This window comes from Pedococcus sp. P5_B7, from assembly GCF_054049895.1.
Window position 1 is genome coordinate 1 of the sequence record NZ_JBFULM010000009.1, and the last position, 57671, is coordinate 57671.

Sequence of the window (57671 nt, forward strand, 5' to 3'; positions counted from 1 at the left end):
ACCCCACACCGCCCGATGACATGGTCCGATACATCGCAACTCGGCTCCTAGCCCTCCTCCTGACCCTGCTCGTGCTGTCATTCTTGGCCTTCGTGTTTGTCCGAGCGCTGCCGGGCGACCCCGCGACAGCCATCCTCGGCCCAAACGCCTCTCGAGAGTCAATCGAGCGCCTCCACGAAGCTCTCGGGCTCAACCGACCACTCTTGGAGCAGTACGGGGAGTACATGCACGGGCTTCTGCGAGGCGACCTCGGAGTATCGGCGGTGAGCCAAAGACCAATCAGCGAGGAGATTCGCGCACGCCTACCGGCCACTATCGAGCTCGCCCTGGCTGCTATCGGCTTTGGCGCCCCGATCGGCATCGTGATGGGTCGCCGCGCCGCACGGCACCCCGGATCCTTGCTCGACAGCAGCATCACGACGGCCACGATCGCCGCCATCTCCGTCCCCGTCTTCGTCCTTGGCCTCCTGCTGCAGTACGTGCTCGCTGTCAGGCTGCAGTTGTTCCCGGCGATCGGACGGATCTCCAATCCAGGCGAGTTGCACGCCAACACGGGGTTCGTCCTCCTCGACTCCCTCCTGTCTGGCCACCCTGCCGAGTTCGTCGACGGGCTACGACATCTCGTGCTGCCCGTCCTGACCTTGGCCGTGATCCCGATCGCCGTCGTTGCGCGGGTCGCGCGCGCCGCCTACATAAACGAGGCTCACAGCCCTCACGTGCGGATCGCACGAGCTAAAGGAATCACTGAACGGCGCGCGCGCCACGACCACATCGCGCGCAATTCATGGCCGCCAATAGTCATCGTCGTCGGCCTTCAGTTCGGCGCGCTCCTGTCCGGCGCGATCATCACCGAGAACGTCTTCGGCTGGGGCGGACTGGGGTCCCTCATCGTCTCGTCCATCCGCAACAACGACTACCCCGTCATCCAATCAATCCTGCTCGTCCTAGCAGCCACCTACGTGTTGGTGAACCTCGTGGTCGACCTCATCAACGCGCAACTCGACCCGCGGCTGAGGAGCAACACATGAGTTCCGAACCAATGAGCACCGTATTGGCTCTCGACAGCGAAAGGCCGACCGCGACCCTGACGGGACGGCTGAGGCGGCGGTTCGTCCGCACTCCTAGCGCGGTCGTCGGTGGGATCCTGGTGCTGGTCGTTGCACTCGCCGCGATCCTCGGGCCGGTGCTGTGGCACCCCTCCGCGATCAGGCCTGTCGACGGCGGCGTGGCCGCCGCATTCGCCGGCCCATCGGGTGAGCACTGGCTCGGTCTTGACGGGCAGGGCCGAGACATGCTCGCGCGCGTCCTGGCCGGGGGTCGACTGACGCTGATGGTGGGCGCCTCAGCGGTGCTGGTCGGCGCTGTGATCGGAACCCTGCTCGGCGCTGTCGCGGGCGCGCTGGGCGCCCTGGTTGACGGACTCGTGATGCGCGCCGTGGACCTGTTGCTGGCGTTCCCGTCGCTGCTGCTCGCGCTCGGCATTGTGGCCATGTTCGGCCAAGGACGCACACAGGTGGTCATCGCGGTCGGTATTACGACGGTGCCCGTCTTCGCCAGACTCGTACGTAGCGAGGTCCAACGGCAGATCACCGCCGACTACATCAGCGCGGCACGGATGTACGGCGCACGGATGCCACGCCTAATGGGCCGCCATCTGATCCCCAACGCCGCGCACCTCATCGTCACGCAGGCCTCCCTCATCCTCTCCACCGCGGTCATCGAGATCGCCGCCCTCGGGTATCTCGGCCTGGGCCCCGCCGACCCCCGTCAGGCCGAGTGGGGCAGCATGCTCACCGAAGCGACCCTCACGATGCGCACCGAGCCACAGCTTGTGCTCTGGCCGAGCGTGGCTCTGGTCGTCACTGCCGTCGCCTTCAACCTGCTCGGCGACGGACTCCGGCGCGTTCTGGAGGAGGACTGATGAGCAAACAGACTACGTATGTCCAGCGGACCGATAGCTCCCATGACGGCGCGCTGCTCGAGGTCTCCGGCCTTGACGTCAGCATCCGCCACGACACCCACAGCAGCACCGTCGTGCGAGACCTGTCATTGACCCTGCAGGCAGGTGAACGGCTCGCCATCGTCGGCGAGTCCGGTTCCGGCAAGACCATGACTGCCTCGGCGATCCTCGGCCTTCTGCCTCCACGCGCATCCGTCACCAGCGGGTCGGTCCGCCTCCTGGGAGAGGACATCACCAACCTCCCGTCGGCGCAGATGCGCCGCTACCGCGGCCAGCTGATGGGGCTCGTGCCCCAGGACCCGATGTCTTCGCTGAACCCTGTCCACACCATCGGCTGGCAACTTCGCGAAGCACTGACCGCTCATGCGGCCGTCAACCGACAGGCGGCGGCAACCCGCGCCACGGAGTTGCTGGAGATGGTCGGCATCTCTGACCCCCAGACCCGACTGAAGGCGTACCCCCACGAGTTCAGCGGTGGTATGCGGCAGCGTGTCTTGATTGCCATGGCCTTGGCGTTACGCCCCCGGCTCCTGATCGCAGACGAGAGCACCACCGCGCTCGATGTCACCGTCCAAGCCCAGGTGCTCGACCTGATCGACGCTCTCGCAGCCGACGCCGGAAGCGCCGTCATCCTCATCACCCACGACCTCGCCGTCGCGGCAGGACGCACTGACTCGCTCCTCGTCATGCGCAACGGGCAGGCCGTCGAGGCAGGCCCCACCGCCACGGTGCTGGCGAACCCGCAGGCGCTCTACACCCGCCAGCTGCTCGCGGCATCCCCGCACTTCCACCGGCCCCGCAAGTCCCGGTTCGCCACCGCGAGCTCCTCACCGACGGGAACCCCCCTGTGACCGGCACCAACCGCGCACTGCTCGAGGTGACCGACCTCGCCGTCACCTACTCCACCCGCGGCCCGCTGCGGGCCCGACCGACCACGCACGTGGGCCCGGTGAGTTTCCAGGTCCAGGCCGGTGAGACGTTCGGGCTTGTCGGCGAGTCCGGCTCGGGCAAGTCGACCATTGCCCGGGCGGTCGCCAGGCTGCAAACGATCTCCAACGGCGACATAGTGTTGGCCGGCGAGTCAATCGGCGCCTCCCGAGCGGGAGAGCACCGCGGCATCCAGATGATCTTCCAGGACCCCGATGGCAGCCTCGACCCACGACTGACCGCCCTCGAGTCGGTCCAAGAGCCGCTGCGGCACGGGCTCGCGTCGCGTTCGCAGCGGATCGCCCGCGCCAAAGAGCTGCTCGAGCAGGTGGGTCTGGCCGACTCGCTACACCAGCGCTACCCCCGCCAGCTCAGTGGTGGCCAGAAACAGCGAGTCGCCATCGCCCGCGCGTTGGCTTGCGCACCCAAGCTGCTCATCGCCGACGAACCCGTCAGCGGCCTGGACGTGCTCGTGCAGGCCCAGGTCCTCAACCTGCTCCTGGATCTTCAGGAGACCGAAGGGCTCACCATTCTGCTCATCTCGCACGACCTCGCGGTGGTCAACCACATGTCCGACCACGTCGCGGTGATGTCCCACGGACAGATCGTCGAGGCGGGAACCGCCGACCAAGTCGTCTTCGCCCCACAACAGCCCTACACCAAGAAGCTGCTCGCCGCCGTCCCCGCGAGCAACCTGGCCGCCACCCGACCCGACGCCGTACAGGAGATCTGATGAGCCAGCGCACCCGGTACGCCGCTGCCACCGACCAGTCAACCGCCCGGGCCGGGACCCACGCCTCCTTCGGGTCCCTTCAGCGCACCACCAAGGCACCCCCGACCGTGCTCGGACAGACGCCAGACGGCACGCAGTCCTGGGTGCCGATCGGCTCCTTCGCGCACGTCAGCGACCTGCACATCACCGACGTGGAGTCACCGGCCCGGCTGGACTTCGTCATCGACCTGGCCGATGACCCGCGCTACGAGCAGGCCGTCCCGGTGCCTCGCCCCCAGCAGCTGACCTCGACTCACGCGGCCGCCGCCACGATGGCCACCGTCGACCGGCTCGCCGCTGCCGGCGAGGTTGACTTCGTGGTCCTCACCGGCGATCTGGTCGACAACGCCCAGCGCAACGAACTCACCCGCCTTGAGACCATGCTCACCGGCGGCCGAGTTCACCCCACGCACGCCACCGGAGCGCTCGAAGGCGTCCACACCGAGGACTGGAGCGGCGCGCAGGTGTGGCAGCCGCACGCAACCGACAACCTCTGGGCTACAAGATACGGGTTCCCGACCGACGAGACCATCCCCGCAACGGTCAGTGAGCCATTCGACGTCCCGCCACTGCGCAGCACGATCCTCCTCGCCCGCGGCAACCACGACGCACTCTTCGCCGGTACCGTCGCCTGGACCCCAAGGCTCGCGAGCCTGGCCGTCGGAGACCAGAAGGTGCGGGGCCTGCCCGAGCAGCAGGGACTCCTCGACGACGTGGCCAGCTCCTTTCGTAGCGATCCCGACTCCTTCTTCACCGGCACCACTCACGCCGTGACCCCGGACGCGACTCGACGGCCGCTGCGAAGTGACGAGTTCCCCGTCAGCATCGGTGCGACGCCTATCGACCGCGTCGGCTACGACTACCTGACCCAGCTCACCGACAACCTGTTCGTCATCGTCCTCGACACCGTCGACAACGATGGCCACCCCGACGGCGTCCTAAGCACCGAGCAGGGGCACTGGCTGGACTCGACACTGACCGCCCTCGAAACACGCCACCCCGCCGCGACCACCATCATCGCCTCCCACCACGGCCCACGCGACCACCACGTCACCTCCCCAGACCCCAACCGGCTCACCGGTGCCCAGGTCGTCGACATCCTGTGCATGCACCTCTCGGTGGTGCTCTGGGCCACCGGCCATGCCCATGCCGCCTCCGTCGAACGGCACCTGCGCCCCGACCAGCGCGGCTTCTGGGAGGTCACCGGCGCCTCGATCATCGACTGGCCCTGCCAGTTCAGCAGGATCCACATCGCACGCAGCACAACCGGCGCCTACCGGATCAACGTCGACAAGCTCGACTACGACGCACAAACCCTCACCGGCCCCGGCGAGAACCCCGGCACGGCCCCTGCTGCGGCCCTGGCTGACCTGCATCGCGACCTCGCGGCCAACCAGGCCGACTTCGGACGCATCTTCCCCAGCGTCACCAACTACGACGTACGCGACCTCGAGCTCCACCTCCCCGGTCCCGACCACCCGACCACGCAACTGGCCCGCTGGGACCTCCACGTCCACAGCAATCACTCCTGGGACACCACCGAGGACGTCACCGTGCCCGCCATCGTGGCCGCCGCCCGCGACTCCGCACTGGCCGGCCTCGCAGTCACCAACCACTTCGACTGCGCAGTACCCCGAGGTATCAAGGACCTCCGGGAGACCGGTGATCTGCAAATCCCTAGAGTCGTCGGCGACATCCTCCAAACCCGGGAGCACCCGCCCACTGACGACCTCCGGCCAGGCCCCGAAGCTCAGCTTCGCCCGGAGCTCCTCCTTGGCCTGGAGGTTGGCGAGCCACACCTCGACCCCGACGAGGTGTATCGGCTCCGCGAGACCCACCAGCTGGACTACGTCCTCGGCGCCGTGCACTCCCTAGAGATCCTCGACGAACGACGCTCGGTGGAGTCGCTTCTGCGGGAGCTCCCGGCAGACACTGTGCTGGACCTCTACTGGGCGGAGGTGGGCCGAGCGATCGACTCCGAGGCACCCATCGACACCATCGCCCATCTCGGGTACCCACTGCGACAGCTCAACCTCGCCGAGCTCGACCTCTCCCCGCACGGCGGGTTGCTCACCGGCTTGCTCAGCCGTGCCGCCGCGCGAGGGGTGAGCGTGGAGCTAAACAGCCGGGACCCACTGATTTTCACCACCGATCTGCTGCGCTTGGGCCTCGACGTGCCTGGCCTCACCCTTTGCCTGGGCAGCGACGCACACGACACGAATCGAATCGGAGAGCGCCTCGAGCACTTGGCTGCTCTGCTCACCGACCACGGCTTCTCGCACTGCCCCGGCTCCCCCGGCCGGTACGGGCAAAGATTCACCAGCAACGATCACTAAGACTCCGAGGGGATCCCAACGATCGAGAACGCAGACCCGGGACACTGGACGAAGCCAAAGCCAAGCCAGAATGGGGACGCGGCCGGGCGTCGCGCAACAGCCTCCGGTGAACAGTCTGACCAGTGCCCTTCTGCGGGGGCACCCTGGCGGCGAAGCCGCCAAGCACGCACGCATGAGCTGCCCGAAGAGCGGCCGCGCGAGGCTGCTGAGCTGTCCAGATCGGGGAGCTGTGGCTCACGATCGGCCCCTGGCTGCGGTATCGCGAGGCGGCAGTCGTGTTCGGCCTACGCAGTGTAGACATCATAAGCATCCAGCATCGCTTCATCCTGCAGGAGTTCCGCTCTCGTGCGTGCGCCCATCTTCAACGCCACAGCGGTCGACAACGTCTGAACGAGAGAGACGAACGCCGACATGGAACGCAGGATCGTCACCCCATTGGTGTCCACGAAGAAGGTCACATCCGCGGCGGCTGCCAAGGGTGAGGCAGCGTCATCCGTCAGCGCGATCGTTTTCAACCCGTGCTGTGCCGCATATTCCATGGCGCGGACGGTGTCAGCGGTGTAGCGCCGGATCGATATCGCCACGAAGACGTCTTCGGGCTCAAGATCGCGGAGCGCGTCCACGAGCCCTCCGGTGACGGGCGCCAGGTGACGCACCCCCGGGCGGATCATGTGCAGCAAGTACGCCATGATCTCGGCGACGCTCAAACATTTGCGCAGCCCCATGACGTGGACCTGTGGGGCCTCCGCCAGTATCGTCACCGCTCGATCCCACTGGTCGGGCTGAATCCTGGCGTAGGTCCTGGCGAGATTCTGCTGGTCGTGTTCTACGGCGACGTTGAACAGGTCGGTGCTGCCGTGCTCCTCTGCGAGTTCGAAGCGTCTGACCAACTGGGCCTGCTCGGCGAGCTGTTCGCGGCACAACTTCACCAACGCCGGGTATCCAGCGAGACCAAGACCCGTGGCGAAGCGTACGAGCGATGACTGGTGCACTTCTGCCAGTTCAGCAGTCTGTGCGATCGTGCGAAAAGCCGTGCCTTCAGCATCGGTCAGGAGCAGTTTGGCGATCCGCTGTTGCCCTGGGGCGAAGGACGCCATTCGTGCCTGGAGCACGGTTCGCAGCTCTGCATAGCTCTTTGGGGCTGGAATGATGCCACTGACTTTTGCTGACATCGCATCATGATGACACATGCGCAACCCCAGTTGCATCTAAACATCGGGGCCTCGTCGCGGGCGGACCAAGGTGAGGTCAGGCGTGCATCGCCGCATCGCGTGCCCCGGTCGCTGGCGCGCCCTGTCGTGCCTGCACTCCTGACGTTCTCGACAGCTGCTGCAAGCTTGTCCGTTCACCTGAGGGGAAGCCGTCGTCCGGCCTGGGTGGGCCGGCCGGTGCTGATCCGCTGGACCAGCACCGCCGTCCTCAGCAGCTGGACGTACTCACCGACTCCCTACGTCAGCCCGTCACTGCGGAGCTTGCAAGGGTCTGACGGTCGGCGCGGCCTGCGACGAAGTCCTGAGCAGAGATGCTGATGGGTTCGTGGTTGCGAGGGACAATCGTGAGCGTCCCGGTCGTGAGATCGACCACGAACGTCGCGTACGTCACCGCTCCGTCGTCCTGCGTCACGTCCTGACAGACGCCCTGTGGCATCGGCGCGTAGGCGAGCTGCTGGAGGCACCAGTCGACCGGGCTGGAACGCGGGATGGTCCACGTGTCAGCCGTCTGGGCGCGGATCATGCTGTTCTCCGTACCGGCATTGAGATCGGAGGGCAGGAACCGGAGATGGTTGGTGTGCCAGAGCAGTCCTGCGTCGGAGGGCTCCGTGCTGCGTGATGCGTACTGGCCCGCGGCGGCTTCCACGAGGATCGCGTCGGGATGGCCCACCTGGCCGATGTTGTAGGCGAAGCCGCCGGCGCTGGATCGGTCGCGCAGGTGGTCCGTGACTTCTTCGATGGTTCGGCACCTCTGAAGCGCGCGCCCGACGAAATGGCGGCCGGGAGCATTGGCTGGCGCGGAGACTCGGATGTTGTCCATTCCCCAGACCAGCCCGTACTCGTTCATGCAGAAAGCGTTGGACGGAAGAAAGCCGGGATACCACCAGGCCGTCACTGCAGGTTCGCCGTCGAGTCGAAGGGTGAGCAGTGTGCAGTGTGCTTCGAACTCAGGCCCTCCATCCTCATTGTGTGCGAGGAAGACGGCATCGCCATCCCGGAACGCGAGGTCGGTGCAGCCGAACTCTTCCTTGGCGCCGATGTCGCCGCGAAGGTTGAGCAACACCAGAATGTTGAGCGGGACCTTCGCACCCTCGGCCATGGCCGCCAGCTCGGACCACTGGTCGGGGTAGGTCCGCCGGCTGTTCTCTCGCACAGCGGTCAGGTGTGCCGAGGCCTCAAGGGATGACGTGCGCTCACGCAGCTCGTCGATGATGTCGTTGTCCTTGACGATCGCCTGGATGCTGCGGGCGTGATGCTTACCGAGCAGCCGAAATGCGCTCACGCGTTCTCCGGTCACGACCAGCCACGGCGTCTCGCCGAGTCGGTACTCCTCAATTGTTGCCGACACTCGTCAATCCTTTCGGTGTGCTCTCTTCCCTCGCCCCGGGGGCGCGAACAGGCTCGGCACGCGAACAAGGTCGCTGCGGCTCGCTGCCTGCAGGGGCGGATCGCCGCCCACTATCCTCGATTCGATCACAACCATAGTTGCGCACGCGTAGTGATATGCAACTGTAGGTCTCTACCTGCGGGAAGGCAACCACGTGGCCGGCACGTGGGACGATGGCGCCGAAGCGTGCGGCAGGTCGCCGCGACGACGCGCACCCGCCGCTTCGGGGACCGAGGTGGCGGCGGCATTTCCCGCCCAGCATCGGCAGCACATCGCAGGTTCTTCGTGGGTAATCGTCGCGGCCCCTGCGGGCGTTCATCTCGTGGGAGCCCAGCGCTACTGCCCCTCGGAAGGCGACCCGCATTCGCTCGGTAGCGCAGCGCAGCGCGGTTGCCTCGACGTGATTGGGAGGTCTGTCGACGGCGGTGCACGTAGGGCGCACTCGAGGCCCGGCCCTGGACGAGGACTCCGGCGAAGGCGCATCAGGGAAGTCTGCACCGAGCCGCAGGGATTTGAGCCATCTACAGTGCTGCGGCGCCCTCATGCGGGCGCAGTAGCGACGCCGCCACCCGCGCTTCAGCGGGCCCCGGGGTCGGCAGCGAGAGTCACTCAGGGACTTCGCGCGGCGCGGCTCCATCGCTTGGCGGATGTTCGCGCGACCGGTAGAGCCTACGCGGTCAGCTCTCGACTGATCGATGTGCTGAGCCCGGTCACAACGTGCTCCGCGCTGCTTCCGAGCTTGCTAGCGACGCTCGAGATCGAGTGGGAGGACTCGGTCGGCCCACCCATGACCAGGGCATCATCCCCGATGTTCACGGTGGGCCCATCGGTGACGTCGACGAGGGTGTAGTCGAGCATCGGAGGCGTGAGAATCGCGGCCGAGTGTCCGCTCACCCTGACGCCCGCGCCGACGTCGACGAGCCTCGGATCGATTCCGTGCGCGACACCGATGGCGATGGTGGCGACGGTCGTTCTGCGTTGCAGTTCCACGCCGGAGTAGCCAATGCGCGTGCCGGCCGGGACTTCGCGGAGCTCCACGACCGGCGCAAGCAGGCTCAGTGCCGGGGTCAGCTCGATCAGGTCGACCTGTCGGGGCGCGGGGTGGAAACCGTAGACCGCGACGCCTGGGCGGGCGAGGTCGCCCACGAGATCGGGCCGCTCGATGATGAGGCTCGATCCACCGGTGTGAATGGGCGCACCGGCAGCCACCGCGCGCAGTAGAGCGATCTCGTCCTCTACACATCGCCACTCACCCCGGTCGGCGCCTGCCACGTGGCAGAACACGCCGGCAACGGTGGCACCCGTCTTCCTGATGGCTTCGAGTAATCCGGGAGCCTCAGCGGGCGTCGCGCCGAGCCGGTGAAGTCCTGTGTCAACGACCAGGTGTGCTCGGTCACCGCGACCGAGTTCGCGGATTCCCAGGTCGTTTGCGACCGTGACCTCGACCCGTGCGTGCAGCAGTTCGCGCAGTTCGAAGCCGTACGTCGGTCCCAGGCACAGCACTCGCCCGTCGGCGAGTGGAGAAATGGCGAGCGCGTCTTCAGGTGTTGCTAGCGCCAGCACGTCGACGTGTGGGGCGAGGAGGCGAGCGACCAGGTCACGTCCGTGTCCCCAGGCGTTCGCTTTGACGACGGGGGCTATGGATGTTCCTGGCGACGTGCGCGCACGCAGCGCCTGCAGGTTCCCCAAAAGGGCTGACTGGGAAACCGTGATCCTTGGAGTCATGCGGACGTGCATCATCTTGCTGCTTTGCCTCACGGTACTCGGTGGTTGCTCAAAGTGGTTGATGGGTGCTGGGTGCCTGGGCGCTTTGGTGCGCTGGTGAGCCATGCGCGCGGCATTGGGAGAGGGCACGTCTCCCCGCACCGCAAGCGGTTTCAGCTCGGAGCACCTGTCGCGCAGCGAAGTTGGACGGGGCCGTTTTCGAGTCATGGCGGCACCTGGTTCCCCGCGTGTCCCGGGGCGTTCACATGAGACGCTGACCGGCCTGGGGCATGTGGGCTGCGGCAAAGAGGTCGATGAGGCGGATGACATCGAGCACGGGGACCTTCACTCGGCGCTGCACCGCTGCAGCGAATCGGGGGAGCGCCGTGCACTCGAGCAGGATCGTCGTGACGTCAGGGTTGTCCCGCATGAGTGCAGCCGCTACTTCGACGGTCTCTTGCTCGACGGCCGCCCTGTCCATCGTCTCGGTGCAGTCCATCACCGCGGCCTGGAAGGCAGGCGCAGTATCAAGGCCCGCAGTTACGACGCGGTCCAGGTCCGTGATGCCGGCAGCTCGGAGCAGCTCTGGCGTGAGTGCGCGCTTGCTTGCAGTGATGATCCCAAGTTTGCCTTGGGCGCCCGTGCAAGAAAGTACAAGCGGTGCAAGGGTGAGCCCGGAAAGGACGACTGGGACGTCGACCGCGTTCCTCACCGCGTCCTGATGGCGGATCATGAAGCCGCAGTCACCCGTGATAGCGCGGGCACCTGCCTCTACGAGCTCGCGGGCAGCGTTGACAAACCGTTCTTCGAGCTGGGGGTCACCCTCGTGAACCAAGCGCTCGACGGTGGCACCTTCGACCTCGCGATAGACGATTCGAACCTCTGATCGGCCCACGAACAAAGACTGCGTCGGCACGCCTTCCGGGTAGGCGCTAGCGTCAAGGAGCAGCATGCCAACGGGAACTCGCCCTTCGGCTAGGGCTTGCAGCTGGTCGGGCGTTCCTTCCTCTGCCGCAATAGTCGACTTGGAGGCGTCAGAAAGACCCACTGGAGTTCCTTTCGGTAGTGCTAACCCTGGGCGGGAATGATGGCCGCTGCCCGCGGACCGGGCGGGGCATGTGCGGCTGAAGGGCTGATGTCTTAGGGCTGCCCGGAGCGACTTCTGGGCGCGAGGCCCCGTTTGGTCGTCGCAACGTGCCCTATTGACCAGGCCCGCAAAGCAGAGCGGCCAAAGACTGTGACTATGAGGACCATCGCCTGCACTCCATCGGTATTCAGGTTGGGGGCCGCGCACCGCGGGCTGGGTGACCGTCCACGAACTCACATCACGGAGGTGGATGATGTCGCCGGACGTGGTCGGCCAGCCCTTAGCGCACGATGAAAGGCTCACGCCCCACGGGAGCCAGGATTTCCGGGCCGCCGTCAGCCCGGATGATGACGGTCTCGCCCAAGGACATGGTCAGCCCGGCCGGGCGGTCACCCAGGATCATGTGAGTGAAGAACACCATGCCTGGCTCGAAGACAAGCGGCTCACCCTCTGAAATCATCGGGCGTTCCATCCACGTGGGGGGCCACATCGCGCCCATGGGGTAGCCGCAGGCCTTCAGGGTTGCGTGGTCGAAGCCGTGGTCGGCGAACGCCCGGCGGTGCTCGTCGAAGACCTCGCCCACCCTTCGACCGGGTACGAGCAGGGTCTGGATTCGGTCAAGAGCGTCGCTGCAGGCGGCATGCATGCGAAGGTGTTCTTCATTGATCTCCGGCCCGGTCAGGACGGTGAACATGTTGGCCACGTTGTAGTGGCGGAACGAGGCGCCGAGTTCAAACGTCATCTGGTCGTTCGCGGACACGGTGCCGAACCCCGTCACGTACCGGAAAAGTAGGGCGCGCTGACCGGCGCCGACCGGAAGGACGCTCGCGGGCGTATCCCCGCCGCATCGCAGGACGGTGCGGTAGAACTCGCCCACGATTTCACCTTCGTCCGCTCCCGGCTCGACCAGCGCCACCGCCGCCTCAGTCGCCTCTTGCAGGATCTCGCCGGCCTTGCGCATGAAGTCAAGCTCAGCGGGACTCTTGACGAGGCGAAGTCGCCGAATGACATCGGAGGCTTCGACCAGGTTGCACCAGCCGGCGAGGGTCGACTGAAGCTCGAGGTACAGGTCAGGCAGCATCCCGAAGGTGTCCAGCTGGACTCCTACGCGTCGGCCTTGAAGCCCGTGGCTGATGAGGAGGTCCTTGATGCCGGCGGAACGGCTGTTGCCGTGTCGGTCCTCCCAGAGCCGGACGTCCTCGCAGACGCTGGAATAGGCGATGTTGGCCAGGTCCGCCGACCGTGTGAGATGGGTCAGGGCGCCGTCCGCACCGATGTACATGCAGTGGAAGATCGTGTAGCCGGTCGTGTCGAGGCCGCACAGCCAGTGCTGGTCCTCGATGCGCGACACCAGCAGGCCGTCCAAGCCGCGCCGCTGGAGCTCCTCGGTGACTCGCTTCTGACGTTCGGCGTACTCCGACCTCGGCACGTGCAGGATGGGCAGCGGCGAACGATGCTGGGCGGTCTCATCCAAGACGGTCATGTGCCACCCCCAGGAATCCCCTTCGCAGCACTTCGGGGCGAGGACGGCCGCTCGGCCCGACTCCGGGGGTCTTGCTCTTGCTCACGCTTCTTGCCTTCCTTTCGCTGTCGGCGTTGGTCCCGCACCGCGGGCGCCAGGGCCCGCTCCCCGTCTCCACCGCGACCTTGCGGTCAAGAGAACTTGCCTGATGCATCACAGATGCTTATATCAGTTGCGCCAGCCTACGGCATCTGAACGTGGAGTCAACCGGCGGCGCGGTACCGATCGGCGGACAGCGCGGGCCCGGGTAGAAGCACCCCGACCGGCTCGCGCCATGCGTTGAGTACGCCGTGAAGCTCTGTACCGATCAAGCTTGGGCCCAGGGTCTGCGCCCGCGTCCCTCTCGAGGGAGCGCCGATGTGAAGGCTGCCGTCCAGAACGGCGATCGGGCAGGCCCGGGCGGGCGCCTCCAGCGGGCGGCGCCATGTGTTGCGCGACCGGTACCCAGGTCCGAACGAACGCGACCGGCTGCATGGACTGTTGATGCCCCAGAGCCCGCGTTCCGCCGGAGGCGGCACTGGTCAGCCGTCCAAGCACCAGCGAGCCCGTCTCACCAGCCGTGCTCAGGAGGCATCCGCGCCGCCGGCGTGTGGTTCTCCTGTGCGGTCTCGGGGCGGCGTCCAGACCGGCCGGACCTTGACGAAAGTCATTTTGCGCTGTAAAGATAAAGCGCAATAGGACTTGCATGCCCGCCACCGCGAGTTGCACGCCAGTTTGTGCCGGGATGCCGTCGCTCATCCCATGCATCAACCCACGCCATCGACTCGGAGCAGCAGCTGTGATCAAACACTCGGCCACCCTTGCCATCAACGAGAAGATCACGGCACGCCGTGCAGCCGGCCATGACGTCGTCCACCTCGGATTCGGCGAGGCCGGCCTTCCCGTCCTGCCTAGCGTGGTCGACGCGTTGCGTGGCGCCGCCGACCAGAACGCCTATGGGTCAGTGCTGGGAGATCCCAAAGTGCGCCAGGCGGTCGCCGCGTACTTCGAGCGGCGCGGGCTGCCCACCGACCGAGACCGCGTCATCCTCGCCCCAGGCAGCAAGGCTCTGCTGTATGGCGTACTCGCCTCGTTGCCGGGGGACCTGGTCCTGCCCGCCCCGTCCTGGGTGACCTATGCCGCGCAGGCAGCCCTGACGGGCAAGCGCACGATCCCGGTCCCCATCCCCGCTGCCGCCGGGGGAGTGCCGGACCCGGACCTGCTGGAGGAGGCTCTGCAGGCTGCCCGGGCCTCAGGGGCGGACCCCAGGATTCTGATCCTCACCCTGCCCGACAACCCCACGGGGACGCTCGCCGGCGCGGACCTGGTCAAGCAGGTCACCGAGATCGCGGTGCGAAACGACCTGATCATCATCTCGGATGAGATCTATCGGGACTTAGCCCACGAGCCGGAAAACCACCTCAGCCCAGCCACGCTCGCGCCCGAGCGAACCGTCGTAACCTCAGGTCTGAGCAAGAATATGGCGTTGGGAGGCTGGCGCATCGGGTTCGCCCGGCTGCCCGACGGCATCATCGGCCGTACTCTCTCCGACCACCTCATCGGCGTGGCCAGCGAAGTCTGGTCGAGTCTGGCCATGCCGATGCAGGCCGCAGCAGCATATGTACTATCCGAGCCGGCCGACGTCACCGCGCACATCGCCAGCAGCCGCAGCCTGCACGCGGCAGTGGCAGGGGCCGTCCATAACGTTTTCGTGGAAGCTGGAGCCACCTGCCGCGCCCCGAACGCCGCGTTTTACATGTACCCCGACCTGGAGCCGTTGCGCCCTACGCTAGAAGCGCGCGGCATCATGACGGGCGAGCAGCTGGCGGACGTCCTGCTCGACGAAGGGGGCGTTGCGGTCCTGGCCGGTGTTCACTTCGGCGACGAGCCGGACGCCTACCGGTTCCGCGTGGCTACATCGCTGCTCTATGGATCGACCAATGAGCAACGCTGGGAAGCACTTGGCGCCGATGACCCCACCGCCCTGCCTTGGGTCGCAGATGCACTCGCCCAGCTACGGGCAGCTCTGGCCGGACTGTCCTAACCACCCCCGCCGCATGACATGCGGGCATCCAGCCGACGGCCAGTTGCCTCTCACGCTCGACCTCTCTCGCTCGGTACCTCTGCCTCCGGGTTGCGTGAGGCTTCAGCTTGGAGGGAGCGGCAGGGCACGCTTGAGTGACTGCGGTTCCTTGGTTGGCTGGGGCTACGTGCTCTGGCCCGATTGGTCGGCTGCCAACGCCTACTCCGGGGCTGGCGAGACACGGTCACGTCAGGCGGCGTTGTCCGTCAAGCACGAGGTCTTCTCTCTGACCAGGGATCTCGAGCAGGGTGCGTCGTGGGCAATCAGGCCGCGAGCGTGCCCACCGGCCGGCCGGCTCTACGCGCGCTCATCGGGACGGGTGTCAGGTCCTCGAGGCGGGGGCGGCTGCGCGAGCATGGTCGCCCGAAGCACGTGCTTCAACCGGACGGCTGTAGTCGGTCCGGCCCGGGGCCATTGAGTCCGAGCCGCAGGCGACAGACGCCGTCGACACTTGCGTGGGCCACCGAAGCGGCCGCTGGCCCCGGTCCCGTGGCGCCGACGATCGGCCCAGGGTTGTCGCCTTCAGCGACGCCCTCATCGAATGAGTCAATGACGCCCAGCCGCACCGCTCTCCGAGCGCGGTTGGTGACCCACCGCACACGACTCAGGTGACGGTGCCGCGCTCGGCGCACTCGGCCACTCTTCTACCAAGCGAGCAGGGATGCTGGATTCTGCACCGTGATGGTGTCGATGTCGGAGGAGGACAGTCCCTTGCGGCACATGAGTGGGATGACGTTGTCAAGGATGTGGCTGTAGCCTTCGCCGCCGTACTTTCGCAGAAATGCCTGTTGGCAAATGTCCTGAGCGATCACGAGTCGGTCGAGATATCCGCGATCTCGCAGGCCAACCAGGTATTCGATACGCGTTGCATCGTTCGGCATGTCGATTTCAGCGTATTCGTAGTAGCTCGACTCCTGGCCGAACAAGTCGAACTCCACAACACAGCCAGAGGCGGCGAGAGTCAGGATGTCGACCAGTGAGAATAGGGTGCGGTCGACGTGGCTCATGATCGTGCGGTGAAGGTTCCCACCCAGCTGCTCGACACGGCTGACGAGATCCATGGGGGCACGAATATCCCGCCCTGGATGGATCAGTAGCGGCGCACCGGTCTCCCGTTGCGCCGCGACCGCGGCTGCCAAGACCTTGGCTTCGTCCGGGTGCACGGGCCACGACATGCCAATTTCGCCGATAATGCCGGCGCGAATCCCATTGACCCCGACCGTAAGGTCGTCGATGATCTCCTGGGCGATCAACGGTATGGTCTTCGCGGCGACGTCAGGCGGATGGTAGTCCGCCACATAGTAGCCGCTTCCCATCACGACATGAAGGTCCGTGGCCTCGGACACCTCGTGGAGGCCCACCGGGTCGCGCCCAAGACCGCGGGGCGTCGCGTCTACAACTGTTTGACCGCCAGATGAACGATAAATGGTCATCTCTCCAATGGCGTCCGGAACGCTCGTGAGATACGGCGAGGTGCGGTGCCGGCGTGTCTCGTAGTAGTTCTCCAAGCGAACTGGCTCGCGCTGTTCACCGTGGGCGCCGAAAAGGAGGTGTTCGTGCATTTGGGTGTGGCCCAGATCGTGCGGATCTACCGGTCCGCGCACGGTTTGCACGACAACGTTTGCCATGATGTTGTCCTATGTGAAGGCCGAAGGTTCCAATGTTCGGCGACGGGCCGACCGTGGACCCGGCCGGGGCAATGCGCCAGATCTCCGACGACTGCAACACGCCCAACGGCCGAGCGAAATCTGGTCCTCTGAGCGGCAACGAAGCCGCGCACCTTTGGACGCAGCCAGAAGGTCTGAGGCCGTCCCGCTGAGGAGGTCTGCGATTCCCCTGACGCCCGCAGAGTGCGTTCGAGGAGTCAGGGCCTTACCGGCTACGACGTCACGCATTCTCGAACTCAGCTAGGGGGAATCGGGCCGGAGTCCTGACCCTGTACGAGCGGCTTCAGCGATATGCGGAGTATGTGCAGGCCACCCAATCGCCTCCTCAAGCTGCGCGGCCACCTGCAGCAGCAATCCGTCCATGCCCTTGGCGGCCGCGATCTGGACGCCGACCGGGACTCCGTCGCCGGTCCACAGCGCCGGGAAGGCGATAGCAGGCTGGCCGGATACGTTGAACGCCTCGAGGAACGTGACGTGCCGACGCTCGGTCCGTGCCATCTGAGCCGGCGACTCAGACGCGAGGTCTGCGAGCCGATCCGGCAGGGCGTTGGTGACTGGCGTCACCAGCAGGTCGAAACCCTGGTCCCACCACTGCAGCAACCGGACCGACCGCGCAATGTGCCACCCGAGATACTCCCGGTAGTCAGCCGCGGAGATCGTCCGGCGCTGCTGGTAGCACCACCAGGAGTAGGGCTCGACGTCCCTCTCCTCGACCGGGCGGCCGAGAAGCCTCTCGAGACCAAGCAACATGCGCGTACCGCCGTCCCAGTCACCCAGGCGCCCGATTCGTTCGGGAGTGGTCGCGATCAGGGCCGAGGGGTAGCTTCCCTCGACGTGATGTCCTGCTTCGCGCAGGATCAGACCGGTCAGCTCCACCGCGCGGCGGCATGCGGGGTCAACCGGAATGTTAGGCGGACCCTCGGTCAGCAGCCCGATGCGCAAGGCGCGCTTGGGTGGTTGCAGCGACTCCAGGTATGTCTCCTTGGGGCGGGGCAGTGCGTGGAGATCGCCGGGAAGTGCCCCGTTGACAGCGTCCAACACCGCCGCAGCGTCGCGGACGGTACGCGTGAGGACCATCTCGGCGGACCGGGGGAGTATGTCGATCGAGCCCAGAGGAACAGGCATCCGACCCCTCGAGGGTTTGAGGCCGAAAATGCCGCACCACGCGGCGGGTATCCGGATCGAACCTGCGCCGTCGCTTCCGTGGGCGATGGGCACCAAACCCGCCGCCACCGCCGCGGCGGCACCGCCGGAGGAACCACCTGCGGACCGATCCAGGCACGAGGGGTTGCGAGTCGGTCCGAAGGCCCGTGGCTGGGTATCGCCGAGCAGCGCGAGCTCCGGGACGTTGGTTACTCCCACGGTGACGAAACCGCTGTCCCTGAAGCGCTTACCCAGCGGCGTGTCCGTCTTCGGCGTGTTGCCGATGCGCATGAGCGCGGCGTTGCCCAGGGTTTGCGGAACGCCAGCCTGGGTGGCTCCCCAGTCCTTGAGCAGGAACGGCACACCGGTGAAGGGTGCGTCCGGTCCTGCGACAGTCCTGTCCGCCTCGTCTAGGGCCTGTTCGAAGCGTCGGTGGACGACGGCGTTGACCACGTCGTTTCCGGCGTTGATGCGGTCGATGCCAGCCTGGACAAGTTCCCTCGGCGATACCTCCCGCCTTCGCACCAGGTCTGCTTGCGCAACGCCGTCCATCTTGCTCAGTTCCCAGGCGAAGCCGATCTCAGTGTTCACGCCATTCCCTCACGTCACGTTCAGACAGTGGTCGATGGTTCTTGTTGCCGCGCTGCTGGCCACCTGCATCTACCTCCAGGTGCTCACCGCAACATGGTCGTCGCGTGCGCGTCGCGCGCCACCTCGGCGTGGGACTGCCGCGAGCTGATCGACCTGGTTCATGCGCGGTGAGCTTGGGCCAGATGACATGCGGGCTACTTGCGCGGCGCTGCTCGCCCGGAGATTCGCAACCATCGGATGTCGCCCTGCTCGTCGCGCAGGACGGTCGCGGGACGTTGGGAACGGTCGCCCGGGGCGATCAGCATCGTGTCAGGACCCGTTGGTCGGACGTCGATAGCGAGCTGCGACGGAGCCGGAACGAACAGGCGGTCCCACCTGTCGGTGACCGGGGTCTGGTCGAGCAGTAGCCGCTGCCCCTCGCGTCGCAGGACGGTCCTCTTGGACGCGGTCTCGTAGGTTCCCAGCCACTCCTCGACATCTGCGCTCCGGTCAGCCGGGGGCTCGCCGGCATCCATGCCGAAGTAGGTCCTCAGGGTGCCTGCCAGCAGCCATTGTGCCGCGGCGGCGCCGCCGGCGGCGTTGGTGAGCACGACAAGAGCGAACTGGCGCGTTGGGATCATCGCGAAGAGGCACTCCTGGCCGTTGGTCACGCCGCCGTGGCTGACCACCCGCTCTCCGGGCTCGTCGTCAAGCCACCAGCTCAAGCCGACTTCGGGCGTGTCGTTCGCGGGCCCGGAGGGCTCGAAGGCGGCGACTCGCAGCGAGTCGCTGAGCACGGAAGTGGCGCCATTGAGCTGGAACCGCGCGTACTGCAGCATGTGTGCGGCGCTGGCGACCAGGCCACCATTGGAGTTAGCGGCGCGAGGCAGCCCCCAGGGCCGTGCGATGGCAGGCTGCCCGCCATCGTCGATGTGGCCGACCGCGAACTTTTGGTGAAGAAGGTCCGAGGCGAAGAAGCAGGCACCGTCCATGCCGAGAGGGGTGAGAAGGTCGTCGTTGATCACGTCTTCGTACGGTCGACCGTGCACCACTTCGACGATGCGCCCGAGGACCGAGTAGGCCGTGTTGTTGTATGACCAGAACCGGGCAAGCGGGGTTACCTGAGGCAGGTCCGCCATCCGGGCGATCCTGAGGGCGAGCGCGTCGTCACCCGAGCCGGTGTCCGCTCCGAACTCGCCTTCCCAGCCGCAGCTGTGGGTGACGCAGTCGCGAACGGTCACGTCCCCTGACACCTGTGGGTCGGCGACGTTGAACTCCGGCAGGTACGCCTGCACCGGATCGTCGAGGCTGACGCGACCGGCATCGACCAGTTGCAGGATGGCCGTGGCCGTGAAGGTCTTGCTGACGGAGCCGACCTGGAACAGCGTGTCGCCATCGACCTGCAGCGGGTGCACAGCGTTCGTGACGCCAAGGCCTGCGGTCCCTTGACGTCCGTCGTGATAGATGCCGAGCGCGATGCCCGGGACGCCGCCGCGTTCCATCTCTGCGGCCGCGAGGTCAAGCAGAGCCGGGTCGATGCGGTTGTCCGGGGTCAGCGGGGAGAGGGTGGTGCTCCCGCGCGGGCCGTTGAGAACTGTCTGGGGCTGCCTGTCCATGGGGGGTTCTCTTCCATCTCGCGGTTCCTTGAAGTTTTCGGGCCGGGTCGGCTGACTGGCCGGTTCGGATCTCGCTGTACCGGGCCGCCGAGCAGTCGACGCCTCTGTCGGCGCTGAGTGCCCAGCCGAGCACCTCAGGTGTCGGCCGTTGGTGTGGGGATTGCGATGGCCGTTGGGACTCTCCCTCGATCATTTCGCTGACCTGCCTGGAGAGCCACTTGCCCGTCTTGGTGTCGCGATGCCGTCGATCGAGGAGCTCGAGCTGAGCAGCCGTTGTGGCATTGCACTTGCATTTCGGCCCACCGAGCGTGCAACTGCACTTGCAGACAAGGATGGATATGCCTGCTGTCGTTGTCAAGGGTGGAGCCCGGCGAGTTGTGGTCGGGCCGGCTGCATGTGACCGCGGCCTCGGCCCGGACCCCTGAGCGGTGCTCGTCCCGGCCGACCGGCGCGTCGGCTCCACCGCGTCTGGTGGGATGAGCCTGGGTGGCACAGCCGCCACTGCGGCGACGAGCCACAGGCGCGACCACACACGGAACGGCGTCTCCAAAGGCCGGTCCTCCCCAACGATCGGACAAGCTGGGAGCCCGTCTGGACCGGGCGGATCCTCGGATCGGGTCCACGCGGCGGCGCCAGACCGAGCTGCCGCACGGTGACGTCAGTTGCCCGTGAAACGGGGCATACGCCGGTCCAGCAGAGCGTCGATAGCCTCTCGGTGGTCGCTCGTGTGATGGGCTAGCGCCTGCATGACGGCAGATAGCTCGAGGAGGCTCTCGAGCGACTGGTGCGTACCTTCACGAAGCAGGCGCTTGGTCATCCGCAGTGCGTGCGGCGGGTTCGCCGCAATCCGTTCGGCGAGGCGGACCGCCACCGGCAGCAGGTCATCCGGCTCCAACACGCGGGACACAAGGCCCCACTCAAGTGCTGTCGCGGCGTCGATGGCATCGCCGGTGAAAGCCATCTCGGCCGCCCGAGCAGCTCCGACGGCGCGGGGGAGCAGCCATGCGCCGCCGTCGCCCGGAATGATGCCCAGCTTGATGAAGCTTTCCGCGAAGATGGCCGGCCTAGCGGCCAGTCGCAGGTCACACATGAGTGCCAGGTCGCAGCCGGCTCCGATGGCAGGACCGTTCACCGCGGCGATGATCGGAACCTCGCAGTGGTACAGCGCACGGGTGATGCGCTGGATCCCATGGCGATATGCCTGCCTCAGTTCGGCCGGCGAGCCCCCGAACATGCCTACCCGGTCACGCATGTGCTTGACGTTGCCGCCCGAGGAGAACGCAGAGCCGGCGCCGGTGAGCACCACAACATGAACGCCGTGGTCAGCGTTGACGCGGGCAACCGCCTCTTCCAGCGCGGCCACCATGTCCGGTTCGGAGATCGGGTTTCGCTGAGTAGGCCTGTTGAGGGTCCAGGTCTCCACCGCGCCGGTGCGCGCGTGTAGAACGGCAGGGTCGGTCACGAGGACACCTCTTTGTCCAGAACCACGCGGACGTCCACCAGGTGGATGCCGCTGGCGTTCGCGACCACGGGGTTCAGGTCGAGTTCCGCCAGTCGCGGCGTGGACGCGGCGAAGTCCCCGATCTGGACGAGGAGGGCGGCCAACTGGTCGCGGTCCACGGCAGGCATCCCGCGGTAGCCGCCGAGGAGCTTGCCGGCGGTCGTCTCGTCAATCATCTCCAGTGCCTCCCGGTGGGTCAGCGGCGCTGCGCGGAACGTCACGTCTCCCACGGCCTCGACAAGAACGCCGCCTGAGCCGAAGGCAACCACGGGACCGAAAACGGGGTCAGCCACTGCGCCTATGAGCAGTTCGACGCCTGTTCCGGACATGGGGGCGACGACGACACCCGAGATGTCGGATCCAGGCTGTGCCGTCTGGACGGCTTCCACGATGGACTCGAAGGCAACGTCACCCTCGGTGACGTTGAGGCGCACACCGCCGGCGTCGCTCTTGTGGACAACCTGCGGTGAGACGACCTTCACCGCGCAGGGAACGTCGAATCGTGCCACAGCAGCCTTCGCCTCAACGGGAGTGGCTGCGAAGGCCCAGGGGCCGGTGTCTATGTGCGCTGATCCCAAGAGGGCGCGAGCGCTCGGCTCCGGGAGCACGGTCGTGCCATCGAACGATGGCGCGCTCAGGTGGGACAGCTGAAGGTTCGAGCGCGTCTCAGCGGTGGCCAGGAAGTGACCACGGCGGTGCAGGGCGGCGACCGCCCGTACCGCGTGGTCGATCGATGACAGCACGGGGATGCCGTGGGTGCGCAGGACTTCGTGGCTGGACGGGTTGTGTGAGGCGTACAGGCTCTGTACCACGACGGGCTTGTGGTGGGCCCGGCTGAGTTCGCCGAGTCGGCGCGACGTGCTGTCCTCCTGTGAACGCAGCCGCTCGTCGAAGCGGAGGTGGTATCCGCCGTACATGCCGATCACCAGCACGAGCCCGACCGACGTGTCCTGCAGCAGCAACCCAGCCGCGTCCGCGAAGAGGTCGGGATCGGCGTCGGTCGCACCTGCGACATCCACGGGGTTGGCGACCGCAGCCGCAGGCCCGAGCAGCTCAATGAGCCGGGCTTGCGTGTCTGGGCCGATCTCGGCCAGGGGGACGCCCGCCTGGGTGAGGGCGTCGGCGGCGAGGGCCGCATGCCCGCCCCCGTCGGACAACACTGCCACGCCGAGGCCGTCGGGAACCGGGGTGGTCGTGGCGAGCACCCCGGCGACGATGGCGAGCTCATCGGATCGCTCGACCAGCTCGATCCCGGCTTGCGCCAGAACCGCGCGGGCGACGCGGTCTGAGCCGGCGACGGCACCGGTGTGGGACAGGGCGGTGCGTGCGCCGGCAGCGGAGCGCCCGCCGCGCAGCAGGACCAGCGGGCGCTGACGGGCGGCTTGCGTTGCGGCGACGAGGAAGGCGCGTCCGTCCTTGAACCCTTCCGCATGCACCGCGATGGCCCCGAGGCCCGGGCGCGTTGCCATGTTGTGGACGCATTCGGCGTATCCGACGTCGACCTGGTTCCCGAGCCCGACGTAGCTGTGCAGGCCGGGCATCTGGTGTGTGCGGGTGTCGGCGAGGAACGACAGGAGCATGTTCCCGCTCTGGGTGGCCAGGCCCACCGGGCCCGCCGGGACGTCGGGAACGCCAACAAGGTTGGCGCCCGATGCGACGGTGATGACGCCTGAGGTGTTTGGCCCCACGACACGGACGCCGGACTCGACGATTGCGGCCCGCAGCTCGAGGTCGAGTGCCGCGCCTGCGCCCCCGGTTTCGGAGAACCCGTTGGCCAGCACGACAGCACCGGCAACCCCACGTTCGCCCAGCTGCCGGATCGTGTCGGGCACAGCGCGCCCGGACACGGCCACCAGAGCGACGTCGAGCCCATATGGCAGGTCCGCAATGCGCTCATGGACTGGCAGACCGAGCACGGTGCCACCGCGCGGGTTGACGGGCAGTATCGGCCCGGCGAAACCGTCCCTCATGAGAGCCTTGATAACCTGAAAGCCGCGCTTCGACGGGTTGGTGGACGCGCCGATGACGGCGATGGAGCGGGGGTCGAGGAGTCGAATCAGCGGCGTCCGCACGTCCTGGTCCACTGTGGTCATGGCGTTCTCACTCGCCCTTGAAGAAGGGTGTCCGGCGGTCCCGGAATGCCGCGACACCTTCGGCCCAGTCGGCGGTGCCCATGATCGCGAGCAGGTCTTTCGCCTCGCTGCGCAGAACCTCATCGAAGGGGGCCTCGCTGAGCAGGGCAGTCTTGAGCCGAGCGGCCGACAGGGGTGCTTTGGCGGCGATCTTCTGGGCGAGGTCGTCGGCTGCGGTGTGGAGCGAGTCGGCCGGTACGGAGGCGTGGGCCAGGCCCCATGCCGCCGCCTGGGCGCCGGTGAAACGGTCACCGAGCAGGAGCAGTTCGGTCGCCCGGCTCAACCCCACCTGCCGGGGGAGCCTTCGAGTGACCCCGCCACCGACGTACGTGCCGATCGACACCTCGGGGAAACCGAGTTGGGCGTCCTCGGCGCAGATCAGGAAGTCGGCACTTGTGGCGATCTCGGCACCGGCTCCGAGAGCGTATCCGTGCACGGCGGCTACCACCGGGGTAGCGCAACGCTGGATGGCCTCGCAGGCTCGCCAGCCAAGCTCGACGTACTCCGCCAGCTGGGCGGGTGACCGGTCGCCCTCGTTGTGCGCTTTCTGGTCGGCCCCGGCGCAGAAGGCTCGACCGGCTCCCGTGAGGACGATCGCTCGAACGTCAGGGTCGGCTTCGCTGCGGCGCAGACCTTCGAGAAGGTCGCGGTATAGGCCCTCGCTGACAGCGTTGAGCCGCTCTGCACGGTTGAGCACCACGCGCGCGACCGAGCCCGTCCTTTCGACTCGTACATACTCCACGGTGCCCTCCGGATCGGTTGGTAAGGCATGGCTCCTGAAGCGGGAGTATACGCAATTCAGATTGCGTGACAAGCGTCGCCTGCAACTGTCTGGCTCATTGCGTCGGGGCGGGCTCTCCATGGCCGGCGCCCCTCATGCACGCCCGGATGCCCGCCGGGAGGCACGGGCCTAGCGCCACCCCGTTTCAGCGGCATGAACTGCGAACAACCCCTTGACAACCATTCCGTGCATCATGAGACTTCCATGCAAGTGCGGTTGCACGTATCGTCGTCAAAGGAGTCGATGTCCCATGAGGTGCACAAAAGCCCTGTTGGTCTGTTCCGCGGTTGCGGTTAGTGTTGCGTTCTCGGCCTGCTCGCCCAGTGCGAGCTCGTCGTCGACGTCATCGCCCGGAAGCGCCGACGTCCTGCGGGTCGCTGAGGAGGCACTGCCCACCAGCTTCGACTGGCAGAGCACGACCGGCAAGCGGACGCAGATCTTCGCCATTCAGGTTTACCAGACGCTGTACGCAGTGGATGAGACCTACACGCCGCTGCCCGGGCTAGCTCAGGCGATGCCAACCGTGAGCGCCGACGGTCTGGACTACACCATCCCGCTTCGCACGGACGTGACGTTCCACGACGGCACCCCGATGAAGGCAGCCGATGTGGTCGCCTCGCTCAAGCGTKGGGGCAAGATCTCCGGGAACGGCAAGGCGATGTTCGAGCACGTCGCCGACCTCAGCGCGCCGTCCGACTCCGAGATCCGAATCAAGCTTTCGTCGCCGTTCGATGTCGTTCGCTTCCTCGCCCTTCCGGTCGGCGCGGCGGCCATCATGCCCGCAAAGATCGCGCAGGCCGCTGGGACGGAAGCCATCACGGACATCAAGAAGATCGTCGGCACTGGGCCCTACAAGCTCACCGAGTTCCTCAAGGGGCAGCGGTACGTCCTGGAGAAGTTCGACCAGTTCCAGGCCGCGAAGAACGGTGCAAGGAGCGGGCTCGCGTCGGCGGCGCCGGCCACCTACAAGCGGGTCGAGGTCAACTCCGTCGCCGACCCGACCACGCGCAGCCAGAGCACGATCGCCGGCCAGTACGACGTTGCCCTCAACGTGCCCGGCACTCTTCTGGACCAGGTCAAGAGTGCCTCGAACGTCTCGGCGAACATCGTTTCCCCGTTCTACTCCGAGTGGATGATGCTCAACACGACGCGGCCGCCTTTCGACAACATCCAGATCCGCCGGGCAGCCGCCTTGGCCCTGGATCGGAAGGATCTGGCAGCTAGCGTCTTCGGAACCCCCGAGATGTATGACGTCAACAATGGTGTGTATTCCAAGGGGATGGGGATCCTCAGTTCCGATGCTGGCGAGCAGGGGACTGCGCAGGACCTTCCTCAGGCGAAGGCGCTCCTCAAGGCAGGGGGTTACAACAAGGAGCCCGTCGTGATTCTCACGAGCAAGGACTACGGGCAGAACCTCCACGATGGTTCCGTCGCCGTCGCGCAGCAGCTGACTGCTGCCGGCTTCAACGTCAAGATCGACGAGGTCGACGGGGCCACGGCGGACGCGCGGTGGGTCAAGCCCGATGGTTGGGACATTCTGGTCGACAACCTCGGCATCGGCTACATCTCCCCGACCGGACACCTTCTCTTCAACGGCAACGAGGCCTTCCCCGAGTGGTACGGACTGAAGGGCCCGATCAGGGTCCAGCTGAACCGCTGGCACACGGCGAAGTCGGAGGAGCAGCGCAAGGAAGTGATGGACGCCATCCAGACGCAGTTCCAGAAGGACGTGCCGGCGGTCAAGCTGGCCGACTTCTCGCAGCTGGAGGCCGTGGGCAAGAACCTGAATCTCGGTGACCAGGGATTCTACTGGCCTACCTGGTGGTCGGCGAAGCCGAAGTGAGCACCATCAGCGTGGCACGCCCTCGTGACGTGAGGCGGGCCCTGCTGGGCCCGCCGGCGTCAATGCGACGGTTCCTGACCCGAAGACTCCTCCTGGCAATGCCCGTCCTGGCGGTCATTGCAGTCACGACCTTCGTGTCCAGCCGACTCATTCCGGGCAACCCGGCAGTGGTCATGCTCGGTAGGGACGCGACCAAGGAGCAGATTGCCCAGCTCACGAAACAGTGGGGTTTGGATCAGCCCATAGTTGTCCAGTTCGGTTCCTGGCTCTCCCACCTGCTTCAGGGTGACCTGGGTGTCTCGAACACGTTCAACATGCCGGTCACGACCGTCCTGCTGGACCACATAGGGCCTACCCTGGGGATCTCGTTCCTGTCGATGGCGATCGTACTCGGCTTGGGCCCCGTTCTGGGGCTCATCGCCGGGAGGTTCAAGGGGTCGCTGCTCGATCGGATGCTCATGGGCAGCACCTTTGTGGGCATCTCCCTGCCGGAGTTTTGGGTGGCAATGCTCCTCGTCGCCCTGTTCGCCTCCCGGCTCGGGTGGTTCCCGGTCTCGGGCTATGTCGATCCGACAACCTCCTTCACCGGCTGGTTGGCGTGCATCACGCTGCCTGCAATCGCCTTGACCATCGACAGCTTCGCGCTCCTGGCGCGGATGGTTCGTGACTCGGTCATCACTACCAGCGTCGAGCCGTGGGTGACGTCGCTGCGGGCGCGAGGACTCTCAGAGAGGGTCGTTGTCGGCCGGCACCAGTTCAAGAGCGCATCGGTCACTGCACTGACGGTCATCGGCAACTCGTTTGCCGGTTTCCTGGTCGGGGCTGTCGCGGTGGAAGTCATCTTCAATATCCCCGGTTTTGGATGGCTGACCGTCCAGGCGGCGCTCCAGCGCGACTTCCCATTGCTTCAAGGTGCGGTACTCACTGCGGCGATTTTCTATGTGGTCGGGAATCTGTTCGTGGACGCCTTGTACGCCGTCATCGATCCCCGCATTCGCGCGGAAGGGGCCTGACATGGCATCCATCGAATTGGGGACGGCCATCACCGTTCCCGCACGACGAAAACGCTCACGTCGGCTCGACGCGACGGCCGTGGTCAGCATCTGCTGGCTCGTGATCGTCGTGGCTGCGGCCATCTTCGGAAGCGCACTGACGCACTACGGCGCGACCACCGCGGTACCGAACGGCCGCCTGCTTTCCCCGTCGTTGGAACACCTGGCGGGAACCGACAACTTCGCTCGGGACATCCTCGATCGCCTGACGGTGGCCGCCCGGTCATCAATGATCATCGGAATTGGCGTGGGTATCGCCAGCAGCGTGCTGGGCGGGGTGCTGGGAATCGCGGTAGTGGTGTGGCCGAAGATCGACGCTCCTGTGATGCGGGTTCTTGATGGACTGATCGCATTCCCGTCGATCATTCTCGCGATTCTGCTCGTGACGTCCTTTGGCGCTGGTTCCATGCAGGTGATCATTGCCCTCACCATCGTGTACTTCCCGCGCATCACCCGTGTCACTCGAGGCATCACGCTGAGCGTGGTGGCATCGCCATACGTTGAGGCGGCCGGAGTCATCGGCGGCGGACGTGTGTGGGCCACATGGCGGCACGTCGTACCCAACGTCGTGGGTCCGCTCGGGGTGCAGGCTACCTACGTCATCTCCCGGGCCATCGTGGTTGATGCCGCGATGAGCTTTCTGGGCTTGGGCGTGCCGCCTCCTGCCCCGACCTGGGGGAACATGTTGGGCGACGCCCGCTTGTACATCGATCAAGCCTGGTGGATGGTGCTTGCACCAGGCGTGTGCATCATGCTGACCGCCGTCGCGATCAACTTTGCCGGCGACAGCCTGCGCGACATCTCGGACAAGACGATGGAGTCAGCACGATGAGTGACGTTCAGGTCGCGCGACCAGAGGTAAGGACGGTACCTGTGACCCGACATCTGTTGAGGGTCTCGGGTCTCACAGTGGCCACAGGCCATGGCGAGGACGAGACACAGATCATCGACGACTTCTCCATGGAGATGTCCCAGGGGGAGACCGTCGGCATCATAGGCGAGTCCGGATCGGGCAAGTCTCTGCTTGTTCGATCCTTCGTGGGCATCCTCCCGCGGGGCGTTCACCAGGCCGCGGGAGAGGTCGAGGTAGGCGGCGTGGACATCGGCGCCGCGTCACCTCGCGAGCTCCGCCGACTGCGTGGCGGTACAGTCGGAATGGTCTTCCAAGACTCAATCGGTAGCCTCGATCCGCTCTTCACGGTCGGGTACCAGCTCACCGAGGCGTTGCGCGCGCACCAGCGGATTAGCAAGTCGCAGGCGCGCGAACGGGCGCAGCAGCTGCTCGATGATGTCGGAATCGCCCGGCCGCGTGAACGGCTGACGGCGTACCCGCATGAACTGTCCGGAGGCATGGCGCAGCGTGTCGCGATCGCCATCGCCATCGCGAACTCCCCGGACCTGCTGATTGCGGACGAGGCAACCACGGCCCTGGACGTGACGACGCAAAAGCAGGTCATCCAGCTCCTGCTGGGGATTCGGGCCGAGCATGGGTGTGGGATCATCTTTGTCAGCCATGACCTGGCGACGGTTTCTGAAGTCTGCGAGCGAGTTGTTGTCATGTACGCCGGGTCGGTCGTGGAGTCCGGGCCCACGTCGCGAGTGCTAAACCAGCCGAGGCATCCGTACACGGCCGCTTTGCTGCGCAGCCGCCCCACCCTCGGCACGAGCGTGGACCCAGGCTCCGCCTTGCCCGGGTCCGTCCCTGCTCCGGGGCAGTGGCCGAGCGGCTGCCGCTTCCACCCGCGATGTCCCCGCGGAGACAACGAGTTGTGCCGCACCGTGGTGCCCGCGCTCTCGCTTGTTGCCAAGGGGGCGGCGTGTCATTTTCCGCTGACCGGTCCGCCCAGTGACCAACCGATGGGAGCAAGGTCCCGTGCCGAATAGGAACAAGCCGGTGAGACCCAATGAACACGCCTCGTTCCTGTCGGCGACTCAGGTGTCCAAAGTCTTCCTGCCGCATGGACGCCGCAGCGAACCGGTCCAAGCGCTCAATGAGGTCACCATCGACTTCGTCCCGCGCGAGTGGATCGGAATTGTCGGCGAGTCCGGTTCAGGTAAGTCGACCCTCGCCCGCATCATTGCTCGTCTTGAAAGCCCTACGAGCGGTCAGGTGACTTTGGACGGCATGGACGTTCGAGAACTGCAGGGCGGTCGTCTGGCGTTCGCCAAGCGCGTGCAGTTCATGTACCAGAACTCGATGAGCGCCATGAACCCCCGCATGACGGTCGCAGAAATCATCGCTGAACCCATACGGCTGCACAAGATGGCCCGCAGTCGCGCTGAACGAGTCGAGCGGGTAGCCGCGCTACTGGAGGATGTCAACATGAGCACCTCCATGATGGAGAAGCGGCCGCGGCAGCTCTCCGGAGGCCAGGCCCAGCGTGTGGCTCTTGCCCGCGCGCTGGCGCTCGAGCCGGATGTGCTGCTGCTCGACGAGCCCACGTCCGCGCTCGACGTCACGGTCCAGGCCCAGATCATCGCTCTCCTGCAGAAGATCCAAAGCGAGCGGGAGCTGTCCATTGTGCTGATCTCCCACGACCTCGCACTGGTCTCTCAGACCTGTCAGCGCGTCGCGGTCCTCTACCGTGGCAAATTGGTGGAATTTGGAGACGCGGCGCGGGTCATATCGGAACCGCAGGATCCCTATACCAAGGCCCTGTTGGACGCCGTCCCTCGGATTGCGCCGCTTCCCGAATCGGCATGAGAGGTCCCTTTCGCTTGCGTCGTGCTGCCGGGGTCGGTCGTCCGGCCCATTAGGCGCGGCGTGAGGTCTCAGTTTTCTCGCTAACCACGGTATCCAATTCCTATAAAATCGGATCGGCACGCATCAATCGCGCCTTCCCGGTCAGATTAGAACAGCTAACCCCATTCCCAGGTCGCAGAGTCCTGGGCGAGCCCGCAGGAAGCCAGAATGTCGGATATCCCCGCCGCCCCAACAAGTCTCGACGCACTGGCACAGACTCCCTCCGGAAAATCCCGTGCCAGAGCACTCGGGATTCCATTTCGCGGGATTCCCGGCCCTAATAACGCCATCACGGACGTGCCTGGTGTCGAGGTAGGGCAGGTAACGCTCATTGAGGGAGCAGGGGAACTGCGGCTCGGCAAGGGACCGGTCCGGACCGGAGTTACCGCCATTCTCCCGCGTGGCCGCGATGGGGTCGGCACGCCAGCGGCCGCCGGATGGCACTCTCTCAACGGGAGCGGCGAAATGACGGGAACGGCCTGGATTGAGGAGGCGGGCTCGCTGGCTACCCCCGTACTGATCACCAATACACACGCCGTCGGGGCCTGTCACCGAGGCGCGATCGACTGGACCGTCGCGCATAAGCCGGAGTTGGCCGATACCTGGCTGCTGCCGGTGGTAGGGGAGACTTTCGACGGCTACCTCAACGACATCAACGGTGCGCATGTTACCCCGGAGCACGCGGTCGCCGCGATCGAGTCGGCTCGCAGTGGCCGAGTGGAAGAAGGCTCGGTCGGCGGCGGGACTGGAATGTGCTGCTACGCGTTCAAGGGTGGGAACGGAACCGCATCGAGGGTCGTCTGCCACGACGGCGATCAGTACACCGTAGGTGCGTTCGTACAGGCCAACTTCGGCCGTCGTTGCGAGCTCATGGTGGCCGGTCGCAGGGTCGGCTCCGATCTCAATGTCGAGAACCCCATGGAGCAGCCCGGGAGAAGGACTCCGCCCGGCGCCGGATCGGTGATCGTGGTGGTGGGCACGGACGCACCTATGCTCCCCGGCCAGTCCCAGGCGCTGGCGCGCCGGGTATCCCTCGGCCTGGCTCTCACCGGCACCACCGGATCGCACTTCTCTGGGGACATCTTCCTCGCCTTCTCCACTGGCAATCCTGGCAGCCTCGCCAGCCGCAAGGGGACAAAGAGCGGCTATGACGAGATGTGTTTCATCCCATGGGGAGCAATGGACCCGTTTTATGAAGCTGTCGTCGACTCCGTCGAAGAAGCGGTGCTCAACGCGCTGGTCGCCAACGAAACGATGCGAGGCCGCGACGACCACTGGGCACCCGCACTACCGCACGGGGAGCTAGTTCGCCTGCTGACGAGGGGGGGTGTGCTCCTTCAGCCCGTCTGACTGGCCAAAGCAGACCAGGTCTTCACGATGACGCCGTCCGCGTCGACGGCCGGGGCGTTCTCGACAAGCAGGTCTGGAGGCATGCGCTACGTGGGTCGACGGCATGGCGGCCGGCACCGGGCAGCGACCTCGGCAAACCATGCGATCGCGGTGCGCAGGACGGCATTGACGGTCTCCCTGGTCTCGTCGTCGTGGGCTTCGACGTAGGCGAGGCGGGTGGTCGTCGATGACGGTGTGCAGGTAGCAGGTGCCGAAAAGGGGCTGGTGGTACTTGCTCTTGGGTTCACCGGTCCGGGCCCCACCGCGGTGTGTCACGATCCGCCGAGCCCTGTCCGACAACGGTGGCGCTTACCGCTATAACCTGTCGGGAGGCACCTGCACCGATCGGGATCACCCCCAAAGCGCGCCCGCACGTATTCGCCCCAGACCCACGGCAAAATCGAGAGATTCCACCGACCCTCGCCGACGGCTGGGCATTGCGGAAGTTCTATCCCTCCGAAGCCGATCGGCCGGCTGTGTCGCCAACATGGATCCACGAATACAACCACCAACTGCCCAACTCAGCGATCGGCAAGGTCTCGCCCATCACCAGGTTGGACAACCCGGCTGGACATCACACATAGGAAGACCGAGCTGGCCACCGGCACGCACAAGGATCGCGGCGTTGGAAGTCGAGCTTGCGGCGACCCGACGAGCGATGGAGCCTGTCCGACGTGGTGCTTCCAAAGACCGATACGCGGCCATGCAGGTGATGTCGCTGAGGGACACCTGGTGCAGGTGGGCTGCCGGACCTGGACGTGGCTGAGTCCGGTTACTACGAGTGGCGCGGCCATGCGGTCGTCGACCAGCTGCGCGCCCCGGTCTCCGCGATCGAGGAGAAGATCATTGAGCCCCTCGACGCCGTCCAGGTAGAGACGCTGCCCACCTACCTCCTGCGGGTGTCACCGCTCGCTGAAACCAGCACGCTGCACTGACCGGGGCAGCAGCAGGGCGCAACCGGTCTGGCCCCACCGCGCTGTTCAGCCGACCTCTGGGGGCCGTGGCCGGCCCGTCGTGCCGAACCACAGCCTCTGACCGGGCCGGGCCTGGGCGGCCAGGTGCAGGTCATCCTCGGTCACGACCGCGATGACCGGGTAGCCACCGGTGACCGGATGGTCGGCGAGGAAGAGGATCGGCTGCCCGTTCGGCGGCACCTGCAGGGCGCCCGCGACGGTCCCCTCCGGTTTGAGCTCCCGCTCGATCCGGCGGGTCAGCACGGGACCGTCCAACCGGAGCCCGACCCGGTCGCACTTGTCGGTCACGGTGTAGGGCCCGCGGCGCAGCGCGGCGAGGGCCTCCGCGGTGAACCAGTCATCACGTGGCCCGAGGACCACATCGAAATGCATCTCGGACGGATAAGGCGCCTGGGGAGCGATGTCGACGCTCGGATGGGGCTGTGTCGTTGCGCCGACCGGCAGATGCGCTCCCGGGCTCAACGGCGCGGGGCCGAGCGAGGCCATCGTGTCGGTGCTGCGTGACCCGAGCAGGCACGGCACGTCGATGCCGCCACGGACGGCGAGGTAGGTTCGCAGACCCGCCTCGGGCATCCCTAGCCGAAGGGTCTCGCCGGCCCTCAGGGAGAGCGGCGCGTACATCGCGGCACCTCGCCCTCCGATCGTCACCGGACACGGGGCTCCGGTCAGCGCGACGAGCACTGCGCTGTCGAACCGGACGGTCAGACCGCCGAACGTCGCCTCTAGGGCTGGGGCGCCCTCGGGGTTGCCCACCAATCGGTTCGCCAGCCGGAGGCTGCGGCGGTCGGCGGCACCGGACTCGCCGACGCCGAGATGGGCCAGACCGGGCCGGCCGAGGTCCTGGACGGTGGTGAAGGGCCCGGGGGTGAGCACCTCGAGGGTCATGCCGTCACCTCGACGAACCGGACAGGGGTGCCGGGTGCTAGGAGCGTCGGCGGGGTGCGCTCCAGATCCCACACGGGAGCGTCGGTGTGGCCGATGACCCGCCACCCGCCCGGTGACTCGCGGGGGTAGATCGCGGCGTACTCGTCGGCGATCGCGACCGCCCCGGTGGGCACGCGGGTGCGGGGCGAGTCGCGCCGCGGCACCCACAGACTCGGGTGCAGCCCGACCAGGTAGGCGAAGCCGGGGGCGAACCCGCAGAACGCACTGGTATACGCGGCTTCGACGTGTCTCTCGACCACCTCGCGAACGTGCAGGCCGCTGAGGGACGCGACCTCCTCGAGGTCCTCTCCGTCGTACCGGACCTCGATCGTGATCTCCTCGCGATAGTGGTCCTCGGCTGGTCCGATGGGGCGCCCGCCAAGCTCTACGGCGATGCGGTCCACACCGGTGATCCTCCTGTCAAAGCGCAGGAGCAGGGTTCGTGCGGCGGGGAGGAGCTCGGTGACGCCCTCGAGCGGCTCACGTCGGAGCGTGGCGTACAGCCCCAGCACCTCGGTGAGGTCGGAGAGCTCCACCAGCGCGGCCTGCTCGCCGCACGGGAGAACCAGCATCAGGCTGCCTCCACAAAGGGGGAGACCCGGACACCGGTTCCCTCGATGGCCGTGCGGACGCGACGCGCGATCTCCACCGCTCCGGGAGTGTCACCGTGCACGCAGATGGACCGCGCCTGGACCTCGACCGCGCTGCCGTCGACGGCGCGGATCGTGCGCTGCGTGGCCATCTCGACACACCGGGCCACGACCTGTTCCACGTCGTGGAGGACCGCTCCCGGCTGGTTGCGCGGCACCAGCGTCCCTTCGGGCGTGTAGGCACGGTCGGCGAACACCTCCGGCACGGTCTCTAGCCCTGAGACGGCAGCCTTCCGCAGCAGCTGGGAACCCGGCAGGCCGAGCACCGGCAGGCCCGCGTCATAGCCGGCGACGGCTTCGACCACCGCCGCAGCCTGGGCCTCGTCGTGCACCACCGTGTTGTAGAGCGCGCCGTGCGGCTTGACGTAGCGCACCGCCGTGCCGGCGGCCTGGGCGAACGCGTCGAGCGCGCCGATCTGGTAGGTGACGTCGTCGCGTAGCTCGGAGGGGTTCACGTCCATGCGGCGTCGCCCGAACCCGGCGAGGTCACGGTAGGAGACATGGGCCCCGACGGTGACGCCGTTCGCCGCGGCTCGCTCGCATACGCGCCTCATCGTGGAGGGGTCGCCGGCGTGGAAGCCGCAGGCGATGTTCGCACTGGTGACGATATCGAGAAGCGCGTCGTCGTCGGTGAGCCGCCAGATGCCGAAGCCCTCACCGAGGTCGCTGTTGAGGTCGATGGTCACCATCACCACACCCGAAGGTGCACGTCAGGCTCGTCGGCCACGAACACGTTTGCTTCGTGCCAACGTCGGGGGGCTAGGGGGATCGGATGCGGCGACCGGTGTGTTGATCGGCTCGTCGCTGGTCGGTGTTGCCATGGAGACCTCCTTAGGGCTGCGTGATGCACCATGATAGGGATTGTTGAACAATCCCACAAGGGAGAAGATGACGGAAATGTCTACTATGGGTCATAGACTGACTTTGGGAGGCGTGATGGAGCAGAACGAGGTGGCGCTCATCGCCGCCCTCGAGCAGGAGCGGGCCCTGCTCGGCCGCACCAGCACCGCCGAACGCGTCGCCGGACTCCTTCGCGAACGCATCATGGCGGGCGCGATACCCCCGTCCACCCGGCTCCCGGAGGACGCCATAAGCCGGGCGCTCGGGGTGTCGCGGAACACGCTGCGCGAGGCGTTCCGCCTGCTCGCGTACGAGCGCCTCCTCGTCCACGAGCTCAACCGCGGCGTCTTCGTCCGGCGACTCACTCCTGAGGACCTCAGCGACCTGTTCCAGGTGCGCCGCCTCGTGGAGCTGGGGGCGCTGCGCGGGGTGCGAGTCGTGAGCCCGGAACGCGTGGTGGCCTTACGTGCGGCGTTGGACGAGGCGCGGCAGGCCGCGGCGGACGACCGCTGGATGGACGTGGGGACGGCGAACATGCGCTTCCACCTCGCGATTGCCGCCCTGGCGCGGAGCCCGCGCGTCGGCGAGCTGATGGAGCACGTGCTCGCCGAACTTCGCTTGGTCTTCCTCGTGATGCCTGACCCGCGGTGCTTCCACGAGCCCTACGTCGAGCGCAATGCCGAGATCTGCCGACTCCTGGAGGCCGGTGAGGTAGATGCGGCCCATGACGCGCTGCTGCGCTACCTCGACGACGCCGAGCGTGAACTGCTCGAGACGCTGTGACTTCCTAGGTCGATCGGCCGGGTCGACCTCGACATCGTCCGCAGCAGCATCTTAGGCTCGGTGGCGCCCAACCCCGGCAGGAATCCTGATGATTGAGCGCGTTCGAATAATCAGGGGCCAGCGATCGTGTGCATCCCTTGAGAAGAATCGCGACACATGGCGGAAAGGCAATTCGAAAACTGAGTCCAGGCCCCGCGCCTGAGGGGTGGCAGATTACGGGGAGCCGTGTGTCGCCGAAGCGGTTCGGCCCAGGAGTCACCTGGCCGCCCGGCGACACGTTGCAGCCCGGCGATGGTGCCGGCCTTGTGGGCGCTGATCGGCTGCTCCATCTTCATGGCCTCGAGGACGACGACCAGCTCGCCCGCCGCGACCTGCTGGCCCTCCTCGACGGCGATCTTGACGATGGTGCCTGCACGGCGGCGGTGAGCGAGTCGCCAGAGGCGGCTTCTCCGGACTTGGAACCACCGTAGCGGCGCGGTGCTGCGTCCAGTTGGGAACCTTGTCACCGGCCAACGGCCAATGACCCCATCTGGGGTGACACTGCGGGGCAGCCTTCGTGGCGGTCTTCACCGTTGCCTGTTGCTCACAAGTGTCGAGCCGCCGGATCCGAGACCTCCGACCCCGGTTTCCTCGGATTGCGCTTTCGGCTATTGGTTAGGGACAGGGCCGACGCGCCGAGCTAGTGAGTGGGTAGCCTGCGACCATGTTGGACGTCCACCGCCTCGTGTTGCTCCGGGAAGTGCATCTTCGCGGCAGCATCACTGCTGCGGCTCGGTCGTTGTCCTACACGCATTCAGCGGTGTCCCAGCAGTTGTCCATTCTCGAGAAGGAGACGGGAGTACCTCTCCTGGAAAGGGTTGGGCGGGGCGTTCGGCTGACGCCTGCTGCCGAGGAGCTGGTGCATCACGCGAACAATGTCGTGACGATCCTCGAGCGTGCCGAGGCCAACCTGGCGGCTAGCGAGAACCAAGTGCGGGGAACCCTTAGTCTGGCCGCGTTCAGCAGCATCAGCCGGAGCGCGGTTCCGGGCGTAGTCCGCGAGTTGTCCGTGCAACACCCTGCGCTTGACGTGCGTTTTCGGCAGGTCGAACCCGAGGAGGGCATGCTCCTTCTGAGTTCCCGTCGCATCGACGTACTGGTGGTCGACAGCTACCCGGGCACCTCGCAGGCTGTGCCGGAAGAACTGCACTCCGATCTTCTCGTGGACGACCCCATCCGCGCCTACCTGCCGGGCCTCGCTGACGGTGGTTCCTTGGATGGGTTGCGCCGTCTCCGATGGGTTCTTGAACCCGCTGGTTCGGCAGCTCACGCCTGGGTGCTGAGTGTCTGCCGTCGGCACGGTTTCGAGCCAGATATCGCGTATGAGTCGGCTGACCTCTTGTTCCATCTCCGGATGGTTGAGGCGGGGCTGGCGGCTGCGTTCTTGCCCGATCTTCTGGTTCGGGGTGAGGAGGCGGAGGTGCACCCAGCTGGATCTCTTGATACCGGCCAGAGCCGGCAGATCTGGATGTTCTGTCGGGCGGGAGCAGAAGGAAAGCCAGCGATCGCCGCCTGCCGGGCGGCTTTCGCCGACGTGCTGAAGGAAAAGGATTGCGCCCAAATGTAAGCCGCGCTTACATGTGTTTGTAACTAATCGTCGCTTTTCTTATCGTGTCTGGCGCCTTAGCGTCGGTTCATGACGACAATTAGGGGCGACCGCGGAAGTGACGCGCTTCCTCTCGCTTTGCGATCGGACAGCTTGGTCGGTTCGGTCATCGACTCCTCGACGTCTCTTCTAGCCCGCCAGACGCATGACATTGTCCGGTTCGCGATGGGGGCTCCGAGCGACGACCTCATGCCGGTGCAGCTGTTGGACCGCTTTGCCGCCCGTGCAGTGCCGGGCAAGTACAGTTACGGCTCCTCTGAAGGTGAGCCTGGTCTGGTCAGCGAGGTCTTGAAACTTCAGTCTGAGCATGGATACGCCAGCGCGGCTGACCGGATCACCATCACTACGGGCGGCATGCAGGGCCTGGATCTGGCGTGCAAGCTCTTCATCGACCCGGGCGATCTGGTGATTGTGGAGGGGCCCACGTATACCAACGGCAACGCCACCGCGTTGTCCTACGGTGCGGAGCTGCTCGAGGCCCCACTGGATGAGAACGGTCTGGTGGTCGAGGCGTTGCCCGAGCTGGTCGCGCGTACCGGTCGCACGCCGAAAGCGATCTACACGATCCCTAACTTTCAGAACCCGTCGGGCGTCACCTTGTCGCTGCGGCGCCGGGAGCAGCTCCTCGAGCTCGCCGGGCAGTGGGGGGCGGTCATCCTCGACGACGACCCATATGGTCTGCTCCGCTTCGAGAACAGCCCGATCCCCGGGCTGAACGAGCTGGATCCGGGGAACCCGTTGATCTTCTCCGTGCGCACCTTCTCCAAAATCCTGGCTCCCGGCCTGCGCGTCGGGTGGGTCGATGCCGACCCCAGCCTCCAGCCGTTGCTGATCAACGCCAAGCAGGCCATGGACACGTGCACCAGTGTCCCGGCGCAGCTCACCGTGACGGACTTCCTCGCCGGTGGACACCTGCAGCCCCACCTTGACCGTGTCATGAGCCTCTACCACGAGCGAAAAGACGCGATGAGGGCAGCGCTCACGCGCCACTTTGGCGACGCCGTCCGTACCACCGACCCCGCCGGGGGCTTCTTCCTATGGGCCACCTTCGCGGACCCCCGGATCGACACCCAGGCATTGTTCGCGACCGCGCTGAGCGAGGGCGTCGCATACATCCCGGGGCCGGCGTTCTCGGTCAACGACAACTTTCACGACGCCCTGCGCCTGTGCTTTGCGACATCCACGCCGGAGCGCATCGACGTGGGGGTCGCCCGGCTCAAGAACGCCATCGACAAAATCGGAACGCGCTCATGAGCCGCCGCACCGCCATCGTGACCGGCTCAACCTCCGGAATCGGCCACGAGATCGCCCGCCGACTCCATGTCGACGGCTTCAACATCGTCATCACCGGCCGCGACAAGGAGCGTGGCGACCATGTGCGTGAGGAATTAGGCGCGAACGCCACCTTCATCCCCCTGGACCTGACTGCCTTAGACGCACCGGCACAGCTCGCCGCAGCCGCCATCGAACACTACGGACGTCTCGACGTCGTGGTCAACAACGCCGCCATGGACCACACCGACGACCTCCTCGAGGCGCCGATCGAGGAGGTGCGGCTGCTGTTTGAAGTGAACACGATCGCCACGATCGCGGTGCTGCAAGAGAGCGCCAAGCGCATGCAGCATGGCGGCTCGATCATCAACATCACCTCACGGCTGGCGTCCATCGGCGTCCCCACGATGAGCCTTTACAGTGCCACCAAGGGCGCGATCAAGGCCCTAACCACGGCGGCAGCAGTCGAGCTGGCCCCGCGCAATATCCGGGTCAACGCGGTCGCCCCAGGCATGACTCGTACGCCGCTGTACGACGCCTGGGTCAACGAGCAGTTCGACCCCGCACAGACCGCACGCGACGTAGTCGAAGCCATCCCCCTAGGTCGCCTCGCCGTCCCCGCCGACGTGGCCGCGGCCGTGAGCTTCCTGGCCTCTGAAGACGCCTCCTACATCACCGGTGTCTCGATCGCCATCGACGGCGGCTACACCGCCCGCTGACCAAGCATCCGAAGAAGGGACGCAAGCATGTCTAACACCAAGCAGATTCTGGATGGGCCCGCCTTGTGGCCGGCTCAGGCCCACGTTCCTTCAATCGTTGGACGCCAGCTCGTGATCGAGCGCGGTGAAGGCTGCTACCTGCACACCGCGGATGGGCGTCGCCTCTTCGACGGCACCGCCGGGCTGTGGCACGCCAACATCGGCCACTCCCACCCGGCGCTGGCCGATGCTGCACGCTCGCAGATGATGAAGTTGGAGACTCACCACATCTTCGCCCGGTTCGTGAACGATCAGGCCCTCAGCCTGGCCGAGCGACTGGCCGGTCTTTCGCCGATTGAGGATCCGAAGGTGATCCTCAACTCCGGAGGTTCAGACGCGATTGATGTGGCCTGCAAGCTGGCCCGACGTCACTGGCAGCGTGAAGGTCGCACCTCCAAGAAGACGATCATCAGCCGGGAGCACGCCTACCACGGGCTGCACGCCTACGGCACCAGCATCGCGGGCCTCGAGTTCAACCGCGAGGGATACGGCACACCATCCCTTGTGCCGGAGACCGCGCGCGTGCCGGTTCACGACATCGACGCCCTCGCCCGCACCATCATCAGCATCGGCGCGGAGAACATTGCCGCCATCGTGACTGAGCCCATCCAAGGCACCGGTGGGGTCAATCCACCGGCACCGGGATACCTGGAGACCCTCCAGGCGCTTTGTCGCGAGCACGACATCCTGCTCATCCTGGATGAGGTCATCACCGGCTTTGGCCGCACCGGCCACATGTTCGCGGCCGAGCGGTTCGGCCTGAAACCGGACATGATCACCTTCGCGAAGGGCGTCACCTCCGGGTACGCCCCCCTGGGCGGTGTTCTCGTCGCGCCCAAGATCTGGCAGCCGTTCTACGTCGACGATCCCGCAACCCCGATCTTCCGCCATGGCGCCACCTACGCCGGCCACGCCACGGCCTGCGCGGTCGCCATGGCCAATCTCGACATCCTCGAACAAGACAAGCTGATCCCCCGTGCGGCCCAGTTGGAGCAGCTCCTCGGGTCCCTGCTCAAGCAGCTGCAGGCCCGACGGGCGAGCGTGGCCGAGGTGCGGGTCGGCGGGTTCCTCGGCGGCGTCACCCTGGTCAATGAGGTCTCCGCCGAGCGCGCCGCCGACGCGCTCATTGAGAGGGGCTTCATCTCCCGCCCTCTGCGCGGCAACACCCTGCAGATCAGCCCACCGTTCATCACCACCGACGACGAGCTTGGCCAGTTCGTCGAGGCCATCGACGACGTCCTGTTCGCGGAGGAGACCAAATGAGCACCCAAGTGTCCGGCAGCGCCGTGGTCCCTGGACTCGCCGTTGCCGACCCGGAGCTCGCCCTCGCCGCGGATGTCGTGCTGCGCGGCTTGCAGCTGCCGACCGGACCGGTCACCTTCGACGTGAACGACCCCTCCACCGGGCAGGTGATCGCCAGCCTGCCCGACACCGGTCCCGACCAGGCGCTGGAAGCCGTCGCGCTGGCCGATGAGGCCGGACGTGCCTGGGCTGCCACCACACCACGTGTACGGGCCGACATTCTGCGGCGCTGGTACGACCTGCTTCACGAGAACGCAGAGACGATCGCTCTGCTGATCACCCGGGAGATGGGCAAGCCGCTGGCCGAGGCGCGCGGCGAGGTGGTCTATGGCAGCGACTTCGTGCGCTGGTACGCCGAGGAAGCCGTCCGCCCGGCAGGCAACTTCCGCGACGTCCCCACCGGCGGGGGCACCCTGCTGACCCGCCGCGCCCCGGTCGGACTGTCGATCCTGATCACCCCGTGGAACTTCCCGCTGGCGATGGCCACCCGCAAGATCGCCCCCGCCCTCGCGGCCGGCTGCCCCGTGGTCATCAAACCGGCCGCGCTGACACCGCTCACCACGTACTACGCCGTCGAGCTGGCGTACCGCGCCGGCGTGCCCGAGAACCTGATCCAGGTCATCAGCACCACCAACGCCTCGGCCTTCAGCGAGGCCGTCCTGCGGGACCCCCGGGTTCGCAAGGTGTCCTTCACCGGCTCGACAGGCGTCGGCAAGGTGCTACTGCGCCTCGCCGCGGAGAACGTGCTGCGCCCCTCCATGGAACTAGGTGGCAACGCGCCACTGATCGTGTTCGACGACGCCGACCTCGATCGGGCCGTCGACGGCGCCTATGCGGCGAAGATGCGCAACGGTGGCCAATCCTGCATCGCGGCCAACCGGATCTTTGTCCAAGACGGCATCGCCGACGCCTTCGTGGAAGGACTCACCGAGAGGATGGCGGCAACGGTCACTGGTGACGGCCTGGCCAACAACGTCGCACTCGGGCCCCTGATCGACGCCCGCGCCGTCGCGAGCATGCAACGCCTCGTAGAGGACGCCTTCGTCCACGGCGCGCGGGTGCTGACCGGCGGCCGGGCGATCGGTCGTTCAGGTCACTACTTCGAAGCCACCGTTGTGGACCAGGTACCGGCCATTGCCGACATCGCGAGCACGGAGATCTTCGGACCGATCGCGGCGATCCAGCGATTCAGCACCCAGGCCGAGGTGATTGCGCGAGCCAACGCGACCGAGTTCGGACTCGCCGGTTACGTGTTCACTCAAGACCTGGACCGCGCCCTGAACGTCGCCGACGCCCTCGAAACCGGGCTTGTTGGCATCAACCAGGGCGTGCCGTCCAACGCGGCCGCGCCGTTCGGTGGCGTCAAGCAGTCCGGGTTGGGCCGAGAAGGCAGCGCCGAGGGGCTCGAGGAGTACCAAGAGGTCCGGTTCTACAACGTTGCCCGCCGCACCACGACCTGAGCCAACCATCGCCCACCCCGTCCAGAAGCAGTGAGGGACAGCACCATGCGCATCTCGACCGTCAAGGAAATCAAGACCAAGGAAGCCCGCGTCGGAATCACGCCCGCTGGCGTCGCAAGCCTCGTGGGCGACGGTCATGACGTGTTCGTCGAACACGACGCCGGAAACGGCGCTGGCTTCACCAATGACGAGTACGAGCAGGCCGGTGCCAAGCTCGTCGACCAGACCGAGGCTTGGGCCAACGCCGATCTGCTCGTCAAGGTCAAGGAGCCGATTGCACCGGAGTACGGCTCCCTGCGCGAAGACCTCACCCTGTTCACCTACCTGCACCTGGCGGCAGATCGCCCGCTCACCGAAGCGCTACTGAACACCAAGACGCTGGGCATCGCCTACGAGACCGTGCAAGATCACACGGGACTTCCCCTGCTGACCCCGATGAGTGAGATCGCCGGCCGGCTCGCCGCACACGCCGCCGCCACCTACCTCACCGCTCCCGAAGGTGGCCCGGGGCGCCTCCTCGGCGGATCCCCGGGAGTAGCCCCGTGCCGCGTGCTGGTCATCGGCGGCGGCGTCGTCGGCACCCAGGCCGCACTCCTGGCACTGGGGATGCAGGCCGAGGTCACCGTCCTGGACACCTCCCCGACCCGCATCCGCGAACTTGACAACATCCTGGACGGCCGCGCCCGGGTCGTCATGAGCGACCCCGCCACCCTCGCCCGCGAGCTGGCCACAGCCGACGTCGTCATCGGCGCCGTGCTGGTACCCGGCAAGGCCGCACCCAAGGTGGTCAGCCGGGCCGACCTGGCCATGCTGCCGACGGGTGCGCTGCTCATCGACGTGGCCATCGACCAGGGCGGCGCATTCGAGACCTCAAGGCCAACCAGCTACGCCGACCCGATCTACGACGTCGACGGTGTACGCCATTACTGCGTCGCCAACATGCCCGGCGGCGTGCCACAGACCTCCACCCGTGCCCTCACGAACGCGACATTCCCCTACGTGCGACGTCTGGCCGGCCTCGGGGTCGAAGGTGCCCTGGCGGCAGACCCGGCGTTGCGGCTCGGCGTCAACACCCGGGGTGGGCGTATTAGCCATCCCGGCGTGGCCGAAGCGTTCTTGGACCTGCCAAGCTCGCTCGCCTGAGACATGTCTGAAGCACTTGCTTGGCCAAGGATCCTGGCCACGACGCGCCCCGCGCCGCGACCACAGCGAAAAAGGTCAATCGCGATGCTGGCCCGGTCGGGCGTGGACCGGCTTAGCGCGGTCGTCGCACCACGCGGAGTAACGGCGCCCTCGTGCGTCGGATCGGATGTTCAACAACTGCATGAATGATCTTCAAGATCGGAGCCATCCCATGTCCGCCGACGCGACAAACACCCCTGCCACCCAGCCGACGACCGGCACGTCCCGCGTGAAGCGGGGCATGGCCGAGATGCTGAAGGGCGGCGTCATCATGGACGTCGTCAACGTCGAGCAGGCCAAGATCGCCGAGGACGCCGGCGCCGTCGCCGTGATGGCCCTCGAGCGGGTCCCCGCCGACATCCGCGCCCAGGGTGGCGTGTCGCGCATGTCCGACCCCGACATGATCGACGGCATCATCGCGGCCGTCTCGATCCCCGTGATGGCCAAGGCCCGCATCGGCCACTTCGTCGAAGCCCAGGTGCTGCAGTCCCTGGGCGTCGACTACATCGACGAGTCCGAGGTGCTGACCCCGGCCGACTACGCCAACCACATCGACAAGTGGAACTTCACGGTGCCCTTCGTCTGTGGTGCGACCAACCTGGGTGAGGCTCTGCGCCGGATCACCGAGGGCGCGGCGATGATCCGGTCCAAGGGGGAGGCCGGCACCGGCGACGTCTCCAACGCGACCACGCACATGCGCCAGCTCCGCCAGCAGATCCGCAAGCTCCAGAATCTGCCCGAGGACGAGCTGTTCGTCGCGGCCAAGGAGCTCCAGGCGCCCTACGACCTGGTCAAGGAGGTCGCCGAGCTCGGCAAGCTSCCGGTCGTGCTGTTCACCGCCGGTGGCATCGCGACCCCGGCCGAYGCSGCGATGATGATGCAGCTCGGCGCCGAGGGTGTCTTCGTCGGCTCSGGCATCTTCAAGTCCGGCAACCCGGCCCAGCGCGCCGAGGCGATCGTCAAGGCGACGACCTTCTTCGACGACCCCGACGTGATCGCCAAGGTCTCGCGCGGTCTCGGTGAGGCGATGGTCGGCATCAACGTCGACGAGATCCCCGAGCCGCACCGCCTGTCCGAGCGCGGTTGGTAGCCGTGAACATGCTGATCTTGTCCTCCCTGTATCCGCGGAAGGGCTGTGGGAGTCACGCGCTTGCAGACGGAGAGCCAAGTCCGTTGAGAGCCTGCTTGCGAAGCCTTGTGCGGCTCGACCGGGCTGGCTGCCTGGCGCATCACCTGACGGGGCCCGACGGTCGCCTCCAAAGAGATAAGGGTTGAAGAGGAGTGATCAACAGGTCGACCCAGCTGGCTGACCAGCTCCCACGTCGAACCAGCACCCACGCAGGCCTGCGGGCATGGGTCGACGAGGTGGCAGCGATGACCACCCCTGACCACGTCGAGTGGGTCACCGGCTCCGCCGCCGAGTGGACCCGACTGACCGAGAAGCTCGTCGAGGCCGGCACCTTCGTGCGCCTCAACGAGGAGAAGAAGCCGAACAGCTTCTACGCGGCCTCCGACCCGACCGACGTCGCCCGGGTCGAGGACCGCACCTACATCTGCTCCGTGGACGAGAAGGATGCCGGGCCCACCAACAACTGGATGGACCCGAACGAGATGAAGGACCTCATGCGCGGGCTCTACGCCGGCTGCATGAAGGGCCGCACGATGTACGTCATCCCGTTCGTGATGGGTCACGTCGAGGCCGAGAACCCGATGTTCGGGGTCGAGATCACCGACTCCGAGTACGTGGTCGTCTCCATGCGCGTGATGGCCCGCACCGGCGTCAACGTGCTGCGCCGGATCGAGGAGCTCGGCGACAAGGCCAAGTACGTCCCCGCCCTGCACTCCGTCGGCGCCCCCCTCGAGCCCGGCCAGGCCGACGTGAAGTGGCCGTGCAACCCCGAGAAGTACATCGTCCAGTTCCCCGAAGAGCGGATGATCTGGTCCTACGGCTCGGGCTACGGCGGCAACGCGCTGCTGGGCAAGAAGTGCTACTCGCTGCGCATCGCGAGCGTGATGGCCCGCGACGAGGGCTGGCTGGCCGAGCACATGCTCATCCTCAAGCTGGTCTCCCCCGAGCAGCAGGTCTACTACATCGCCGCCGCGTTCCCGAGCGCGTGCGGCAAGACCAACCTCGCGATGCTCGCCCCGACCATCCCGGGCTGGAAGGTCGAGACCCTCGGCGACGACATCGCCTGGATGCGCTTCGGCGACGACGGGCGCCTGTATGCAGTGAACCCCGAGTTCGGCTTCTTCGGCGTCGCCCCGGGCACCAACGAGCACACCAACCCCAACGCGATGAAGACCATCAACAAGGGCAACTCGGTCTTCACCAACGTGGCGCTCACCGACGACAAGGACATCTGGTGGGAGGGCTTGGAGAACACCCCGGCCCACGCCACCAGCTGGAAGGGCCAGGACTGGACGCCGGACTCCGAGGAGCTGTCGAGCCACGCGAACAGCCGCTACTGCACCCCCATCGAGCAGTGCGACATCCTCGCCGACGAGTACTACGACCCCAAGGGTGTGCCGATCTCGGCGATCTTCTTCGGTGGCCGCCGCAAGACGACCGTGCCGTTGGTGACCGAGGCGCGCGACTGGATCCACGGCACCTTCATGGGCGCCACGCTCTCGTCCGAGACCACCGCCGCCGCGACCGGCGCGGTGGGCGTCGTCCGCCGCGACCCGATGGCGATGCTGCCGTTCATCGGCTACAACGCCGGCGACTACTTCCAGCACTGGGTCAACCTCGGCAAGGACGCCGACGCGTCCAAGCTGCCGAAGATCTTCTACGTCAACTGGTTCCGTCGCGACGAGGACGGTGGCTTCCTGTGGCCCGGCTTCGGCGAGAACAGCCGCGTCCTCAAGTGGGCCATCGAGCGCATCGAGGGCAAGGCCGCCGCCGTCGAGACCCCGATCGGCCACGTGCCGACCCCGGAGTCGCTCGACACCTCCGGCCTCGACATGACCGCCGCCGACATCGAGCAGGCACTCAAGGTCGACCCCGAGGAGTGGAAAGCCGAGATCCCGCAGATCGAGGAGTGGTTCGCCAAGTTCGGCGACACCCTGCCCACCCAGCTCCAGGTCGAGCTCGACGGCCTCAAGGCCCGGCTCGGCCTCGCGTGATTTTGCCCTGTGGCACTCCAGCGGATGATGTCAAGTCCGTTTGGGGACCAGCGATTGTGAATGCGCTGGGGCTGTATCTTCACGGGCAGACTGCACAAGGACTGAACGGCGCCGTTGCTCTTGAGGGCCCGTGAGCCGCCCTGACGCCGGGCGAACGGGCGGGGCCCGGAGACAGCGTTCGCCCGACCAGCCCATCGCGTTGATCGCCGACGATGATGCGAATGTTCGCGCCACACTGTCCGCGGCTGTGGGCCTGGTTGGTCTTGCATCCGTAACAATTGAGGACGGACGACAGGCCATCCAAATGCTGGCCGACCTGCGCCCTAGCGTGGTCCTCCTTGACGTACAACTGCCCAGTCTCAGTGGCATTGAGGTCTGCTGGTGGATCCGACGCCAGCGCCACCTTGCGGACGTTCCGGTGATTCTGCTCGGTGCGCGTACTTCACAGTTCGAGATCGATGCGGGCCTGCTGGCCGGAGCGAACCACTACGTGAGGAAGCCGCTCACGAGTGCCCACGTCACGGCCCTCGTCGCGCACCACCTCGTTGGCCGCCCCCCACTGCCGCACCCGGCCCGCGTGATCATCACCGACCCAGCGGACTGAGCAGGCGATGTTCATGGCCCACCGTCCGAGAGACTTCTCGTCGACGTCTTTGGGTAGTGACGAAGCCACCGTCGGGACCACACACGCCGACCTTGTCTACCTCAATACAGGCTGATGTGAGGGACCACTATCCGGGGTGCAAGAAGGAAGGGCACGATGCACGTGTTGGCGAACGAATCGGTGCTCGAGCCGAGGGTCGCTGGCGCGACTGCGACACCAGCGGGTGGCGATGCTGGCTTCTGCCGAGGTGCTCCGACGAACCCGGCACCCGCGGGCGGTACCGCAGGCTGGCCGCCGCCGAGGAACTCGCTCCAGAGATCGACTCCGTTCAGGCGGGTGGCGATCCGCGGCGTCGTGCCCTGTCTGGTGTGCGGCTTTTCCCAGTAGTGTGCCTGCCTCGGCGGGTGCGTCTGGGTGGACGCTTCGACAGGCGTGGACCTGCGCAGTCGGTGCGCGGCGGTGGTCGATCCCAGAAACCCACAGGCAGGCTGTGCCGGCGACCTGAGGCCCGTCTTGAACCCGGACGAGGCGGGGCTGTGATGGATGCGGGCCGGCCGCGGGCGGCTCAGGTTACGATGCCGGGTTTCACAGCGTTCGTGGAGACGCGTCGGCACCGCGTGCCACTCTTCCGGCCTGGTGCCGTCGTTGGCGCCCCCTTGCCGCCAGAACTCTCAGGGTCAAATCTGGGGTACGTCTTGAACGGCGGAACCTCGGGCATCCTGGATGACCGCGCCTTGGGCTTCGAGGCGCCATGGCGCCCAGGCGGCGACTTCCTCTGCGCTCCGGACGCCGGTGGCTGAGCTGTCGGCGCCGGTGGTGGTGATGGCGGTGCGGAGCACGTCGAGAGGGTGGGCGCAGTCGGGTGGGCCGTGGGTGGTGGGGCTGTCGGGGTCGTGGGCGGTGTCGACGTAGAGATGGTTGGTCTCGCGGCCGCGAGTGGCCATGACGTAGAGGGGTTCGCGGAGGGTGGCGGCGGTGATGTAGGCGTGGGCGGTGTCGACGGTGCGGCCTTGGGCGCGGTGGGCGGTGGTGGCATACCCGAGCTCGACGTGCTCGGTCACGTAGTCGGCCGGGAGCACCGCCGCGGCCCCGCCACCGGCTCGGGTGACGTGCAGCGACCCGTGGGGGTGCACCTGGTTGACGACCCAGTCGTCGCCGTTCTTGACCCACCCGCGCCCGGTGGCCAGGGCGCGTTGGTTGAGCCGGGTCACGACGACATCACCGACGCCGGCCGTGGTCCCGTCACTGAGCCGCACCCCATCCGCCGCCACCTCACCGGTGGCGATGCGGTGGTCCCGGGCTCGGGTGTTGAGGCTGGTCACGGTCTGGGTGTCGGCGGCGAGCATGAGCGACCGGTGGCCCGCCTTCGTGTCGGTGCGCCAGGCGTCGAAGAGCAGGTCGAGCAGGTCCTCGCGCCCACCGGCCTGGACCCGACCGTGGCGCAGATAGGTGGCAGCAACGCTGGGCTCGCCGCGGCGCAGCCGGAGGGTGGCGTCGGCTTCCCAGTCGTGGGCGAATCGTTTCACCTGGTGCAGGGTGGGGGTGTCGGCGCCGCGGTCGTCGGCGAGGAGCTTGAATGCGCCGCCGGCCTGCACCGGCGACAGCTGCGCCCAGTCCCCCACGAGGAGGACCTTCGCCCCCACCCGGTGGGCGTGGGTGGCGATGCGGTGCAGGTCTTTCGTTGCGGCCATAGAGGCTTCGTCGACGATGACGAGCTGCCCGGGCCGCAGCGCCCACCGGGCGTAGTCGTCCCATGCGGCGCGGGCCTCCTGCTGCAGTGCCCGGGTTTGGGGTGAGGGGTAGGCACGTGCCAGCCGGCCGGCGTACCCCTGCAGCGCCTCCAGTCGTTCGGGGGTGTGGTCGTGTTCGGAGAGCCACTTGGCGGTGTTCTCCGTGGGCACGCCGACGGCGTCGGCGAGGACCTCCGCCGCGGCGGCGGAGGGGGCGAGTCCGACGACCGAGCCGGGCCCGTGGGCGGTCTCCCACACTGCCCGGACGGCGGCCATCGTGGTGGACTTCCCCGTCCCGGCCGCGCCGACCAGCACGTCCAGCGGCCGCCCCGACGTGACAACGCTCGTCACCGCGTCTACCTGCTCGCCGGACAGAGGGTGGTCGCGGCCAGGCGGGGACCAGCCGACCACCCGCGCCGCCACCACAGCGGGCACGGTGTGTGCGTCGGTGGCGCGGCCGAGTTCGAGGAGTCGGGCTTCGGCGTCGAGGAGCTCGGCGGTGGCGTAGACCTCGCTGTTGCGGGCCCGGAACTTGCTGGACCCGTCGGCGCGTTGCAGCGCCTCCGGGACGAGGCCGACCTCGGGTGGGGTGAGCATGACCGCCCGTTCGGCGGCGTAGGTGGCGGTCTTCTCGGCAACGGCGATGCGGTCGGTGGGGGTGGCGAACCGCACGCCGTGGAGCTGGCGCAGGGTCTCGGCGAGCAGGTTCGCGCGGGTGAACGTGGCCCGCTTGTCGGCCACCTTGTCCAGCACCAGGGTGGCGGCGTCGCGCAGGATGGCGTCGTCGATGTCGGACGCGGCGAGCAGGGGTTGGGTGTTGCGGGCGGCGAGTCGGGCCACCCACGACGCCGGGTCGGTGTCGAGGTGCGGGCCTGCGCGGTGGCGCCATTCCTCGATCAGCTGACCCAACGGTTTCAGGGTCTTGGCGTCGCGGGTGGCGAGGGTGGCCTGCTGCCGCAGCCGCAGGATCTCCGACCCGACCGGGGGTCGCCCATGCGCGGCTCGAAACTGGGTCACCAGGTGCTTGGTGGCGTCCTCGATCGCGGTGGTCCGCTGCGAGAACTCATCGCGCAGCGGTGCGGGGACACCGTCGACCTCCCACTTCGGCTCCGCCGACCGGCGGCGGTGCTCCGGTGTCCAGGCCCAGCCCAACTCGGCGGTCAGCTCGTCGGCCAGGATCCCGTTGTACAGCGCTGACATGCCCACCGTCGCGCGGAACAGGGCCTTGGAGTCGAGGGTGCGCCACTTGCCGTCGGTTACGGTCTGGGCGCGGTTGAGGACGACGACGTGGGTGTGCAGCTGAGGGTCATGGGCGCGGGAGTCCCAGTGGTCGAACGCCACCGCGACCACCCCGCGCACGTCCTCGGACACCACACCGCCGCGCCCGGTGCGGGTGGCGAACACCTGCGACTCACCGTACGCGATGACCGCCTCCAGGGCGCGCCGGTGCGCGGCGTGGATCCGCCGCCGGGTGTCGTCGTCGCCGAGTGCCCAAGCGACGGACACGGACTTGGGCGCGGAGAAGGTGAGGTCGAACCCGGCCACCGCCTGGGATGCTCTCCGCGCTCGGCCAAGGTGGTCGATAACCGTGGTGCGCGGCCCCGCCGGGCGGTGTCCGAGGGCCTCACCGGTGACCGGGTCCTGCAGCATCCCGAGCATCCGCCACAGCTGCTCCTCGGTGACGACGGTCCCGGGTTCGACACCCGCGCCGTCGGCCAGGCCCGTCAAGCCGGCGCCGAGGAAGGTGCCCGGCGGGGTGCCCTCGACGGAGTAGTACCGGGTCAGCCCGGCGGCTGCGCCGGCCTCGTCCATCCGCGCTACCGACGACATCAGGTACCGGTAGCCGGCACCCAGGGTCATGCGCCTGATCGACATCGTCACAACGGGTAAACGGGGCAGACGGGGCACCGCCGGGGCCACGCGAGCCACCTTGGTGCCAACAGTGTGGCGCTCGTGGTCGGTGGGAGTGGCGGGTGGCCAGGTATGCCGCATGCGGTAGGTCGGGAAGGCTGTGGGCGGGTCGGTGGGCGGGTGATGGGCGGGGGGAGGCGTTGCGATGGCAGGGCCTGAGGTCAGGGACGCTGGTGTTGTCTCGCGTGAGCCGGGAGATCGGACGACCGGATCGCCTGCCTCCGTTCGAGCGAGTGCCGCGACGTCACGCGTTGTTCGGCGCACCGTGGCTCATGCCACGAGACCTCGACGGGCCCAGGGTGACCCTGTGGACATTCCAGAGCCGTGGCGCGTACGAGCACCTCCGGCGACGGCGTCCTGGTCGGCGATCCGGCGGCCGCTGACCCGCACTTCGTCGAGGCGTGCCGCTGGATGTGGCGTCATGCAGCACGGCTCATCGAAGCCGCCGACCACCCAAACACCACCGTCGCAGACAGGCGGGCCCTGACCGCCGCCGCGCGTGACCTGTGCACCCCCGGCATGGACGCCATCCACCAACCGTGCCAGCAGGCACCGACGTGCCACTGGCCGCAGTGGCCCCGACGGGACCGCCAACACCCACGCAGGCACCATCACCACAGGCGACCCGATGCGCCAACCCGCCCTGGCCCGCTTGCACACCAGCCGCCGCCTCGCTGGATGCCTACCCACCTAACCCATCGGCGGCATCTTCGACTCAGGGCCCGGCACCGCAACCCCGCGTCGTCGTCCCAAGGCCAACCGGAGCACCGCCTGACCCAAGAGGGCGCGTCGGGGACATGTTTGTCAGCGATGCATCAGAGACTGGTCCCAAGGACTGCGAAGAGGGGAGGTCGATGATGCGAGAACAGAGGCGACCCGTGTGGGAATGGGACCGGCTCGAGCAGCACGAGTTCGACCGGACCGTTGAGCTGCTGCTCTACCTGAAGTACTCGGCAATCGCCCGAGTGGTGCCGCTGGACGGTCGCGGCGGCGACGGCGGCATCGACGTCTTCATGGTGAACGCGGACGGGCACCGAACCATCTTCCAGCTGAAGTACTTTCCCGAAGGTTTCTCCGGCAAGCACAAGGACCGGCGCGAGCAGATCAAGCGGTCCCTGGCCTCCGCGCTCAAACACAACCCAGACGAGTGGGTTCTGGTGTGGCCGTCCGTCCCGCACAAGTCGGACAACGCCTTCATCAGCGACCTCCGGGCTGACAACGCCAGCCTGACCATCACGCCCTGGGGTCGCACCAAGCTTGACGCGCTGCTCGTCGAGTTTCCCGACGTCATCAACGTCATGCGGCGTGGAGAAGCTGCCATCGAGCTGCTCACACAGCTGCGGGAGGAGTCCGCCGCCCTGACAGGTGGCATGACCGACGTTGCGCAACGCGTCGCCGGGCTCAAGGACGTCATCGACGGTTCCGACCCACACTGGACACTCGACATCGCCACCCAGGGCAAGACCATCATCCAGACCCTGCGGGCGAAGCACCCCCAAGCCCCCGAGGTCAGCCCTATCAAGGTTGCGTTCACCGCGGACCTGGATGACGACGAGCATGCCGAGCTGCGCGCGACGCTGCGCCGCAGCCTGGACTACGGGGTTGCCGGCGAGGTGACCCTCCCCGCATCCACCGTGAAGAACTTCCACATCGACGGGCCACCCCTTGTGCACCGCGAACCAACCGACGGCGTCCAGGTCACGTGGTGCGCACCCGTCAACACTGCAGTGGAGGGCGCCAGCATCAAGCTCGTCCTCTCAGACTCCGACGGTCGACTTGTCGCCACGCACATCGGGCGTGCGCTGCACGGCGGCGCCGGCGGCGCTGGCGCCTCCCTCCAAGTGCTATTCCATGACACCGTGTCCCTTACCTACCTGCTCCCACCGCAAGAGGGCGGGACGTGCCGCATGGACCTGTCCTACGACACCGGTGGCGCCAACGGTGACCCAACCCGGGTGCGGAAAGCGACACAGCTCGTGCTCGACCTGAAGGCATCCACACAGATGGACGTCAGCTTCAACGGCACCCGGTTCTTCCACGCCAAGGCAGCTCACACCTTCGGCCGTGCCGACACCGACGACTGGACCGAACATCTGCGAGACCTCAACGGCCTGGCAGTCGACCTCGAGAGCATCGGCCGGGACATCTCCGCAGACCTGACCATCCCCGCTTCCATGAGCACGCAGGAGCGCATCTGGCTGCGATGCGTCCGCCTGATGCTCGAAGGCCACGTCGTCATGAGCCCCAACGTCACCAGCTTCGACGTCACCCTCGAAAACGCCGACGACCCAGGACTGCGAAAGCTGCTGGACCAGCCCGCCGGACAGCTCATCCTCACCCAGGAGCCGTGGAACCCAACCATCGCGGACATGGAGCTGAACCTTCCCGACGCCCGGTTCTGGCACCCGAACGTCGGCGTCTCCGACCGTGAACAAGTAGCGGAGCGGCTGCGTGCCGGTGAGCAGGTCAGCACGACCATTGCGACGCTGGACGGGACCACGTTCCGCCTGCTCATGCCCGAGCGTCTGAAGAATTGCGGCGAGCCGCTCAACCCGGTCGCATGGGGCCTGCGCGACATCCCCGAGAAGCTCCCCAAGGAACTCGACGCACTCGGCTCCTGACCGCGTCCGTCCCGGAGCCAGGTCCCGGCGGTGTTCAGTGACGCCGCAACGCGCGGTGAGCTCCCGCCCCCGACGGCGCCGGGCCGGACACCAACGAACTCGAACGCGCTCCCAGAAGCCTCGCCCCGTCCTGCGCGGGTCGTTAGAGTCCGGCCATGGCCAGCGACGACGCCCGCTCGGTAGCGCTCGAACTCCCTGCAACCCCGGGCACAGACACCCGGTTCAGGGACTCATACCAACCCCAAGCCATCCGAGCGCGCGCCAGATTCTCCCTGACGCAGGCGTACGAAGCGCTCTGGGGCCTGACCAGCGAAGGGTTGGCCTCCCTCGACCCGTCCGGCCCAAGGCACCTCCCTGACAACCGGAACTGGAGGCTGTCAGCAGCCCGGATGGCCCAGCGCAGCCTCGCGAGCCATCCCACGCAACCCCTCACTGACTCATCCAGGCACGGTGACCAGTGCGGGCCAACGACCAGATCAGATCGAAGGCTTCGGCAACCCGACGCGACCAAGCTTGCGGCCGGTCGGGTCGGCGAAGTCCTCCGCACTGACCTCGGGCCCGCGCCCCGCATCCTTCAACAGGTCCGCCAGCTGCCCGGCTCGCTCAGCGGACAGGTGGTTGCCCTGAACCCGATTGTGTATCAGCCCGTGAACAGAGACGCCAGTCGTGTTCACCGCACGAGCAGCAACGCGTCGCGCGTCATAGTCCTCCGACAGGAGCACCTTCATCCTTGTGGAGTCACCCTCGCCCGAAGCGCGGCACATGGCGATGATGACCGATTCCGCCCAGTGCTGGCTGTCCGACTTCAACGGGCGCCCATCCGCAACGTCCGCCTGAGCGGTCTTCACGGCTTCCAGCGTGACCCACTGCTCGCTGTCGACGGCCAACCAGCCCTCCGGCAAGTCCGCCAACGCCGTCTGCGCAAGCTGTGCCGTCTCCGTCTGAGTGCAACGGAACTCGAGCTCGTCCCTCACGATGTCGACGACCATCACCGGGTCGTCACCAATCTCAGCCAGGACCACCGCAGCGATGTCGGCATGGACGGCCATCGACAGCATTGACGCCGTGTCGACAAACCAGATGTGAGAGCCCGGCTGACCGCTCACGCCATCGCCGGTGCGAAGACGCCGAACATGACCTCATCAAGAAGCTGCTCATCGTCCTCACGCCCAAGGACCACCGACACCGTGTGCATGCCGACCGCACCGGACCGGGCCGCCTCGACCGCCGCAGTGGACAACCTCGCCGGCGGACGCAGCTCACGAAGCACCTGCTCAGGACCTGGCCGGTCCGGCACCCACGGCTGCGCCACACGAACCAGGTTCCCCGCCGACAGCTCCCGCACGAGGCGCTCCTTCACCACCACAGTCAAGAAACCAGCGTCGACGATCTGCCCCAAGGCACACGGCAGAGAGACGCCGTGCTGCGCCATCAGGTATCCGATGGCCAACTGGCCACGGGTCGTACCGTCCGCCATGTCCTGTGCCGTCGCACCCAACCACGTCATCGTGTCTCGCACGGCCTTCACCGGCAACAACAAGTGCGCGGCGAAACTGTTGACCCGGCGCTCGAGGTAGGTCCCGGCGTACATGTCGCTCTGCCGTTCCTCAATGACGTCCCTGGCGTCGTTCAGTAGATGGTGCCCGAGCTCATGAGCAAGCGTGAACCGCGTCCGCCCCAGCGGAAAGTCGGTGTTCACCACCAACAAAGCCGCATCCCCGTCGTGGGCGCACAACCCATCGGACCCATCGCCCAGAGGGCTCAACGCAACGTCAGCCGCAAAGTGCATCTCGATCAACGCCGGGAGGTCCCCGACGGCGGATGCGCCCAGCTCCAAGTGCTTGCGGACCTCCTCGGCGAGCGACCGCCCCTGTCGAACAGCTTCAGGCTTCGTCCGCGGCGTCTGCGCGTAGTCCTGAGCGACCAGCTGCGCCACGGCTGCCCCAGCCGGCGACAGCTGCCTCCCGGGCAGGTCCGACCGCTGAGCCAACCGGTCCTCAGCCTCCAACAGCGAGATGGCCCGACCTCGAGCGCCAGACGTCGCACCTTCACCAGCCCCCGCAGCAACCCGATGCGCCAGGGCCAAAGCAGGGCGCGAAACATCAGCCACACCCATCAGGGAGGACATCGACACGCGCAGCACGCGAGCAAGCGCCGGAAGCTCACGCGGCGCAACCCGACGCTTGCCGTTCTCGATCTTGGACAGCTTGTCCGCACTGAGCCCGACCGCGGTGGCCAACGCTGCCGCCTCCATCCCCGCACGCCGCCGAGCAACCCGAACGCGACGACCCACCTCCACGTCCAGTGCTGGAGCAGCCGCATCGACAGGACCGGGCAGCGGCGACAGGCCAAGCAGTTGCGCAACCTGCGACGCGCTCTCCTCGACAGTCATGACAGTCCCTCCCTGGGTCTGGATATTCGATGCGCCAACCGGGACGGTGGGCGCGGCTTCGCTGAGATGGTTCCCACAATAGCAGCAATCGCAAGTGCGCCAACACACAATTGCGATGGATTGTTCCGGAGACTATGTCGCCCGACGAACCGCAGCGCGAGCGCACACGGCCACGACCTGCCCTGGTGCGCAGGTCAGTGCGTCAGCGGGTGCGTGATGGCAAGCATCAAGAAGCTTGCAACCATGACCAGCACCGTGGTCCGCAACCCCGTGACCATGGCGGCCACGGTGTCGTGGCCCAGATGCTCCGCCTCCGCGTACTCGCGCGCCAAGACCCTCAGGCAACCTCCGCGCTCCGCCGCAAGAACGTCCGGCAGGTACGGAGCTCCGATGTCGGAGCGGCCAGTCAGGATGCCAGCGGCCGCAAGGACAGCCGACCCGTCGAGCACGAACGCGAGCAAGAAGGTCACCATCGTGAGCCATCCAGGGTGCTTGACCGAACCATAGGAGGCGACGACGGCGCCGCCGAGCAGCAGCGCCGTGGACAGCACGACCTGGGCACGTGAGCGAGTCTCACGCTTGTCCGCCTGCTGACCGTCGATGCTGCGACGAGCTTCGGCGATAAAGTCACCCAGGTCGTCGCGGTCCCAATCCGCCGGAGGGTAGGGCAACTGCGGTCCAGGAACCGGCAGCCTCGGCGTCGGCGCACCGGTGCGCACAGTCAGACTGGCGTAGACCAAGTAGATGCGCGCCTCGTGCAACCAGTCTGAGCTCACGACCCCTCCTGCTGGAGCCAACGAGCCAAGGCCCGAGTCACCTCGCCGGCAGGCCCGGCCGGCAGGAACAGCCACTGACCCGCAGGGTTGAGGTCCACGAACCACCAGGTCCCATCGGTGTCCCGAATCCAGTCCTGGGAGGAGTACCCAACCCGGCACGCTCCAGCGACGGCAACCGCCTGCTCGTGCACCATCTGCGGCGCGCGCTCATCAACGAACCCCTCGTGTGCGGCCGCCGATAGTCGCCAGTCATCCGGAAGCCCTGTGGCGGGCAGCGTCGCAGAGAACACGTCACCGCCAACCGTGACGACGCGTGCATGGACCGATGCCTCGACACGATGCTGGTACAGGAACGGGGCACCCGCGACAGCTTCCAAGGACGCAACCGTGACGACCCGGGTCGGCACGATAACCGGGGCGGCGTCGTCGTCGAAGAAGTGGCCCGGACCCAGAGGCTTCGCCACCCACGTACCATCGCCACTCAACTGCGCCCTGTCGGTGGTGACAAGCCACGTCGGCACCGGGCACAGCGGCGCAGCACAGCGGTACTGCCAAGGCTTGTTCTCAGCGGCAGCAACTTGGTCCAACGTGGTCAGCCACCGGGTCCGGTCATCGCGCAAAAAGGTCGCGAGGGCGCTAACCGCCGACTGACGGACAGCCCCGTCGAGGTCCCCACCACGCATGGGCTCCACCCACTCGGGCCCAGCCAACCGCCGCAACCAACCCCGACCACCGACCGGGACACCGTCGAGCACCAGCCCGTCGGCGCCCATCGTGAACGGGCGGGCCAAGAACGTCTCCGCGTCCACAACGACAACATCAGCCGACACGTGTTCCAGGACAGCGGCAACGTGGGGGTCGCGACGCGAGCCAACGATGACAGCCACGCTCAGGTGAAGGCGCCAGCGGCCTGACTCAGCACGCTCCGGTCGTTGTCGACGGTCTCGATGGACGCGGTGATGCGCGTACTCATGGAGAACGGCGCGCTGTCGTGGTCGCGGGTTGCAACGGGCACAGCGTGTGCGGTGAACAAGGAGACCCCGGCACCGGCCGGGCTCCCCGTTGCCGCGGCGGCAACGACCTCGTCGGCCGAAGTGGATGCAACGCAGGGCTCGTGGGTCATCGGTACACGTCCGCCGCGAGCATGGTCGGCGCGAATTCCTCGTCGACGCTCTCGATCTGCGCAGTACGCCTTGTCCCTGCCAGCTGCACGCCTGCGGGCTCGGACGAGTCAGAGACGGGTGTCGCATGAACGACGTACAGAGACGGGCGTTCCTCGATCATTCATCCTCCTCGTTGACCTCACCCCATGTTGCCAC

The 57671-nt window shown here is 66.8% G+C and carries 45 protein-coding genes and 2 pseudogenes; 25 read left to right on the top strand and 22 right to left on the bottom strand.

Features of this window, described 5'->3' with window-relative positions; translation table 11 throughout:
* The 6 genes and pseudogenes from ACXJKD_RS18885 to ACXJKD_RS18910 all read left to right on the top strand — a co-directional run.
* Positions 1-1028 (top strand): ABC transporter permease (locus ACXJKD_RS18885; protein ID WP_457256431.1); only part of this gene is annotated, 1028 nt, incomplete at its 5' end.
* An 11-nt stretch (positions 1029-1039) separates the two neighbouring features.
* Positions 1040-1183: pseudogene (locus ACXJKD_RS18890) on the top strand (hypothetical protein); the annotation flags it as partial.
* The gene (locus ACXJKD_RS18895) at positions 1184-1921 is read left to right on the top strand and encodes an ABC transporter permease (RefSeq protein ID WP_457256570.1); all 738 of its coding nucleotides are present in this window, start codon (positions 1184-1186) and stop codon (positions 1919-1921) included.
* A complete protein-coding gene (locus ACXJKD_RS18900) occupies positions 1921-2811 on the top strand; it encodes an ABC transporter ATP-binding protein (RefSeq protein WP_457256433.1) in 891 nt (296 codons plus the stop codon). Before ACXJKD_RS18895 ends, ACXJKD_RS18900 begins: the two co-directional genes overlap by 1 nt.
* Positions 2808-3620: an ATP-binding cassette domain-containing protein gene (locus ACXJKD_RS18905; RefSeq protein ID WP_457256435.1), complete on the top strand. Its 813-nt coding sequence runs from the start codon at positions 2808-2810 to the stop codon at positions 3618-3620. The genes ACXJKD_RS18900 and ACXJKD_RS18905 overlap by 4 nt, the downstream gene beginning before the upstream one ends.
* On the top strand, positions 3620-5995 hold the full coding sequence (locus ACXJKD_RS18910) for a metallophosphoesterase (protein WP_457256437.1): 2376 nt from the start codon (positions 3620-3622) through the stop codon (positions 5993-5995). Before ACXJKD_RS18905 ends, ACXJKD_RS18910 begins: the two co-directional genes overlap by 1 nt.
* Before the next feature lie 284 nt (positions 5996-6279).
* On the opposite strand, the gene ACXJKD_RS18915 is transcribed toward ACXJKD_RS18910, so the two are convergent.
* The 5 genes from ACXJKD_RS18915 to ACXJKD_RS18935 form a co-directional block, all read right to left on the bottom strand.
* Positions 6280-7167 (bottom strand): MurR/RpiR family transcriptional regulator, encoded by an 888-nt coding sequence (locus tag ACXJKD_RS18915; protein ID WP_457256439.1) that lies wholly within the window; start codon positions 7165-7167, stop codon positions 6280-6282.
* A gap of 280 nt (positions 7168-7447) precedes the next feature.
* Complete coding sequence (locus tag ACXJKD_RS18920) at positions 7448-8554, bottom strand: C45 family autoproteolytic acyltransferase/hydolase (protein WP_457256440.1); 1107 nt, start codon at positions 8552-8554, stop codon at positions 7448-7450.
* 708 nt (positions 8555-9262) lie between these two features.
* The gene (locus ACXJKD_RS18925) at positions 9263-10318 is read right to left on the bottom strand and encodes an alanine racemase (RefSeq protein WP_457256442.1); all 1056 of its coding nucleotides are present in this window, start codon (positions 10316-10318) and stop codon (positions 9263-9265) included.
* 241 nt (positions 10319-10559) lie between these two features.
* Positions 10560-11345 (bottom strand): hypothetical protein, encoded by a 786-nt coding sequence (locus ACXJKD_RS18930; protein ID WP_457256443.1) that lies wholly within the window; start codon positions 11343-11345, stop codon positions 10560-10562.
* A gap of 319 nt (positions 11346-11664) precedes the next feature.
* A complete protein-coding gene (locus ACXJKD_RS18935; protein WP_457256444.1) occupies positions 11665-12867 on the bottom strand; it encodes a M24 family metallopeptidase in 1203 nt (400 codons plus the stop codon).
* An 817-nt stretch (positions 12868-13684) separates the two neighbouring features.
* On the opposite strand from ACXJKD_RS18935, the gene ACXJKD_RS18940 reads away from it, so the two are divergent.
* Positions 13685-14929: a pyridoxal phosphate-dependent aminotransferase gene (locus tag ACXJKD_RS18940; RefSeq protein WP_457256445.1), complete on the top strand. Its 1245-nt coding sequence runs from the start codon at positions 13685-13687 to the stop codon at positions 14927-14929.
* A 683-nt stretch (positions 14930-15612) separates the two neighbouring features.
* On the opposite strand, the gene ACXJKD_RS18945 is transcribed toward ACXJKD_RS18940, so the two are convergent.
* The 6 genes from ACXJKD_RS18945 to ACXJKD_RS18970 form a co-directional block, all read right to left on the bottom strand.
* Positions 15613-16596, bottom strand: coding sequence for a phosphotriesterase family protein (locus ACXJKD_RS18945; protein WP_457256447.1), 984 nt, complete (start codon positions 16594-16596; stop codon positions 15613-15615).
* Between the two features lie 279 nt (positions 16597-16875).
* Entirely contained in the window at positions 16876-18369 is a 1494-nt protein-coding gene (locus tag ACXJKD_RS18950; RefSeq protein WP_457256449.1) for an amidase, read from the bottom strand.
* Between the two features lie 194 nt (positions 18370-18563).
* The gene (locus ACXJKD_RS18955; protein ID WP_457256450.1) at positions 18564-19964 is read right to left on the bottom strand and encodes a serine hydrolase domain-containing protein; all 1401 of its coding nucleotides are present in this window, start codon (positions 19962-19964) and stop codon (positions 18564-18566) included.
* Positions 19965-20622: 658 nt separating this feature from the next.
* Positions 20623-21426, bottom strand: a complete 804-nt coding sequence (locus tag ACXJKD_RS18960) for a crotonase/enoyl-CoA hydratase family protein (protein WP_457256451.1) — start codon at positions 21424-21426, stop codon at positions 20623-20625.
* Complete coding sequence (locus tag ACXJKD_RS18965; RefSeq protein WP_457256452.1) at positions 21423-23558, bottom strand: acetate--CoA ligase family protein; 2136 nt, start codon at positions 23556-23558, stop codon at positions 21423-21425. Before ACXJKD_RS18965 ends, ACXJKD_RS18960 begins: the two co-directional genes overlap by 4 nt.
* A gap of 7 nt (positions 23559-23565) precedes the next feature.
* Positions 23566-24459 (bottom strand): enoyl-CoA hydratase/isomerase family protein, encoded by an 894-nt coding sequence (locus ACXJKD_RS18970; RefSeq protein ID WP_457256453.1) that lies wholly within the window; start codon positions 24457-24459, stop codon positions 23566-23568.
* Between the two features lie 190 nt (positions 24460-24649).
* On the opposite strand from ACXJKD_RS18970, the gene ACXJKD_RS18975 reads away from it, so the two are divergent.
* The 7 genes from ACXJKD_RS18975 to ACXJKD_RS19005 all read left to right on the top strand — a co-directional run bounded on the left by ACXJKD_RS18975 (position 24650) and on the right by ACXJKD_RS19005 (position 32340).
* On the top strand, positions 24650-26221 hold the full coding sequence (locus tag ACXJKD_RS18975; RefSeq protein ID WP_457256455.1) for an ABC transporter substrate-binding protein: 1572 nt from the start codon (positions 24650-24652) through the stop codon (positions 26219-26221).
* A gap of 62 nt (positions 26222-26283) precedes the next feature.
* Positions 26284-27234 carry an ABC transporter permease gene (locus ACXJKD_RS18980; protein ID WP_457256571.1) on the top strand — a complete coding sequence of 317 codons (951 nt, stop codon included), beginning with the start codon at positions 26284-26286 and terminating at the stop codon, positions 27232-27234.
* Between the two features lies 1 nt (position 27235).
* Entirely contained in the window at positions 27236-28105 is an 870-nt protein-coding gene (locus ACXJKD_RS18985; RefSeq protein WP_457256457.1) for an ABC transporter permease, read from the top strand.
* Between the two features lie 134 nt (positions 28106-28239).
* Entirely contained in the window at positions 28240-29157 is a 918-nt protein-coding gene (locus ACXJKD_RS18990) for an ABC transporter ATP-binding protein (RefSeq protein ID WP_457256572.1), read from the top strand.
* 10 nt (positions 29158-29167) lie between these two features.
* Positions 29168-29977 carry an ABC transporter ATP-binding protein gene (locus ACXJKD_RS18995; protein ID WP_457256458.1) on the top strand — a complete coding sequence of 270 codons (810 nt, stop codon included), beginning with the start codon at positions 29168-29170 and terminating at the stop codon, positions 29975-29977.
* 207 nt (positions 29978-30184) lie between these two features.
* The gene (locus tag ACXJKD_RS19000) at positions 30185-31366 is read left to right on the top strand and encodes a DmpA family aminopeptidase (protein ID WP_457256460.1); all 1182 of its coding nucleotides are present in this window, start codon (positions 30185-30187) and stop codon (positions 31364-31366) included.
* Positions 31367-32163: 797 nt separating this feature from the next.
* Positions 32164-32340, top strand: a complete 177-nt coding sequence (locus ACXJKD_RS19005) for a hypothetical protein (RefSeq protein WP_457256461.1) — start codon at positions 32164-32166, stop codon at positions 32338-32340.
* A gap of 45 nt (positions 32341-32385) precedes the next feature.
* Here the strand turns inward: ACXJKD_RS19005 and ACXJKD_RS19010 are convergent, their stop codons facing one another.
* From ACXJKD_RS19010 to ACXJKD_RS19020, 3 genes are read right to left on the bottom strand one after another with little or no spacing between them, the layout of a single operon-like run.
* Complete coding sequence (locus ACXJKD_RS19010) at positions 32386-33264, bottom strand: 5-oxoprolinase subunit C family protein (protein ID WP_457256462.1); 879 nt, start codon at positions 33262-33264, stop codon at positions 32386-32388.
* Positions 33261-33875, bottom strand: a complete 615-nt coding sequence (locus tag ACXJKD_RS19015) for a 5-oxoprolinase subunit B family protein (protein ID WP_457256464.1) — start codon at positions 33873-33875, stop codon at positions 33261-33263. Before ACXJKD_RS19015 ends, ACXJKD_RS19010 begins: the two co-directional genes overlap by 4 nt.
* Entirely contained in the window at positions 33875-34642 is a 768-nt protein-coding gene (locus tag ACXJKD_RS19020; RefSeq protein WP_457256465.1) for a LamB/YcsF family protein, read from the bottom strand. The genes ACXJKD_RS19015 and ACXJKD_RS19020 overlap by 1 nt, the downstream gene beginning before the upstream one ends.
* Before the next feature lie 247 nt (positions 34643-34889).
* Here ACXJKD_RS19020 and ACXJKD_RS19025 point away from each other — a divergent pair, with 247 nt between their 5' ends.
* Positions 34890-35576, top strand: coding sequence for a GntR family transcriptional regulator (locus ACXJKD_RS19025; RefSeq protein ID WP_457256573.1), 687 nt, complete (start codon positions 34890-34892; stop codon positions 35574-35576).
* Between the two features lie 266 nt (positions 35577-35842).
* Here ACXJKD_RS19025 and ACXJKD_RS19030 read toward each other — a convergent pair.
* Positions 35843-36057: pseudogene (locus tag ACXJKD_RS19030) on the bottom strand (biotin/lipoyl-containing protein); the annotation flags it as partial.
* 222 nt (positions 36058-36279) lie between these two features.
* Here ACXJKD_RS19030 and ACXJKD_RS19035 point away from each other — a divergent pair.
* The 9 genes from ACXJKD_RS19035 to ACXJKD_RS19075 all read left to right on the top strand — a co-directional run bounded on the left by ACXJKD_RS19035 (position 36280) and on the right by ACXJKD_RS19075 (position 46922).
* Positions 36280-37182: a LysR family transcriptional regulator gene (locus tag ACXJKD_RS19035; RefSeq protein WP_457256467.1), complete on the top strand. Its 903-nt coding sequence runs from the start codon at positions 36280-36282 to the stop codon at positions 37180-37182.
* A 69-nt stretch (positions 37183-37251) separates the two neighbouring features.
* Positions 37252-38475: an aminotransferase-like domain-containing protein gene (locus tag ACXJKD_RS19040; protein ID WP_457256469.1), complete on the top strand. Its 1224-nt coding sequence runs from the start codon at positions 37252-37254 to the stop codon at positions 38473-38475.
* Positions 38472-39212 (top strand): SDR family NAD(P)-dependent oxidoreductase, encoded by a 741-nt coding sequence (locus tag ACXJKD_RS19045; protein ID WP_457256471.1) that lies wholly within the window; start codon positions 38472-38474, stop codon positions 39210-39212. The genes ACXJKD_RS19040 and ACXJKD_RS19045 overlap by 4 nt, the downstream gene beginning before the upstream one ends.
* Positions 39213-39239: 27 nt before the next feature.
* Positions 39240-40514: an aminotransferase family protein gene (locus tag ACXJKD_RS19050; RefSeq protein ID WP_457256473.1), complete on the top strand. Its 1275-nt coding sequence runs from the start codon at positions 39240-39242 to the stop codon at positions 40512-40514.
* An 8-nt stretch (positions 40515-40522) separates the two neighbouring features.
* Positions 40523-42013, top strand: a complete 1491-nt coding sequence (locus tag ACXJKD_RS19055; protein ID WP_457256475.1) for an NAD-dependent succinate-semialdehyde dehydrogenase — start codon at positions 40523-40525, stop codon at positions 42011-42013.
* 45 nt (positions 42014-42058) lie between these two features.
* Positions 42059-43156 (top strand): alanine dehydrogenase, encoded by a 1098-nt coding sequence (gene ald, locus ACXJKD_RS19060; RefSeq protein WP_457256476.1) that lies wholly within the window; start codon positions 42059-42061, stop codon positions 43154-43156.
* A 211-nt stretch (positions 43157-43367) separates the two neighbouring features.
* Positions 43368-44285 carry a pyridoxal 5'-phosphate synthase lyase subunit PdxS gene (pdxS, locus tag ACXJKD_RS19065; protein WP_457256478.1) on the top strand — a complete coding sequence of 306 codons (918 nt, stop codon included), beginning with the start codon at positions 43368-43370 and terminating at the stop codon, positions 44283-44285.
* Positions 44286-44497: 212 nt separating this feature from the next.
* A complete protein-coding gene (locus ACXJKD_RS19070) occupies positions 44498-46318 on the top strand; it encodes a phosphoenolpyruvate carboxykinase (GTP) (RefSeq protein WP_457256574.1) in 1821 nt (606 codons plus the stop codon).
* 199 nt (positions 46319-46517) lie between these two features.
* Positions 46518-46922 (top strand): response regulator, encoded by a 405-nt coding sequence (locus tag ACXJKD_RS19075; RefSeq protein WP_457256480.1) that lies wholly within the window; start codon positions 46518-46520, stop codon positions 46920-46922.
* A gap of 677 nt (positions 46923-47599) precedes the next feature.
* On the opposite strand, the gene mobF is transcribed toward ACXJKD_RS19075, so the two are convergent.
* Positions 47600-50527: a MobF family relaxase gene (mobF, locus tag ACXJKD_RS19080; RefSeq protein ID WP_457256482.1), complete on the bottom strand. Its 2928-nt coding sequence runs from the start codon at positions 50525-50527 to the stop codon at positions 47600-47602.
* 890 nt (positions 50528-51417) lie between these two features.
* Here mobF and ACXJKD_RS19085 point away from each other — a divergent pair.
* A complete protein-coding gene (locus ACXJKD_RS19085; protein WP_457256483.1) occupies positions 51418-53184 on the top strand; it encodes a hypothetical protein in 1767 nt (588 codons plus the stop codon).
* 476 nt (positions 53185-53660) lie between these two features.
* Here ACXJKD_RS19085 and ACXJKD_RS19090 read toward each other — a convergent pair whose 3' ends face one another.
* From ACXJKD_RS19090 to ACXJKD_RS19115, 6 genes are all read right to left on the bottom strand, one after another.
* Entirely contained in the window at positions 53661-54290 is a 630-nt protein-coding gene (locus ACXJKD_RS19090) for a hypothetical protein (RefSeq protein WP_457256485.1), read from the bottom strand.
* On the bottom strand, positions 54287-55576 hold the full coding sequence (locus ACXJKD_RS19095) for a helix-turn-helix domain-containing protein (RefSeq protein ID WP_457256487.1): 1290 nt from the start codon (positions 55574-55576) through the stop codon (positions 54287-54289). The genes ACXJKD_RS19090 and ACXJKD_RS19095 overlap by 4 nt, the downstream gene beginning before the upstream one ends.
* A gap of 194 nt (positions 55577-55770) precedes the next feature.
* Positions 55771-56352 (bottom strand): hypothetical protein, encoded by a 582-nt coding sequence (locus ACXJKD_RS19100; RefSeq protein ID WP_457256488.1) that lies wholly within the window; start codon positions 56350-56352, stop codon positions 55771-55773.
* Positions 56349-57239, bottom strand: coding sequence for a hypothetical protein (locus ACXJKD_RS19105; RefSeq protein WP_457256490.1), 891 nt, complete (start codon positions 57237-57239; stop codon positions 56349-56351). Before ACXJKD_RS19105 ends, ACXJKD_RS19100 begins: the two co-directional genes overlap by 4 nt.
* A 2-nt stretch (positions 57240-57241) precedes the next feature.
* Complete coding sequence (locus ACXJKD_RS19110; protein ID WP_457256491.1) at positions 57242-57475, bottom strand: hypothetical protein; 234 nt, start codon at positions 57473-57475, stop codon at positions 57242-57244.
* Positions 57472-57636 (bottom strand): hypothetical protein, encoded by a 165-nt coding sequence (locus tag ACXJKD_RS19115; protein ID WP_457256493.1) that lies wholly within the window; start codon positions 57634-57636, stop codon positions 57472-57474. The genes ACXJKD_RS19110 and ACXJKD_RS19115 overlap by 4 nt, the downstream gene beginning before the upstream one ends.
* Between the last annotated feature and the right edge of the window lie 35 nt (positions 57637-57671).

Bases quoted from the DNA above. Each gene is read 5' to 3' on its own strand.
- ACXJKD_RS18900 (WP_457256433.1), top strand. From the start codon at position 1,921: ATGAGCAAACAGACTACGTATGTCCAGCGGACCGATAGCTCCCATGAC.
- ACXJKD_RS18910 (WP_457256437.1), top strand. From the start codon at position 3,620: ATGAGCCAGCGCACCCGGTACGCCGCTGCCACCGACCAGTCAACCGCC.
- ACXJKD_RS18915 (WP_457256439.1), bottom strand. From the start codon at position 7,167: ATGTCAGCAAAAGTCAGTGGCATCATTCCAGCCCCAAAGAGCTATGCA.
- ACXJKD_RS18925 (WP_457256442.1), bottom strand. From the start codon at position 10,318: ATGACTCCAAGGATCACGGTTTCCCAGTCAGCCCTTTTGGGGAACCTG.
- ACXJKD_RS18935 (WP_457256444.1), bottom strand. From the start codon at position 12,867: ATGACCGTCTTGGATGAGACCGCCCAGCATCGTTCGCCGCTGCCCATC.
- ACXJKD_RS18945 (WP_457256447.1), bottom strand. From the start codon at position 16,596: ATGGCAAACGTTGTCGTGCAAACCGTGCGCGGACCGGTAGATCCGCAC.
- ACXJKD_RS18955 (WP_457256450.1), bottom strand. From the start codon at position 19,964: ATGGACAGGCAGCCCCAGACAGTTCTCAACGGCCCGCGCGGGAGCACC.
- ACXJKD_RS18965 (WP_457256452.1), bottom strand. From the start codon at position 23,558: ATGACCACAGTGGACCAGGACGTGCGGACGCCGCTGATTCGACTCCTC.
- ACXJKD_RS18970 (WP_457256453.1), bottom strand. From the start codon at position 24,459: ATGGAGAGCCCGCCCCGACGCAATGAGCCAGACAGTTGCAGGCGACGC.
- ACXJKD_RS18980 (WP_457256571.1), top strand. From the start codon at position 26,284: ATGCGACGGTTCCTGACCCGAAGACTCCTCCTGGCAATGCCCGTCCTG.
- ACXJKD_RS18985 (WP_457256457.1), top strand. From the start codon at position 27,236: ATGGCATCCATCGAATTGGGGACGGCCATCACCGTTCCCGCACGACGA.
- ACXJKD_RS18990 (WP_457256572.1), top strand. From the start codon at position 28,240: ATGTCCCAGGGGGAGACCGTCGGCATCATAGGCGAGTCCGGATCGGGC.
- ACXJKD_RS19000 (WP_457256460.1), top strand. From the start codon at position 30,185: ATGTCGGATATCCCCGCCGCCCCAACAAGTCTCGACGCACTGGCACAG.
- ACXJKD_RS19010 (WP_457256462.1), bottom strand. From the start codon at position 33,264: ATGACCCTCGAGGTGCTCACCCCCGGGCCCTTCACCACCGTCCAGGAC.
- ACXJKD_RS19015 (WP_457256464.1), bottom strand. From the start codon at position 33,875: ATGCTGGTTCTCCCGTGCGGCGAGCAGGCCGCGCTGGTGGAGCTCTCC.
- ACXJKD_RS19020 (WP_457256465.1), bottom strand. From the start codon at position 34,642: ATGGTGACCATCGACCTCAACAGCGACCTCGGTGAGGGCTTCGGCATC.
- ACXJKD_RS19025 (WP_457256573.1), top strand. From the start codon at position 34,890: ATGGAGCAGAACGAGGTGGCGCTCATCGCCGCCCTCGAGCAGGAGCGG.
- ACXJKD_RS19035 (WP_457256467.1), top strand. From the start codon at position 36,280: ATGTTGGACGTCCACCGCCTCGTGTTGCTCCGGGAAGTGCATCTTCGC.
- ACXJKD_RS19040 (WP_457256469.1), top strand. From the start codon at position 37,252: ATGACGACAATTAGGGGCGACCGCGGAAGTGACGCGCTTCCTCTCGCT.
- ACXJKD_RS19045 (WP_457256471.1), top strand. From the start codon at position 38,472: ATGAGCCGCCGCACCGCCATCGTGACCGGCTCAACCTCCGGAATCGGC.
- ACXJKD_RS19050 (WP_457256473.1), top strand. From the start codon at position 39,240: ATGTCTAACACCAAGCAGATTCTGGATGGGCCCGCCTTGTGGCCGGCT.
- ald (WP_457256476.1), top strand. From the start codon at position 42,059: ATGCGCATCTCGACCGTCAAGGAAATCAAGACCAAGGAAGCCCGCGTC.
- mobF (WP_457256482.1), bottom strand. From the start codon at position 50,527: ATGTCGATCAGGCGCATGACCCTGGGTGCCGGCTACCGGTACCTGATG.
- ACXJKD_RS19085 (WP_457256483.1), top strand. From the start codon at position 51,418: ATGATGCGAGAACAGAGGCGACCCGTGTGGGAATGGGACCGGCTCGAG.
- ACXJKD_RS19095 (WP_457256487.1), bottom strand. From the start codon at position 55,576: ATGACTGTCGAGGAGAGCGCGTCGCAGGTTGCGCAACTGCTTGGCCTG.
- ACXJKD_RS19110 (WP_457256491.1), bottom strand. From the start codon at position 57,475: ATGACCCACGAGCCCTGCGTTGCATCCACTTCGGCCGACGAGGTCGTT.
- ACXJKD_RS19115 (WP_457256493.1), bottom strand. From the start codon at position 57,636: ATGATCGAGGAACGCCCGTCTCTGTACGTCGTTCATGCGACACCCGTC.